Genomic DNA, 55,939 nt, shown 5'->3' with positions numbered 1-55,939 from the left:
ACGTGGTCGGCGCGACGAAACCGCCGAGGTTGCCCACCGAGTTGATCAGCGCGATGACACCGGCGGCGATGCGTGCGTCCAGGTAAGCCTGGGGAATCGGCCAGAACAGCGACGAGGCCGATTTGAAACCCAGCGCCGCAAAGCAGATCGCGACGAAGGCGAAGACCGGCCCGCCGGTAGTGGACATGAACATCCCGGCAGCGGCGATCAGCAGGGCCACGGCGACCCAGGCTTGCTGATGCTTCCACTTGGCCGACAACGAGGCGAACGCATACATGCCGACAATCGACAGCAGCCACGGAATCGAGTTGAACATTCCGACCTGGAAGTCGCTGAGGTCACCCATCTTCTTGATGATGCTCGGCAGCCAGAAGGTCGCGGCGTAGATGGTCAGCTGGATAAAGAAGTAGATCACGCAGAACAGGATGATTTGGCGGTCCTTGAGCAATTTGCCCAGTGACGGCTTGATCGGCGTGGCGGCTTCGCGGGCCAGTTGTTCGTCGTCGATGGCCTTGACCAGCGCGTCCTGCTCTTCGCGGCTCAGCCATTTGGCATCGTGGGGTTTGGAATCGAGCCAGAACCAGACAAAAACACACAGACCCACCGAGAACATGCCTTCGATGAAGTACATCCATTGCCAGCCATGCATCCCGAATCCACTGATTTGCAGCAGCAAGCCAGACAGTGGACCGGAGATCAGCGAGGCGATCGCTGAGCCGCTGAGGAAAATCGCAATCGCCTTGCCACGCTCCACGCCAGGCAGCCAGCGGGTGAAGTAGTAGATCACCCCGGGGAAGAACCCGGCCTCGGCCACGCCCAGCAGAAAACGCAGGATGTAGAAGTGGGTTTCGTTCTGGATGAACGCCATGCCCGCGGCGACCAGGCCCCAGGTCAGCATGATCCGCGTCAGCCAGATACGCGCACCGACTTTTTGCAGAAGGATGTTGGAGGGCACTTCGAACAGCGCATAACCGATGAAAAACAGGCCGGCACCGAGGCCGTAGGCGGCAGCGCCAATGCCCAGGTCGTGTTCCATGTGGGCGCGGACGAAACCGATGTTCACTCGATCAATGTAATTGACGATGAACATGATGACGAACAGCGGCAAGACGTGACGTTTGACTTTGGCGATGGCGGACTTCAGCGCGGAATTGGCGTCGTCGTGCATCCCGGAGATGGATGTATTCACTGCGTTTTCTCCCACTCGTTATTTTTATGCGGGGTGAAGCTGAGTGCTGCGTTGTTGATAGACATCATACAACTAGGTTTTTTGATCTTGCAACCGCCTTTTCCCAATGAAATGGTGCGGTCAAGAAGGTTTTTTATTCTATTGGTGGTGGCGGGTGGGCTTCAAAACGAATCAATTTGAGCTTGTTGTTGAGTGTTGTCATACAAGTTGAGCGAGATTTTTCAGGATTCCCGCCCGGCGCGGTGCTACGATTCGATAGCCCTGATTTCCGGACACCTTCATGCAAGAAGACCTCGAAGCACCCGCCCGCAAGCGCAGCCACAACCTGGCCCATGACCTGGTGGAGAAACTGACCCAACGCATCCTGCTCGGCCAGATGTTGCCCGGCGACAAGCTGCCGTCGGAAAACACCATCGTTCAGGAACACGGGGTCAGTCGCACGGTGGTGCGCGAGGCGATCTCGAAGTTACAGGCCTCGGGGCTGGTGGAAACCCGGCATGGCATTGGCACGTTCGTGATCGAGCGCGCGCCGGAGCAGGGGCTGCGGCTGAATGTCGACACGGCGTTGGGGGTGCGCAGCATTCTGGAGTTGCGCATGGGCCTGGAAACCCAGGCGGCGGCGCTGGCCGCAACTCGCCGCACCGATCTGCAACTGGCGCAGATGCGTGAAGCGCTGGACGATTATCAAAACCTGCTGGCCAACAACGACAGCTGTGTTGAAGCGGACCGGCGTTTTCATCTGCTGATCGCCGAAGCCACCGGCAACGTCTGCTTCACCGAAATCATGCAGCACCTGGGCAGCGCCATGATCCCGCGCACCCGGGTCAATGCCGCCGAGCGGGGAACCGTGGACTTGAGCAAGCTCGGCGAGCTGGCCAATCTTGAGCACGAGGCGATCCTCAATGCCATCAAGCGCCAGGACCCGGACGCGGCGCGGGCGGCGATGTGGTTGCACTTGACCAACAGTCGTGACCGGTTTTCGGCTAGCTGACGGTCAGTGATACCGCGTTATCGTTCATCGCGGGCAAGCCACGCTCCCACAGGTTCTGGGTCGTGCTCAGGAACCGCGGCAACCATAAAACCCTGTGGGAGCGAGCTTGCTCGCGATAGCGCCAGACCTGACAGCGAAAAACCTGAATCAGGCCCTGACAGCCTGAACAACCACGGCGCGCCGCTCCAGATTCAACGCCAGCACACTCGTCAATACCACCAGCCCGCCGACCACGATCATCAACGTCGGCCGTTCGCCGAGCGCATAGGACGCAATCACCATCGCCGTCGGCGGCGTCAAATACAACGTCATGGTCGCCCGGCTCAAATCGACATGCGCCAGCACATAGGCCCAGGCCAGGTACGCCAGTGCGCTGGGGAATATCCCCAAGGCAATCACCGCCCACTGCACGCGCATCGGCGCCAGGGCGACTTGATCCACAAGGCCGGGCAGAAAAATCAACAGCAGCACCGTACCGGACCACACCGTGTAGCACACCAGCGTCAGCCCGTCGTAACGCCCGGTGTGATGTTTTTGCAGGGCAAAGTAGAGGCTCCAGGACACCGCCGCCAGCAGGATCAGCAAGCCGTGGGCGTCAATGCTGCCCAGGCCATGATCGCCCGCCACCACGATCACCACGCCAAACAACCCGAGCAGCACACAACCCCAGCGCCACAGGCTCACCTGATCCTTGAACACGAAGCGCGCGATCAATGTGCTGAACAGCGGCGTGGTCTGGGCCAGGACGCTCGAAGCGCCAGCGCTGGCACCCTGCTGCCCGAAATTGATCGCCACGTGATGCAGGCTCACGGCAAAGAACCCCAGGCCGAACATCAGCGGCAAGTCTCGCAGGCTGGGCAGGCGTATGCCTTTGATGACCGCGACCACGGCCATGAACACGGAGGCCAGCAGGAAGCGCAGCAGGGCCAGGTGCACGGGGTCGTAGGCCTGCAAGCCGATATGAATGCCGGTCGGGGAGTAGCCCCAGCACACCACGACAAACGCCATGGCCAGAATGATTTTCCAGGGTGAAACGGGGGAGGGTGTGAGCGGCGTCATGGTGGTGCACCTGTGGGCTGATGCACGGAGTATCAGAAAGCCTATCGTTCGCCACAACTGACTTATACTGCGCTAACCGTTCACTATAGGTGATGTATGGAGCTGGCACAGATTCGCATGTTCAAGACCGTGGCCGACGTCGGCAGCATTGCCCGCGCAGCCGAATTGCTGCATTGCGTGCCGTCCAACATCACGGCACGGATCAAGGCCCTCGAGGCTGAGCTGGGTGTCGCGCTGTTCCTGCGCGAAGGCCGAGGGCTGCGCATCAGCCCGTCGGGGCAGACCTTCCTGGCCTACGCCTCGAAAATTCTCGCCCTGACCGCCGAGGCCAAGCGCGCGGTCGATCCTTCGGCCGAACCCTCAGGGCCGTTGCGCATCGGCGCCATCGAGTCGTCGGCCACCGGGCGTTTGCCGCGCCTGCTGGCGAAATTCCACAAGCGTTTCCCGCAGGTGGCGCTGGAGCTGACCACCGGCGCCTGGGGGCAGCTGCTCGATGACACGCTCAATCACAAGCTCGACGGCGCCATCGTGGCGGTGGATGTCGAACGTTCGCACCTCAAGCGCACGCCGATGTACCGCGAAGAGTTGCTGCTGATCGCCTCGACGTCCCTGGGGCCATTGCGCGACATCAGCGATTTGCAGGACCAGACCGTGTTCATGTGGCCCCAGGGCTGTCCGTACCGGGCGGCGCTGGAGCATTGGTTGCTGCGACAGGGGCAGGCTCTGCCGATTGTCAGCCTGGCCAGTTATGGCGCGATTGTCGGTTGCGTCAGCGCCGGAGCCGGCGTGGCGCTGGTGCCCAAGGGGATCTTCGACCAATACGCCAAAGGCGCGGGGTGCGCAGGGTTTGAGTTCCCTGAACTGACCGCCGTCGACAACCTGTTTTACTGGCATGAAAACGCCGGGGTGCACCCGGCCCGCGAGGCGTTCGTGGCGATGCTCCGCGAGGAATTTGCCTGACGCATTTCCCTGTAGGAGTGAGCCTGCTCGCGATAGCGGTGCATCAGTCAATGTTGATGGTGACTGACACACCGTTATCGCGAGCAGGCTCACTCCTACAGGGGGATTGGGTGGATTTGGAGATCAAGTCACGCTGATATCTCGCATCAGCAGGCCAAAACCCAGATCCACCGCATCCGGTATCGGCAAATACACCGTATGCCCATCCCCCGGTGCAACGTCGATCGCTTCACCCTTGGCGTTCTGCAGCTGATGCAGATCGAAGTGGAAGTTGCCTTTGGGCGTCATCAGCTCCATGTGGTCGCCCACGCCGAAGCGGTTTTTCACCTTGACCTCGGCCAGGCGATCCCGGCGCTGCCCGGTCAGCTCACCGACAAACTGTTGCCGTTCCGACACCGAGCTGCCGTTCTGGTAGTTCTGGTATTCGTCATGCACATGCCGACGCAGAAAACCTTCGATGTAGCCGCGCTGGGCAAGGGATTCCAGGTCGGTCATCAGGCCGCGGTCGAAGGCCCGGCCCGCCACCGCGTCGTCGATGGCCCGGCGATAAACCTGGGTGGTGCGCGCGCAATAAAAGTGCGATTTGGTCCGGCCTTCGATTTTCAGCGAGTGCACGCCCATCTGTGTCAGGCGTTCGACGTGCTGCACGGCACGCAGATCCTTGGCGTTCATGATGTACGTACCGTGTTCGTCTTCGAAGGCAGGCATCTGTTCGCCGGGACGATTGGCTTCCTGCAACAGGAACACCTGATCGGTGGGCGCGCCGATGCCCAGGGTCGGTTCGGGATCGAATGTCTGCACGATCTCGCCCAGCTGGTTTTCCGTGGCCGGCTGCGCTGTGTATTTCCAGCGACAGGCGTTGGTGCAGGAGCCCTGATTGGCGTCGCGCCTGTTCATGTACCCCGACAACAGGCAGCGTCCGGAATAGGCCATGCACAACGCGCCATGCACGAACACTTCCAGTTCCATGGCAGGCACTTGCCCGCGGATCTCGGCGATCTCTTCCAGCGACAGCTCCCGCGACAGGATGATCCGGCTCAAGCCTTGCTGCTGCCAGAACTCGACGCTTGCCCAGTTCACCGTATTGGCCTGCACCGAAAGGTGGACCGGCATCTGCGGGTAGTGCCGGCGCACCAGCATGATCAGGCCGGGGTCGGACATGATCAGCGCATCGGGGGCCATGGCGATCACCGGTTCAAGGTCCTTGAGGAAGGTCTTGAGCTTGGCGTTGTGCGGCGCGATGTTCACCACCACGTAGAAACGCTTGCCCTGCGCCTGGGCCTCGCGAATGCCGAGGGCGAGGTTGGCGTGGTCGAATTCGTTGTTGCGCACCCGCAGGCTGTAGCGCGGCTGGCCGGCGTACACGGCATCGGCGCCGTAGGCGAAGGCATAACGCATGTTTTTCAGGGTGCCGGCGGGGGCGAGCAGTTCTGGCGCGGTGAGGTTCATGGCGGTGTCGGTCGTAAAAACCGCGCAGGATAAACGCTCCGTGCCGAGCGTTTATTGACCTGGATCCATGTCTGATCAACAAACAGATGGCACTCGCGCGAGCCGTAGCGGACTAAACATCAGGGCCCAAGTGTTGCGTCCCGGCGGGCATGGATCGGATATGAACGAAGAAACCCTGAAAGACAGATCGCTGACCGTCCTTCTGGCCCTGGTGAGCATCGCCTTCATCTGGATCCTGCTGCCGTTCTACGGCGCGGCGTTCTGGGCGGTAATCCTCGCCATCCTCTTTGCTCCGCTGCAACGGCGGCTGCAACTGAAGTTCGGCTGGGAGCGCAACCTCACGTCACTGCTCACGCTGAGCATCTGCCTGTTGATCGCGATCCTGCCAGTGATAGTCCTCAGTAGCCTCCTGGTCCAGGAGGGGGTCGCGCTCTACAAGAATATCGAGAGCGGCGAACTGGACATCGCCGGGTACGTGGCGCAGTTCAAGCACATCCTGCCGCCGTATTTCCAGCATCTGCTGGACCGCTTCGGCGTGGGTGAGCTGAACGGATTGCGAGAAAAAATCGTCAAGAGTGCAATGACCGGCGGGCAGGACCTGGCCGCCCAGGCCTTCATTTTTGGCCAGGGCACGTTCGAGTTCATCGTCAGTTTCTTCATCATGCTGTACCTGCTGTTCTTCTTCCTGCGCGACGGCGCGGAGCTGGCGCGCAAGGTCCGTGCGGCGGTGCCGTTGGAGGAGCAGCAGAAACGTCGTTTGCAGCTCAAGTTCAATCGTGTGGTACGGGCCACGGTGAAGGGCAACCTGCTGGTGGCGATCACACAAGGCGCGCTGGGTGGCCTGATTTTCTGGTTCCTGGACATTCCCAGCGTATTGCTCTGGGCGGTGTTGATGGCGTTTCTGTCGCTGTTGCCGGCGGTGGGGGCGGGGATTGTCTGGGTGCCGGTGGCAGCGTTTTTCCTGCTCACCGGGGCGATCTGGCAGGGCGTCGTGCTGGGCTTGTTCGGGGTCTTCGTGATCGGCCTGGTGGATAACGTGCTTCGACCGATACTGGTGGGCAAGGACACCCGGATGCCGGATTACATGATCCTGATCTCGACCCTCGGCGGCCTGGCGATTTTCGGGCTGAACGGCTTTGTCATCGGCCCGTTGATCGCGGCCCTGTTCATGTCCAGCTGGGACATTTTCATCGAAACCAAACCGCGGGTGCAGCTGCCTTAGGCGCTGAACCTGCCGGACTGGCCGGTGCCGATGCGTTGCGACAGCTCCCGGGCGGCGGGCAAGGAAGTCAGCGGGCCGCTGATCTGCACACCGTCCTGCACCAGATACCAGCACGCGAGCATGCCCAGCTCTCTGAGCTGTGCGGGGACGGCGCTACCGATAACGGACATGATCTGAACCTGGGACATGAAAAGTACCTCCATCAATCTGTGGAGCTACTTTAAAGTCCGGGTGCCTCGAGGAGTAATCAACGCTTTCAATAGTGGTCATTGATGCCAGCGGGGGCAAACGACCGTTGGTCGGTCAGTTGACCACCTGATCGAGCATATTTACCACTTCCTGCTCGTTGAGCAGGCCCTTGCGCACCAGGTTTTGCGTCAACAGCGAGAGAAACTTGGCGCTGCGATGACCTTCCAGGTGCTTGAGTTCGGTCAGTACGTTGTACACCTTGCTGGAGGTGCACAGACCGACGATGCGGTGCGGGTTTTGCGTTGGCATGTGGTCGTCCTTGTTGTTATCAACCTGTTTTCGACGGACAGCACCGAGCTTGCGGATCTGTCATGACAAAAATATGACCGTTTTTTGCCACACGGCAGAAAACCGGTCGAGTCCATCTTGCCCGTTTCTGCCGCACGCACTGTCCCGATAGCGACCTTGGCGAGATTTATCCAGACCTGCACCGACAAACGGGCATAAAAAAGGTTGTTCATGCAATTGCGGGGAACACCGATACCGCACTACCTGTAGGAGCCAGCTTGCTGGCGATGGAGGTCAACGATGATGCGGGGAGCCTGACACCCCGCGTTGCTCTCAGGTTTTTCTCGAGCAAGCTCACTCCTACAGAGCTCGCCGCGCTCGACCTCGTTGTTTGGTGGTGCACGCATTCCCCTGTAGGAGCTGCCGAAGGCTGCGATCTTTTGATCTTGATCTTCAGAAATCTCCAGATCGCAAAATCAAAAGATCGCAGCCTTCGGCAGCTCCTACAGATGCCCCGGGATTCCGTGAGGTCCCATAAAAAAAGCCCCGCTGTTTCAGCGGGGCTTGATGAGTTCGTTACCAGCGGCCGTAGTGAGGGCCGTAGTAGCCGCGTGGCGGGCCGTAGTAGCCACGGGGTGGCCCGTAGTAAACCGGGGCCGGGCGGTAGTAGATCGGTTGCTGCACGTAAACCGGGGCCGGCTGGTAGTAAACCGGTGGCGGTGGCGCGTAATAAACCGGAGGCGGTGCTGCGTAGACCGGTTGCGGCGCGACATAGACCGGGCGGTTGGCGTTGATCAGAGCCGAACCTACGATGGCAGTACCGACGATCGCGCCAAACACCGCCGGACCCTGCCAGTAATTACCACCACCATGGGCTTGCGCCTGTCCCGCGATAGCGAGGGCGCCGATCAGCAAGGCTACTGTGGGGATTTTACGGATCATGATAGTTCCTCGGTTCTTCAGCCCGGCGCCTGTGTCTGCAATAGATCCAGGGATTGTCGCGGGGATACTACTAAGACAGCGTTTTTTCGAAAAACAGCACGGCCGCCAGGTAAATTTTGTGTAAGGTCTGTACCGACTTTCTTACCGACCTGTTTAAGCCCGTGCGTCCCGGCTTTCATGATCGATCAGATCCCGATGGAGGGCTAATCCCGTCCATCCGAAAAGTGCATTTGAAGGAGCTTTGCCATGCAGATGAACCCCAACAAAGACACCCAGCTGTGCATGTCCCTTTCAGGGCGCCCCGGGAACTTTGGCCTGCGTTTTCATAATCATCTGTATGAACAACTGGGCCTGAACTTCTACTACAAGGCCTTTGCCAGCCAGGACCTGCCGGGCGCCGTCGCCGGCATTCGCGCCCTGCGCATTCGTGGTTGTGGCGTGTCGATGCCGTTCAAGGAAGCCTGCATTGCCCTGGTGGATGAACTCGACGCTTCTGCTGCCGCCATTCAATCGATCAACACCATCGTCAACACCGACGGTCATCTCAAGGCCTACAACACCGATTACATCGCCGTTGCCCAGTTGCTGGAAAAACACCAGGTGCCCAAGGACTCGACCTTTGCCCTGCGCGGCAGCGGCGGCATGGCCAAGGCCGTGGCGAGCGCCTTGCGCGATGGCGGCTACGAGAACGGCCTGATCGTGGCCCGCAACGAGCGCGCCGGGCAGGCGCTGGCGCAGTCGTTGGGCTATGAGTGGCAGGCAGAACTGGGGAGTCGTCGCCCGCAGATGCTGGTCAATGTCACCCCGATCGGCATGACGGGAGGGCCGGAGGCCGACCAGTTGGCCTTTGAGGGTGATGTGATCGAAAAAGCGGACACCGTCTTCGATGTGGTGGCGATTCCCTCGGAAACGCCGTTGATCGTGCGTGCCCGTGCCGAAGGAAAACGGGTCATCACCGGGCTGGAAGTGATCGCGATCCAGGCGCTGGAGCAATTTGTGCTCTATACCGGAGTACGGCCGACGGACGAGCAATTCCAGAAGGCCGTGGCGTTTGCCCGCAGCTAGGAGGTGTCCATGCATCCGCCCATTCTCAATCTGAACACTGTCGAGCTTGAACCGCTGCCCGAAGCGTTTGCGCCGACCGGTGAAACCGCCGGTCGCTATCAGCAGCGTCTGGCCCGTGTCGGTCAGCAACTGGGGGCGCAAAAGCTGGGATATCGCCTGTATGTGCTGGGGCCGGGCATGCGCGGCAGTCCGTTTCACAGCCATCGGGTCAATGAGGAAATGTTCTACGTCGTGGCCGGGGAAGGGCAGGTGCGTCTGGGAGGCGAGCGTTTTCCAATCCGCGCCGGCGATGTGATCGCCTGTCCACCGGGTGGGCCTGAAAAGGCGCATCAGATCATCAATACCAGCAACGGGGAGCTGCGGTATCTGGCCGTCAGCACCCAGCAATCGCCGGAGATCTGCGAATACCCGGATTCCGGCAAATATGCCGTGATGGATGACTTCAAGGTCGATGCCGATGGCAATGCTTCGGGATTTGTTGCGGTGGCCCGGCAGGCCGATGGGGTGGATTACTGGGACGGGGAGTAAGTTCTCACAGGTTCTGTGCCAATCACAAATGCCAGTCGGTCCATCGATCCACTGTGGGAGCGAGCCTGCTCGCGAAAACGTCGGCACATCCAACATTGATGTGACTGACAATCTGCTTTCGCGAGCAGGCTCGCTCCCACAGGTTTTGTGTCAATCACAAATGCCAGTCAGCCCACAGGTTTTGTGTCAGGCAAACATCCAGGCTATTCGAGCCGTGCCAACCGCTCTTCCAGCGCCGCAATCCGCGCCTCCAGCTCCTCGATCCGCTCAACCGAAACCCCGCTGCTGCCACGCTCGGACGGGTTCTGCCGTGCCGCCATGATCGCCTCGATATCTGCCGGATCGCCCAAGGCGTGGGTATAGCGGTCTTCGCGCTGGCCGGCCTGACGCGGTATCAGTACGGCCAGGCCCCTGGCAATCAGTCGTTCGAGTTGATGCACGACCTGTTCGGCGTCTTCGAATTCATGCATGCGGCCGCTACGGGTCAGCAGTTCATTGACGGTCTGCGGGCCGCGCAGAAACATCAGCCCGGTCAGGATCACCTGCGCCGGCACCAGTTCCAGGGCCTTGTCGACCTTGTGTTCCCAGCGGTCGGCACGGCTGCCCATCACCAGCCTTGTGAAGCCGCGCCCTTCGAGCGCGCGCAGGCTCTGGCCGACCTGGCCCGGCGTCAGGTTCATCACCGGCTCGCGGCTGGTTTTCTGGTTGCAGGCGATCACCAGCGCATTGAGGGTCAGGGGATAGGTTTCCGGGCTGGTGGCCTTTTTCTCGATCAACGAACCCAGAATGCGGATTTCCGTGCTGTTGAGCCGTGGTTCGTCAAAAGTCGTCTCTTGCTCAGTGCTCATGGTTCTGCATCCTTAGCCGATTCATGTTTTTCACTTGCGTGGGTGCACTTTAGATGGGCAGGCGCCAATCGCAACAGAATTCGCTGTGTCATCAGGGCAATGATGACAAAAAGTGCATGGAATATTGACGCGATTTTTACAAACGGCCGGGCACCGTGTGCGAGGTCGCGCGAGTGTGTCCACAGGAACGGGGCACTGTTGGCGTCATCGCCGTGAAAAGCTGAGTACTGCATCGAGTCGGCCGGTGTACGACACCTTGATTCGCCTCTGATAAAAGAAATCCAATAAAGGCGAGAGTGACTCCATGAGCCAAGACATTTTTGTATCCGTACTGATTCCCGCCAAGAACGAAGCGAACAACCTCAAGCCGCTGCTAGAGGAAATCCGCGTGGCGTTGGCCCATGAGTCGTACGAAATCATCGTCGTCGACGATGGCAGCACCGATGCGACCCTGCAGGAACTGCGGCAGATCCGCCACGACGGCTTGAACACCCTGCGCATCCTCCATCACGAGCGGTCGCTGGGGCAAAGCACCTCGCTGTACCACGCCGCCCGCGAGGCCCGCGGGCAATGGCTGGCGACCCTCGATGGCGACGGCCAGAACGACCCGGCGGACATTCCCGGCATGCTGGCGCTGGTGCGCGGCGAACCGGGCAAGGTCGATGTGCAACTGGTCGCCGGGCACCGGGTCAATCGCCGCGACACCGCGAGCAAACGCTACGCCTCGCGGTTCGCCAACAACCTGCGCCGCCGTCTGCTCAAGGACGCCACCCCGGACACCGGTTGCGGCCTGAAGTTGATCGAGCGCGCGGCGTTCCTGCGCCTGCCATACTTCGACCACATGCACCGCTTCATTCCGGCGCTGATCCAGCGTCACAACGGGCGCATGATCGTGCACCCGGTCAACCACCGACCGCGCACGGCCGGGGTGTCAAAATATGGCAACCTCGACCGCGCGCTGGTGGGCATTCTCGATTTGTTCGGCGTCTGGTGGCTGATCAAGCGCACTCGGCTGAACACCATTGCCCAGGAGATAGAAGGATGAATCTCTCCCGCGAAGCCCTTTGGCTGGCCGTCGGTTTTGTTGGTCAGATCGCCTTTACCGGGCGGTTTGTCCTGCAGTGGCTGTACAGCGAGTACAAGAAACGCAGCGTGATCCCGGTGAGCTTCTGGTACCTGAGCATCGTCGGCAGCACTTTGTTGCTGGTCTATGCCATTTACCGAGAGGACCCGGTGTTCATCGTCGGGCAGGCCTTCGGCTCCCTTGTCTATTTTCGCAACCTGCAGTTGATCGCCAAAAGTAAAAGCCTGAAGGAGTAGGTCATGCGCGGATCGTTATCGACCCGAAATATTACGTTGCTCGTGGCCATCGCGGTTGCGTTGCTGTTTTTCTGGGGACTGGGCAGCGTGCCGTTCCTCAGTGTCAACGAGGCCCGCCGCGCCGTTACCGTGCGCGAAATGCGCGAGGCGGGAAGTTGGCTGCTGCCTTACATGAACGGCGACTTGTATCTCTCCAAGCCGCCGTTTTTCTATTGGGCCGGCCTGGTTTCAACGGCGGTGCTGGGCAGCTTGTCCGAGTGGAGCGTGCGCCTGCCTTCGGCGCTGGCTGCCGCCTTGTGCTGTTTTGGCACCTATCTGTACGGCGTCCGGCAGGCGGGGCGGCAGGTCGGATTGTTCGCCGTGGTGTTCCTGGCCGCGAACGGTGCCTTCAGCCTGTTCGCACGGCGCTCGGAAATCGAGATGCTGTTGACCCTGCTGTGCTTCGGCGCGCTGCTGGCAGCCTGGCAGTTCATCTTCCTGCAGGGGCGGGCTTTGTGGAGTCGATTGAGCTACGTACTGCTGGGGTGCGCGCTGCTGACCAAAGGGCCGGTCTGCCTGTTGTGGGTGACGGCACCGATCCTGACCTATGCCTTGATCTACCGCGATGCCCGGGCCAAGGCTTATCTGTGTGACGGTTGGGGCTGGCTGATTGCCCTGGTGCTGGGCAGTTCCTGGTACGTGGCAGTGTCGGTGAGCCAGGGCTGGGGCATCTGGGCCTCGATCATCAGCGAAGACATCGTGAAGAAGATCGACGGGCAGGGCGCCGAGGCCTGGTATGCCTATCTGCTGTACCTGGCCGGTGATTTCTTCCCGTTCTGGCTGATCGTGTTTGTACAGCCGCGCAAGTTCTGGGCAATGATCCGCGCGCGCCGTGAGGCCGGCATGCTGCTGTGCTGCAGCCTGTTGCCGCTGCTGGTGTTTTCCCTGTTCACCGAAAAGCATGGCAAGTACCTGTTGCCGGTCTATCCGTCCATGGCGTTGCTGCTGGCGATGCACTGGTCGGCGCTGCTCGACGAGCTGAAAGGGCGCTGGCGCAAGGTCCTGGCCGTTGTGCCCTACGTGATGCTGGCCGGGTTTGTGGTGTTCTACATGTTCGTCGAAGCGCGGGTGTTGTCGCACCGGGTCGGCGGTCTTGAGCAGGTTGCCACGCTGGCCGACGGGCAGCCGGGGCAGAAGGCTTATACCCTTGGTGAGCCGGATATCCGCCTGGTCTATTACATGGGCCGGCCGGTGGCGCCGCTGACGGTGGCGCAGTTGCAATCCGAGTCCCGTCCGGCGGGGCTGCTGTTCCTGCAAGAGCCTCTCGCGGCTGAATTGCAGAACCTGGCGTCGTGCCAGGTCGGTGAAATCAACCCGTACCTCAAGCCGCACCGTTCAGCGCTGCTCGTGCGCATGGGGGGCGACTGTCGCTGATCGGCTTTCACGCCAGCACATCACCCGTTCGGACTAGGCAGGGCTAACGATTCTGCCGCGTCCGGGCGGCGCCAAACTTCATGCTCAAAGGGGTGTTGCGCCACGCGCGCCCCGCCAAACGAGCAGAAGGCGCCGCGATGGAGTTTGCATTCAGCGACGAACAGGAAATGATCCGCGCATCGGCCGAGGGTTTCCTCGCCGATGTCTCGGATTCTGCCGCCGTGCGGGCGGCAATGGTCAGTGAACGGGGCTTCGACGAAGCCCTCTGGCAGCGGTTGTGCCAGGAAATGTACTGGCCCGCCATTCATATCCCCGAAACCTACGGCGGCCTTGGCCTCGGCTTTGTCGAGCTGACGATCCTGCTCGAACAGATGGGCCGGCGTTTGCTGTGCTCGCCGTTTTTCGCCACCGCCTGCATGGCCACGCCCGCGCTGTTGCTGGCCGCCAATGATGAACAGAAACAGCGCTGGTTGCCGTCGATTGCCGATGGCAGCGTGACCGCGACCCTGGCGTTCAGCAGTGCCAACGGCTGGTCGGCCGACGATGTCCAGGCAACCGTGGTGGCCGAAGGCGACGGGTTCATCCTCGACGGTACCCTCAAGCATGTGCTCGACGGGCATGGCGCTGATCTGTTGATCATTGCCGCACGACAACCCGGAACCACTGGTGAAAAGGGCATCAGCCTGTTTGTCGTGAACGCGGCTCAGGTCGGTATCGAGCGGCAGATGTTGCCGACCATGGACCAGACCCGCCGCCAGGCGCGGATTCAGCTCAAGGGCCTGTACCTTGAAGCTGACGCACTGCTGGGTGAGTTCGGTCACGGCTGGCCGCACCTTGAGCGCGTCCTGCAACTGGCCTGCATCGGCCTGGCTGCCGAGCAGACCGGCGGCGCGCAGCAGGTGCTCGACCTCAGCGTGGCCTACATGCAGGAACGCCAACAGTTCGGGCGCCCGATTGCCAGTTTCCAGGCCCTCAAACACCGCGCCGCCGACATGATGCTGCAAGTCGAGTGCGCGCGTTCGGCCAGTTACTACGCCGCGTGCGTGGCCCAGGAGGTTCTCGACCCGCAGGGTGATCCGCAGGTCGCCGCCGAACTGCCGCTGGCGGCGGCGCTGGCCAAGGCGCAGTGCTCCGAGACCTATTTCCACTGCGCGTCCGAGTCGATCCAGTTGCATGGCGGTGTCGGTTTCACCTGGGAATACGACCCGCACCTCTACTTCAAGCGCGCCCGCGCCAGCGAGAGCTTCCTCGGGTTACCGGCCTGGCATCGCGAGCGCATTGCTTCGGTGATTCTTGGAGAGCAGCCATGAAAATCAGTTTCAGCGAACAGGACGAACGCTTCCGCCAGGAAGTGGCCGACTGGATGAGCGCCAACCTCTGCGGCGAATTCGAAGCCCTGCGCTTTCGCGGCGGTCCGGGCGACGAGCACATGTTTCCCGAAGAGCGCAAAGCCTGGGAGCGCAAGCTCGCCGAGGGTGGCTGGACCTGCGTCGGCTGGGCGCCGGAGCATGGCGGGCGTGGCTTGTCGATCACCCGGCAAGTGATTTTCCACGAAGAATATGCCCGCGCCGGCGGTCCTGGTCGCATGGGTCATATCGGCGAAGGGCTGGCCGGGCCGACCATTGCCGCGTTCGGCACGGTTGAACAGCAACAGCGCTTTTTGCCGGGAATCGTCAGCGGCACGTCGTTCTGGTGCCAGGGCTATTCGGAGCCGGGCGCCGGTTCCGACCTGGCCAACGTCAAGACCCGCGCCACGCTGGATGAGGCGAGCGGCCAATGGGTGATCAATGGCCAGAAAGTCTGGACCTCCCTGGCCCACGAGTCGGACTGGTGCTTTGTCATCGCCCGTACCGAGCCGGGCAGCGTTGGCCATCGCGGCCTGTCGTTCCTGCTGGTGCCGATGGCCCAGGCGCAAATCACCGTGCGGCCTATCGAGCAACTGACCGGCACCTCGGAGTTCAACGAAGTGTTCTTCGACGATGCCCGCACCGACGCCGCCAACATCATCGGCGCGCCGGGCGATGGCTGGAAGATCGCCATGGCGCTGCTCGGTTTCGAGCGCGGTGTGTCGACCCTCGGCCAGCAGATGCAGTTTCAGAACGAACTCAACGAAATCATCGCCATCGCTAAAGCCAACGGTGCCGACCGCGATCCGATCCTGCGCCAGCGCCTGGCCGAAGCCTGGAGCGGGTTGCGGATCATGCGCTACAACTCGCTGCGCATGCTTTCGGGTAGCCAGGACGGTTCGCTACGCAAAGAGGCGACCATCTACAAGCTGTTCTGGTCGACCTGGCACGCCAGCCTCGGCAAGTTGGCGATGGATGTGCTCGGCGCCGAAGCGGAGTTGCTCGAAGCGGCGCCTTACCAACTGACCCGCTTGCAGTCGCTGTACCTGTTCAGCCGCGCCGACACCCTGTACGGCGGCAGCAACGAAATCCAGCGCAACATCATCGCCGAGCGTGCCTTGGGCATGCCCAAAGAGCCGCGTCCGCGCGCCTGAAAGGAGAGAGTTCATGTCTGTACCTCAATATGTTGAAGGTCGCGGCCTGCTGCGCGGCAAGTCGGTGCTGATCACCGCGGCGGCGGGTGCCGGGATCGGTTTTTCCGCCGCCGTGCGCGCCGCCGAGGAAGGTTGCCGGGCGCTGATGATCAGCGACATCCATGAAGGCCGGCTGGCCGAAGCGGTGCTGAAAATTCGCGAAACCACCGGGCTGCAGCAGGTCTTCGGCCAGGTCTGCAACGTCGCCGACGAAGCCCAGGTGCAGCAGCTGATTGCCTGCGCCGAGCGCGACCTGCAAGGCGTCGACGTGCTGATCAACAACGCCGGCCTCGGCGGCTCGCGCCTGCTGGTGGAGATGGGCGACGAAGAGTGGAACCGGGTGCTGGATGTGACGCTCACCGGCACCATGCGCATGACCCGCGCCATGCTGCCGAAAATGATGGAGCGGCGTGCCGGGGTCATCGTCAATAACGCCTCGGTGCTGGGCTGGCGCGCGCAGAAAGAACAGTCGCACTACGCCGCGGCCAAGGCCGGCGTCATGGCGCTGACTCGCTGTGCAGCGGTCGAGGCGGCCGACTACGGTATCCGCATCAACGCGGTCAGCCCGAGCATCGCCCTGCACGATTTTCTGCGCAAATCCGCGCCCCAGGCGGTGCTCGATCAACTCGCCGCCAACGAAGCCTTCGGCCGCGCCGCCGAAGTCTGGGAAGTGGCCAACGTGATGATGTTCCTGGCCAGCGACTACAGCTCCTACATGACCGGCGAAGTGTTGTCGGTATCCAGCCAGAGGGCGTGACCATGCCACGTATTTTCGACACGCCGATGGCCTTGTTCGAGGCCGTCGGCGAATCGCTCGGTGTCAGCGACTGGCTGCTGCTGGAGCAGGACCGCATCGACCGGTTCGCCGACGCCACCGGCGATCACCAGTGGATTCACGTCGATCCGCTCAAGGCCGCCGATGGCCCGTTTGGTGTTTGCATTGCCCATGGCTACCTGAGCCTGTCGCTGGTCAATCTGTTCCTGCCGCAGATCGTCGAAGTCCGTGGCCTGGCCATGGGCGTCAACTACGGTTGCGAGCGGGTGCGCTTCCCCTCGGTGGTGCGCGTCGGTTCGCGGGTACGCGGCAGCGCGCAATTGATCGCGGTCGAGGAAGTGAAGGGCGGCGTGCAGGCGACCATCCGCGTCAGCGTCGACATCGACGGCGAGGAACGTCCCGGCTGTGTGGTCGACACCATCAGTCGCTATTACCCGGCCTGACCTTCAACAGCATTTTCGAGGAATCCAGCATGAAAGAAGCCGTCATCGTTTCGACCGCCCGTACTCCGATCGGCAAGGCCTTTCGCGGTGCGTTCAATGACACCGAAGCGCCGCAACTGGGTGGCCACGTGGTGCGCGAAGCCGTGCGCCGCGCGGGCATCGAGCCGGGTGAAGTGGACGACGTGATCATTGGCGCCGCGGCGCAGCAGGGTACGCAGTCCTATAACCTGGGACGCCTGTGCGCGATTGCCGGCGGCTTGCCGGCATCGGTTGCCGGGATGGCCGTCGAGCGCCAGTGCTCGTCGGGCCTGATGAGCATCGCCATGGCCGCCAAAGGCATCATGTGCGACGAAATCGACATCGCCGTGGCCGGTGGCCTGGAGTCGATTTCCCTGGTGCAGAACAAGCACAAGAACCTCTATCGCAACCAGTCGGCTTCGGTGATCGAGTTGGACCCGCACGCCTACATCCCGATGATCGAAACCGCCGAGATCGTCTCCGCGCGCTATGGCATCTCCCGCGATGAGCAGGACGAATACAGCTACCAGAGCCAGCTGCGTACGGCACAGGCCCAGAGCGCCGGGCGCTTCGACCGCGAGCTGGCGCCGCTGACCAGCCGCAAGGCACTGTTCGACAAGGCCACCGGCGAAACCAGTTATGAATCCGTGACCTTGCTGCGTGACGAATGCAACCGCATCGACACCACCCTCCAGAGCCTGAACGCACTTGAGCCGGTATGGCCGGGCGGTGAGTGGAGCGACAAGGGGCGTTTCATCACCGCTGGCAATGCCTCGCAGTTGTCCGACGGCGCATCGGCCTCGGTGTTGATGAGCGCCAAACTGGCCGAGAAGCGTGGCCTGGAACCGCTGGGGATCTATCGCGGCATCGCCGTCGCCGGCTGCAACTCCGACGAGATGGGCATCGGCCCAGTCTACGCCATTCCCAAGCTGCTCAAGCGCCACGGCCTGACCATGGACCACATCGGCCTGTGGGAGCTGAACGAAGCATTCGCCTGTCAGGTGCTGTACTGCCGCGACACCCTGGGTATTCCCGCCGAGCGCCTGAACGTCAACGGCGGGGCGATTTCCATCGGTCATCCGTTCGGCATGTCCGGGGCGCGGATGGTCGGCCATGCGTTGGTCGAAGGCCAGCGTCGCGGTTTGCGTTATGTGGTGGTGAGCATGTGCATCGGTGGCGGCATGGGCGCCGCCGCCCTGTTCGAGGTGGTCTGAATGATCAGTGCAGCGCAGATCCAGGCGACCATGGCGCGTTATGTGGAGCTGGTGGATGCCGGCGACATCGAGGGCATCCTCGCGCTCTACGCCAAAGACGCCACCGTTGAAGACCCGGTCGGCCAGGCGCCGTTGCAGGGCATCGACGCCATCGCGCGCTTTTACCGTGAAGGACTGGGGGCGATGAAGGTCTCGGCAACCCGGACCGGCCCGGTGCGCGCGACGCTCAACGGTTGCGGCGCGATGCCGTTCCGGGTCGATATGGAGTGGGGCGGGCAGCCGTGTTCGCTGCATGTGATCGACGTGATGGAGTTCGATGCCGACGGCAAGATCCGCTCGATGAAAGCCTACTGGAGTGAAGTTAACGTAACTGCGCGAGGTGAAGCATGAACCTGGAACAGCGGATCGTCCGTCTGGAAGCGCTGGAGGACATCCGCCAGCTCAAGCATCGCTACCTCAATGCCTGCGACCTCAAGCAGGTCGAGGTGATTGCCGACTGCTTTGCCGACGGTGAAGTGCTGATCGATTACGGTCCGCTGGGGATCTTTCGTGAGCGCGACAGTTTTGTCGCGCTGTACCGCGAACTGGCCTGCCATGAGCGGGTGATCGACCTGCATCATGGCGCCAACCCGGAAATCGAGATGCTGGACGAGGATCAGGCCCAGGGCCGTTGGGCCCTGTGGTATTTCAACCTGGATGGCGAGAGCGGGGCGACGCGGCAGTTGGGCGGCTTCTATCAGGACCGTTACCAGCGTATCGCCGGCCAATGGAAGATCGTCGCCACCTGTTTTACCGCACACTCGGAAGTGGCGCGTTCCTGAGGGGTGCTCACTCCAGAGGTGGCCTCTGTGGGAGTGAGCCTGCTCGCGATGGCGGTGTGTCAGACGGCATTAATGTTGGATGTGCCGACCTCATCGCGAGCAGGCTCGCTCCCACAGTTTTTGTGGTGAACCTGGCATTAGCGTACACCCCCATCCCCCTGTGGGAGCGAGCCTGCTCGCGATGGCGGTGTGTCAGGCAACATTGATGTTGGATGTGCTGACAGCCATATCCGCATTCTGCGTGCGGCCGGTTTCGTAGAAGGCCTTGAGGTTCTCGGCAATCTGCTGCACGACCTTGTTGAAGGCCTTGGCCAGCAACCACTCTGCCAACCTGCCACCGCGCAGGCTGTAGTGCATTTGCAAGGTGATGCGGGTGGCAATGCCTTCGGCTTGCAGGGCATAACTGAAACTCGCCTCGCGAAACGGAAAGGGCGAACCATTGCTGCCTTTGTGCAATAGCAGCACGAACCCCGTGCCTTCCTGCCACTGCATCACGCTTTCATCCAGGTACTGACCGCCCTTGCGCAACACCCGACGACTGGCTCCGAGGCCTTCCGTTGGCCCAGGATGAAACTGGCAACCGGTCAGCCCCGGTACGTAGTGCGGGGCGAGGCTCAGGTCGCGCAGTTTGGTCCAGGCGGCTTGTGGCGTGAGGTCGAGAAAAACACTGTGGCTGGCGATTGCGGGCATGTCGGAACTCCATTTGATTTTCGAATGCTTGAAAGATCGCAGCCTCGTTTCACTCGACAGCTCCTACAGAGATTGAGGTTCAACTGTAGGAGCTGCCGCAGGCTGCGATCTTTTCAGGATTGGGCCGCGTCGAGAAACGCCGGTCGCTCACCGGCACCATGTACCGCGATGTCCGCGCCGCTGACATAACGGGCCAAAGACGACGCCAGGTACAGGCAGGTATCGCCAATGTCCTCCGGGGTCGCCAGGCGTTGCAATGGAATGGTCGCCGCCACCCGGGCAATGCCCGCGTCGTCACCATAATGCATGGCGGCCTGCTCGGTGAGAATCAGCCCGGCGGTCACCGCATTGACCCGCACCTTTGGCGCCCATTCCACCGCCAGCGAGGTGGTCAGGTTCAGCAGACCGGCCTTGGCCGCACCATAGGCGGCGGTGCCGGGGGAGGGGCGGGTGGCGCTGACGCTGCAGATGTTGATGATCGCGCCGCCGTCGACTTGGGCCTGCATCACCTGGTTGGCCTGCTGGCACAGGTTCAGTGGAGCGATCAGGTTCAGGCGAATGATCGCTTCGCTGAAACGGGGAGACGCGGTGGCCGCGTCTGCATTCGGTGAGCCGCCGGCGTTGTTGACCAGCACATCGAGGCGACCGAAACGCTCGACGATCTGTGCGATCAAGCGCCCGGATTGTTCGACGTCCCGCAGGTCGCAGGGCACGAACAGCGCCTCGCGTTCGCCGCTGGAAGGCAAGGATGGCGGGGCTTCGCGACCGCAGATCACCACCTCGGCACCGCACTCGAGAAAGCGCTGGCTGATGCCGCGACCCACACCTTTGCCACCGCCGGTGACCAGTACCACTTTGCCGCGAAAGTCCATTGGGTCAAGCATGGGAATTCTCTTTTTGCCGCTCGGGATTGCCGTCGATGCTAGGTCTGTGGTCCCTGTAATCCAACGTCCGATAAGACTAGAGCCTTCTGTAGGAGCGAGCCTGCTCCGGGCGGCGTTCCGACGATGGACGTCAACGATAACGCGTAAAACCTGATGCCCCACGGTGTCCTGGCGTTTTTCGCGAGCAGGCTCGCTCCTACAAGGGCGTAGTCCTGTCGGACGATGTTGTGCACCCGGCCCGTCTGAATAATCCGACTACAACAACAGGCCGGGAGGACACCTTATGGGCGCTTCAGCGCAAGGGCACTTCGTTACGCTGCCGGATGGTTTGCAGCTGCGCTATGTGGATATAAGCGGGAAGGATGGCGGCAACGGCGAGCCGGTGATTTTCATCCATGGCAGCGGGCCGGGCGCCAGCGGTCACAGCAACTTCAAGCAGAACTACCCGGTGTTTGCCGAAGCCGGTTACCGGGTGATTGTCCCGGATCTTCCGGGCTATGGCGCCTCGGACAAACCCGACACCCTCTACACCCTGGATTTCTTTGTCGCAGCCCTGAGCGGTTTGCTCGATGCCCTCGACATCCAGCGTTGTGTGCTGGTCGGTAACTCGTTGGGCGGCGCGATCGCGATCAAACTGGCCCTCGACCAACCGCAGCGTGTCAGCCGTCTGGTACTGATGGCGCCCGGTGGCCTGATGGAAAAGGAACAGTATTACCTGCAGATGGAAGGCATCCAGAAAATGGGCGCGGCCTTCGCCAAGGGGGAGCTGAACGATGCGGCGGGCATGCGTCGCCTGCTGGCCCTGCAACTGTTCGACGAAAGCCTGATCAGCGACGAGACGGTCAACGAGCGCGTGGCCGTGGTGCAACAGCAGCCGGCGTGCGTGCTGTCGACCATGCAGGTGCCGAACATGACGTCGCGCCTGGAGGAGTTGCAGTGCCCGATCCTCGGTTTCTGGGGCATGAACGACAAGTTCTGCCCGTCCTCCGGCGCCCGGACCATGCTCGAAAACTGTTCCAGAATCCGCTTCGTGATGCTCAGCGAGTGCGGGCATTGGGTCCAGGTCGAGCACCGTGACTATTTCAACAGTCAGTGCCTGGCGTTTCTTCAGGAGGCCCGCGGATGAGCGTGCAATTGCGCCGCGAGTTCGGCGAAGAGCTTTATCAGGCGCTGCTCAGCGGCTCCACCCTGGCGCCGCTGACCGAACGTTGGCCGTCGATCAGCATTGAAGACGCCTATCACATTTCCCTGTACGCCATTGAGCGTCGGGTGGCGGCCGGTGACCAGATCGTCGGCAAGAAGATCGGGGTGACCTCGGCGGCGGTGCAACAGATGCTCAACGTGCATCAACCGGATTTCGGCTTCATCACCCGGCAGATGTCGTTCGATGACGATGCGCAAATTTCCCTGTCCGCCAACAAACTGATCCAGCCCCGCGCCGAGGGCGAAATCGCCTTCAAGCTCAAGCGCGATCTGGTCGGCCCGGGCGTCACCGAAGCCGATGTGCTGGACGCCACCGAATACGTGATGCCGTGCTTCGAGATCGTTGATTCACGGATTCACGACTGGCGCATCCGCATCCAGGACACCGTGGCCGATAACGCCTCCTGCGGCGTATTCGTGCTGGGCGACAGCCGGGTCGACCCCCGCGAGCTGGACCTGCCGAACTTGCGCATGCGTGTGTTCAAGAACGGTGAACCCCTGAGCGAAGGCCTGGGTTCGGCAGTGCAGGGCAATCCATTGACGGCGGTGGCCTGGCTGGCCAACACCCTGGGCGCCTTCGGCATTCCCTTCAAGGCCGGGGAAATCATCTTGTCCGGCTCCCTGGTGCCACTGGAGCCGGCCCGTGCCGGCGACCGTTTTTCTCTGACCATCGATGGCCTGGGCAGTGCCCGGGTGTCTTTCTGCGCCTGACTTTTGGAGTTTGACCCCATGAGCAAAAAACTCAGAGCGGCCATTATCGGCCCGGGCAATATCGGCACCGATCTGCTGATGAAAATGTGTCGATCGGAATGGATCGAGCCGGTATGGATGGTTGGTGTCGACCCTGAATCCGAAGGCCTGAAACGTGCCCGGGAAATGGGCATTAAAACCACCGCCGGCGGTGTCGATGGCTTGCTGCCGCACGTGCTCGACGACGATATTCGCATCGCTTTCGACGCCACCTCGGCCTACGTGCACGCGGAAAACAGCCGCAAGCTCAACGAGCTCGGGGTGATCATGATCGACCTCACGCCGGCGGCCATCGGCCCGTTCTGCGTGCCGCCGGTCAACCTCAAGGAGCACGCGTCGAGCCTGGCGATGAACGTCAACATGGTCACCTGCGGTGGCCAGGCGACCATCCCGATGGTGGCGGCGGTTTCGCGGGTGCAACCGGTGAGCTACGGCGAAATTGTTGCCACCGTGTCGTCCGGTTCGGTCGGCCCGGGTACCCGGCAGAACATCGACGAATTCACCCGCACCACGGCTGGTGCGGTGGAGAAGATCGGCGGCGCCCGACGCGGCAAGGCGATCATCGTCATCAACCCGGCCGAGCCGCCGCTGATGATGCGCGACACCATCCACTGCCTGACCGATGACGAGCCGAACCAGGATGCGATCCGTACCTCGGTGCTGGACATGGTTCGCGAGGTGAAGCGCTATGTGCCCGGCTACAAGCTGATCAACGGGCCGGTGTTCGACGGGCGCAAGGTATCGATCTTCATCGAGGTCGAAGGCCTCGGCGATTTCCTGCCCAAGTCCGCCGGCAACCTCGACATCATGACCGCCGCCGGTTTGCGCACGGCCGAGATGTTCGCCGAAGAAGCCCACAAGGGCACCCTGCAACTGCCTGTCCGTTGAGTGGAGAATTGCCATGAATTTGCAAGGTAAGAGCGTCCGTCTGCATGACATGAGCCTGCGCGACGGCATGCACGCCAAACAGCATCAAATCAGCATTGAACAAATGGTCTCGGTGGCCACCGGCCTTGATGCGGCCGGTGTGCCGCTGATCGAAATCACCCACGGCGATGGCCTGGGCGGTGCGTCGCTGAACTACGGCTTCCCGGCCCACAGCGACGAAGAGTACTTCGCTGCGGTGATCCCGCAGATGAAACAGGCCAAGGTTTCGGCCCTGTTGTTGCCGGGGATCGGCACCCTCGACCACCTGAAAATGGCCCATGAGCATGGGGTCTCGACCATTCGCGTGGCGACCCATTGCACCGAAGCGGACGTGTCCGGCCAGCACATCGGCATGTCGGCAAAAATGGGCCTGGACACCGTCGGCTTCCTGATGATGGCGCACATGGTCAGTCCGGAGAAGCTGCTGGAGCAGGCGCGGCTGATGGAAAGCTACGGCGCCAATTGCATCTACTGCACCGACTCGGCCGGCTACATGCTGCCCGATGAAGTGACGCAAAAGATCGGTGCCCTGCGCGCCGGCCTGAACGCCGGGACCGAAGTCGGTTTCCACGGCCACCACAACATGGGCATGGCCATCGCCAACTCCCTGGCCGCCATCGAGGCCGGTGCTGCGCGGATCGATGGGTCTGTAGCGGGCCTTGGCGCGGGGGCGGGCAACACGCCGCTGGAAGTGTTCGTCGCGGTGCTGGAGCGCATGGGCGTCAACAGTGGCGTCGACCTGTACAAGATCATGGACGTTGCCGAAGACCTGGTGGTGCCGATGATGGACCAGCCGATCCGCCTGGACCGCGATGCGCTGACCCTGGGTTACGCTGGGGTCTACAGTTCGTTCCTGCTGTTCGCCAAGCGTGCCGAGCAGAAGTATGGGATTGCTGCTCGTGAGCTGCTGGTGGAACTGGGCCGACGCGGGACGGTGGGTGGTCAGGAAGATATGATCGAAGACCTGGCGTTGACCTTGTCGCGGGCCCGTGGGGTATTGCCAACCTGATCCTTGAAGCTACGAAAAAACCACCGATGATTCGGTGGTTTTTTATGGCCGGTGAAATGTTGCGCTCAAGGCAACAGATTACGCACCAGCGGTGGATAGCAATTGATCGCCGTGCTCGCACAGCTGAAATACGCCGTGGTCGGTCGATAGGCTTCGTTTTTGAACAGTTGGCACAGGCTGGTGGACGCGCCTGCACAGACGATGATGAATAGAGCACAAGTGGATTTGCGCATGATGAGTCTCGACACGGTTTTATTGTTGTAGAGACAGGTTAGGGCGGTAGCGCGAGGGTGACTTCGTCCGAATGGACTAGCCGATCAATTTGAAGCTGCCCCGTCACCTTGTGGGAGCGAGCTTGCTCGCGATGGCGGCGTGTCAGGCACCATGGATGTTGGCTGTGCCGGCCTCTTCGCGGGCAAGCCCGCTTGTGTCTAGATCTAGGGATAAACTCTGGGGTGAGAGAGGTGAATGGCAAGCTGTGAGTCCGCGGTGCTAAAAGCACGTGTGGGAGCCAAGCTGCCATCCACCTTTCCACTCTGGCCCATAAGCCCGAACAGTTGGACGAGCGCCACTCGAATCACAAGCGTGGGCAAAGCCAGAGCACTCTCACTCCTGAGTGTAAGAGGGTTTTGCCATGATTTCCTGGGTCGGCATCGATATCTCCAAATCAAACCTGGTTGTATGGGTTCAACCTCAAGGTGAAGGTTTTGACCTTCCCAATACGTCAGAAGGCTTTGTTGAGCTGATTGAGCGCCTGAGCCAGTACGAGGTTGACCGGGTTCTGCTGGAGGCCACCGGTGGGTACGAATGCAAGGTCATGGCGGCACTGCAGGGCGCCAACTTCAAAGTGCTTAGAATCAATCCCCGCCGGGCCAGAGCCTTCGCCGTGGCCATGGGCAAGAATGCCAAGACCGACCCCATCGACGCGGCCGTGCTGGCGGACTTCGCTGAAGTGCTGCATGCATCCCGCGACAAGATCATTTCGCCGGAACGTGAAGCGCTGCGCGAGCTGATCCAGTTGCGCGAGCAGTTTGTTCAGCAACGAGACGACAACAAGCGCCGGCTTCAGCAAGTTCAACTACCCGCTGTTACCGTGGCGATCAAAGGTCTTGTTCACTACCTGCAAGTGCAGATCAAGCAGCTCGATAAAACCATCCATCAGAGCATGCATGAGCTGGATGCCGAAAAAGCCGAGCGACTCATTTCCGTTAAAGGCATCGGTACGGTGGCCACAGCCAGCTTGCTGGTTTATCTGCCCGAATTGGGAGCGCTTGATCGTCGTGAAGTGGCGGCCTTGGCGGGAATTGCGCCGTACAACGACGACAGCGGCAATCACAGCGGAAAACGTCAAATCTACGGAGGCAGAGCCCGCGTCAGACGTGCGCTTTACATGTCTTGCTGGGTCGTGATCCGTCATCAGCCAGACTTCAAGGCACGTTATGACGCTCTTCGGGAGCGAGGCAAGAGCGCGAAAGTCGCGCTCATCGCCTGCATGCGGATCCTACTGATCAGGCTGAATGCCATGTTGCGGGACGGCACCGAGTGGCGGTGACGAGTGGCAGGGGGAAGACAGTTGCTCCCACAAGGTTATTGGGTGTTCCCGGGATTTGCGTCAGGCCGTGACCCTCCGTGGGAGCGAGCCTGCTCGCGAAAGTGGTGTGTCAGGCGAAATGGATGTTGAAGGTGCCGACCCCTTCGCGAGCAGGCTCGCTCCCACAGGTTCTGTGTCGTGTCAGGTTCTTCGGGCGAGGGCGCCCATGGCCATGAACAGTGCGGCGATTGCCCGCGCTTCGTGCAGTTCGCCGCGGGCCACCAGTTCAGGGATCTGTGCCAGGGGGACTCGCAGGCATTCAAGGGGTTCGGGTTCGTCGCCTTCGAGTTGGCAGGGGCTCAGTTGTTCGGCCAGTACGACCCGGTAGCGATGGCACAAATGCCCCGGTGCCAGGGTCAGCTCGCCCAGTTCGGTGAGGCGTGCGGCGCGCAGGCCGACTTCTTCGCTCAGCTCGCGCTGCGCTGCCTGCAGGTAGTCTTCATCGGGCTCGGCGCCACCCTTGGGCAGGCCGAGTATGGTTTTTTCCACACCGACCGCGTATTCGCGCACCAGCAGCACATGCTCTGGATCAGGCATCGCCACCAGCATAACCGAGCGATATCCGGTGCCGCGCAGGCGTTCGTAGACCCGCTGCTGGCCGTTGCTGAATTGCAGGTGCAGGGCTTCGATTTGAAAGTGGCCGCTTTGCGCCAGCAGTTCAGTCTTGAGGATGGTTGGGCAGTTGCGCATGGGGCAGTCCCCTGTTTGGGATGAGGACACTGTGCGCTGTACAACGGGGGCCGCCATCGTCCGAGCGGACGAGGGCGGCAATGAGGGTCAGCCGAGGGTCGCCACGCTGCGCAGGATCAGGCGCACCAGCATGGTCTGGCGGGTCACGCCGGTCTTGGAGAAGGTCGAGCGCAGGTGTGCCCGCGAGGTGTTGCGGCTGATGCCCAGCTCTTCCGAGGCTTCGTCCAGGGTCAGACCGTTGGCCAGCAGCATCGCCAGCTGGGTTTCCGCCGGGGTGAAGTCGAACAGCGCGCGCACGATTTCCTGCGGTGCGGTGGACTGTTGTTCCGGGTCGCTGATGAAAATCACCACGGTCGGGCACTGCTTGCCTTCGCTCCAGTCGGTCAAAGGCACCGAACGCACGATGATCCCCAGGTCCGCTTTCCCGGACGGCCGCTGCACGCGCAGGGCTTCGACCACCGACGGGTTGCTGCTCTTTTGCGACAGCAGCGACTGCTTGACCAGGCGGCGGAACTCCTGGGTGTCCCGGGCCGTGCCCACCTGCAGGCCATCGTTGACCAGTTTGATGCCGTCCTTTTCCTGGATCAGCCGGTCGGCCACCTGGTTGGTCTGCAGCACCTTGCCGGACTCGTCGAGGATGATCGTGCCGACCGCCATCTGGTTCACCGCGCCGGCGTACAGGTTGCGCTCGGCTTCGATGCGGTTGAGCTGCATGTGGATCTTGATCGACCGCTCCAGGTGCGGAATGAAATGCGTGAGCATGGCCTTTTCTTCGTTGCCGAAAGGCTTGTCGTCACGTCCGCGGCTGATGCGAATGCGGCACTGGGCGCCGTCGACGGTGTTGATGTCGGCACCGAGGATGTGGAACACGTCCACCGGCTCAAGGAAGTTCTTGTAGAACTCGGAATGCTGCCAGTCGTCGTTGGAGACGAACTCGGCGAGGGTCACGACCTGGCGGTTGGGCAGGTCGACAAAGGGGTCGAGGCTGAAAAAGTGTTTGTTGTACGACGCGGTCGCCTCGGTCGAAGTGCCGGTGGTGTTGACCATCAAACCGTCCACGTGGGCGCTGGGCGGACGCAGGATGAAGGTCACGTACTTGCTGTTCAGATGCACATTGAGCTGATTGAGGAACGTCGCCCAGGGAATGTTTTCCAGCGGACCCTGATAGAGGTTGCCGATCAAATCACTGAACGTATCGAGGCTGAGGCTCTGCTGCATAGGGAAAAACCGTTTTTATTATTAGCGTTGGCGGTGGCCGAGAATAAGCGCCGGCATCGACTCCTTGCAACGCTCGGGCTCAGGGCCTGACAGGCGGCAGCCGGTCAGGCCCGGGGCGGGCGAAAAGCCGCTGGCGTCAGACCCGTTCGCTGGCGCGCACGACAAACTTCTTGTGTTCGGCAACGTCCGCCGACAGCGCCTCGACGTCGGTGTAGAACTGCTCGTACCAACGGCGCAACTGATAGACCGGACCGTCGCCGTCACACAGCAGCGGGTTGTCGACGCGGGTCTTGCTGTGCCAGATGGCCACGTCTTCGTAGAAGGCTGCCTGGGCCTGTGCCACATAGGCCTTGGCCATTTCCTGGTTCTGCTCTTCGCTGAGTCCCGGGATTTTTTTCACCAGCACGCCGTAGCGCAGGGTGAAACTGTCCAGATCGATCGGCACGTGGCAGTTGAGCAGGATCGAATGGATTGGCTGGCCGTTCATGGCGCCGTTCATTTCAGTGATCTGATAGGCCGGGCCGAAGTAGGTGGCTTCGGTGGTCAACACGCTGTCGCCGGACAGGCGTTCGCTGCGGGCGCGCATGATCTGGGTGGCCAGGTGGCCTTCGAAAATATTGATGAACTCATCGACTGGCGCACCGTGCACGGTGCCGAAGTGCGCCATGTCGGCGATGTTGTCGATCAGTTCGCGGCAGTTGGTGCCAATCTGCAATTCGGCGACTTCCCACTCGGCCCATTCGTCGCTGTAGCAGGCGTCGATGCGCGGAATGCGTTGTTCCGGCAGCGGCGCGTTGCCTTCGGGGTCATTCCAGACGAACAGCAGCTGGTTCTCTTCCATGATCGGCCAGCTTTTGATCCTGGCCCGTGGCGGAATGCGCTTGGCGTAGGGGATGTCGTCGCACACGCCATCGGCGCCCCAGCGCCATGCGTGGAACGGGCAACGGATCGAGTTGCCCTCAACGCAACCGGTGCTCAGGTCGGCACCCATGTGCGGGCAGTAGCCATCAAGAATATGCAGTTCGCCGTCTTCACCCTGGAACGCCACCAAGCGGGTGCCGAACACCTCCAGGCGATGGGCCTTGCCGTCGCGGTATTGCGCGGCCAGGCCCAGGCAATGCCAGCCACGGGCGTAACGGTCTTCCAGCAGTTTGGCTTCGATGCGGTGCAGGGTACTCATCTTATTATTCTCCCAAGGGATCACGGGGTTGGCGCATGTAAGGGATTCTGCCGCCCCTGTAAAAGCGGGCATCGTCTGAATGGACGATGGCTGCTTTAAGTAGGCCCGCTCTACTGGCGCCATTGGACCCATGGCAGGAGTTGGCGATGAGTAATGAACAAGGGCCGGTCGCGGTGATTACCGGGGCCGCCAGTGGTATTGGCCGAGGTCTGGCCGAGCATGCGGTGACACTGGGCATGCGCCTGGTGCTGGCGGATCGGGATGCGGCGGGCCTGCAAGCCCTGTGCGACGAATTGAAGGCCGGTGGTGCGCAAGCGATTGCCTGCGTCACCGATGTCGGTGAGGTGCAGCAGGTCGAGCGCTTGCGTGACCGGGCTGTCGAGCACTTTGGCGGGGTCGACCTGCTGTTCAACAACGCCGGCGTCATGCAGACCGGCTTCAGCTGGGAAATCACCGAGGCGCAATGGCAGCGCATGCTCGACGTCAACCTGGGCGGCGTGATCAACGGCATTCGCAGTTTCGTGCCGCTGTTGCTCAGCCAGGGCCGGGCAGCCCATGTGATCAACACCGCGTCCCTTGCCGGGCTGGTCAGCAGTCCGTTGATGGCACCGTACAACGTGACCAAGCAGGCGGTGGTCGCGCTCTCGGAAACCCTGCATTACGAACTCGCCATGCTCGGAGCGCCGGTGTCGGTTTCGGTGCTGTGCCCGGGGCCGGTGGCGAGTGAAATCATGGCGTCGAACCAGGTGGTGGACAGCGCCGGATCCGACTTCAGTCAACTGCTCGACAGCACCATTCGCCAGGGCATGACCCCGGCGGAACTGGCCGCGCAAGTGTTCGCCGCCGTCGCGCAAAAACGCTTCTGGATCCTGCCCCACAAGGGCTTCAAACCGGCCCTTGAGCGCCGGGTACAAAGCATCCTGGGCGAGACCAATCCGCAATTTCAAATGACCGACGTAGAGGACGATGCCCATGCCGCTCGATAAGCAGATCGCCGGGGTTCTCCAGCAATTTCGCGACCTCCCGGAACCCGATTTCAGCCAGGTCGATGCCGCTCAGTACCGGCAGTTCTCCGATAACCTGTTGCCGGCCATCCCCGGCGATCCGATGAGCGAGGTGCGCGATCTTAAAGTGGCCGGCGCGGACGGTGATCTGGATGCACGGCTGTACCGGCCATCGCAAGCGTCCGACCTGCCGTTGCTGGTGTTTTTCCATGGCGGCGGATTTGTCATGGGCAATCTCGATACCCACGATAATCTTTGCCGTTCGCTGGCGCGCCAGACCGAGGCGGTGGTGGTGTCCGTGGCTTATCGATTGGCCCCGGAACACCCGTTCCCGGCGGCGCCCCTCGACTGCTATGCGGCCACCTGCTGGCTGGTTGAGCAGGCGGCTGAACTGCGCGTCGATGGCAGCCGGTTGGCCGTGGCCGGCGACAGTGCGGGTGGCAATCTGGCGCTGGCGGTCAGCCAACTGGCGGCGCAAGGCAAGGGACCGAAGATCAGCTATCAGTGCCTGTTCTACCCGGTCACCGATGCGGGATGCGACAGTCAGTCCTTCGAGGAATTCGCCGAAAGTTATCTGCTTTCCGCCAAGGCGATGCGCTGGTTCTGGCAGCAATACCTGCAAGAGGATGGACAAGCGGATGATCCGTTGGCCTCGCCATTACGAGCCGAAAGCCTGGCAGGCTTGCCGCCGACCACATTGTTCAGCGCCGGATTCGATCCCCTGCGGGACGAGGGCGAAGCGTTGGCCGAGTGCCTGCGCGAAGCCGGTGTGGCGGTGCGCGTGCAGCGTTACGAGGGCATGATCCACGGTTTTATCAGCATGGCGCCGTTTGTTGAAGCAGCAGCACAAGCATTGACGGAAGCTTGTGCCGATTTGCGCGGGGCACTCAAATGAGCGGCCTGGTTTTCAACACGGTGCCGCAACTGATCGAGGCCATTGGTGCCGGTCAGATGGTGGTGATCACCGACGATGAACACAACGGTGAAGGCTCACTGCTGATGGCCGCCGAACAGGCAGGGGCCGAGGCCGTCACCTTCATGGCGGTGCAGGCACGCGGGTTGATTTGCCTGGCCTTGACCGAGCAGCGCTGCCGCGCGCTGGGCCTGGACCTGATGGTGCCCAACTCCCGGGCGCAACATGGCGTGGGGTTTACCCGCTCGATCGAAGCCGCCACCGGGGTGTCCACCGGCATCTCGGCGGCAGACCGGGCGCGGTCGATCCAGGTGGCGGTCGACCCGGCCAGCGTACCGGCGGACCTGGTGCAACCGGGGCATATCTTCCCGGTGCAGGCCTTGCCCGGTGGCGTGATGCAGCGGGCCGGACATGTCGAGGCCGCTTGCGACCTGACACGGCTGGCGGGGCGGCAACCGGCGGCGACCCTGGTGGGCATTCTCAACGAGGACGGCGAACTGGCCCGTGGCGCCGAGTTGCATGAATTCGCCCAGCGTCATGGCTTGCGGATCGGCACCATCGCTGACCTGATTCACTATCGCATCCTGCATGAGGGCACGATCGAGCGCGGTGGTGAGTATCCGTTACAGACTCGCCACGGCGAGTTCCAGGTGACGACCTATCAGGACACCTACCAGGGCGCGTTGCACCTGGCACTGGTCAAGGGCCGGATCGACAGCACACAACCGGTGCTGGTGCGGGTGCAAAGCATCGAGACGTTGCGCGACGTTCTGGGCTGTGAAAGCGAAGGCGGGACACAGCAGTGGACGCTCGAACGCTCGCTGGCGAGCATCGCCGCCGCCGGTGACGGCGTACTGGTGTTGCTGGCACAGAAGGAAACCGCCGACGGCGTGCTTGAACAACTGCGCCAGCGCAGCGGCGGCAAGCCGCGCACACCGCAGTTTCCGCAACGGACCCTGGGCATCGGCGCACAGATCCTGCGCGACCAGAACGTGCGCAAAATGCGCCTGATGAGCTCGCCGGTGCCCTACAAGGCCGTGTCCGGTTTCGATCTGGAAGTGACCGAGTTCGTGCCGTTTCAACCCACCCTCTGAAGCATCCATATACCCCTGTAGGAGCTGGCTTGCCAGCGATGGCGGCCTGTCAGGCAACATCAATGTTGAATGTGCCGACCTCATCGCTGGCAAGCCAGCTCCCACAAGGTTATTGGGCGCTCCCGGGATTTGCGTCTGTCTGCAATCGCCTGTAGGAGCTGGCTTGCCAGCGAAGGCGGCCTGTCAGGCAACATCAATGTTGAATGTGCCGACCTCATCGCTGGCAAGCCAGCTCCCACAAGGTTATTGGGCGCTCCCGGGATTTGCGTCTGTCTGCAATCGCCTGTAGGAGCTGGCTTGCCAGCGAAGGCGGCCTGTCAGGCAACATCAATGTTGAATGGGCCGGCCTCATCGCTGGCAAGCCAGCTCCCACAAGGTTATTGGGCGCTCCCGGGATTTGCGTCTGGCTGCAATCGCCTGTGGGAGCTGGCTTGCCAGCGAAGGCGGCCTGTCAGCCAACATCAATGCTGAATGTGCCGGCCTGCGGTTAAGGTTTGATTGCCTGCAACATCTTCTTCGCCTGATCCTGCACCGCCTCCGGTGCCGTCATGTTGCCGTCGATCACGGTGATCACCGCGTGGCCTTGCCACAGTTGGTACGCATCGGCCTTTTGCTGGGCTTCGGTCGGTGACGACGGGGCGGCCAGGTTGACGTGGACCACGCCGTCGGCGCCGCGCTGTGAGGTGAAGTTCACCCGGTCCCAGTTACCGATCGGGGCAAAGCTCACGCCCTTGACCTCATCGGGTTTCAGCGGCGGGTAGTTGAGGTTCAGGCCGCTGACACCCGGCAGGCCCAGCACGTTCAAATCACACGGATGTTTGCTCCTGGCACAGGCCTGTCTGGCTTCTGTACCGGCCAGGCTCGCCTGTTCTATCACCTTCACGGCAAAGCGCGCCGTGTCGTCCATCGCACCGAGGGTCTTGCGGACCCCGGCCTGCTGGTCGCGGATGATCAGGTCCATGTCGATGGCCGTGGACACCGCCACCGCCGGAACCCCTTTGAACATCGCCCGCACAGCCGCGTTGAGGGTGCCGGACATCTGCGTCAGCGGGCCGACGTTTTCGCCAAAGTTGCTGCCCGAGACCACCAGGTCCGGCGGCGAATCCTTGAGGATCACGTCGAGGCCGACGTTGACCGCATCCACCGGCGTGCCAATAGCGGAAGTCTTGCCGGCGGGCGGTGTATAGCCCTCCGGTGGTCCGACGCAATACCGACCCGGCGCCAGTTCGGTCACCGCCAGGGCCTGGCCGGGTACGACCACGCTGGCGGCACTGATACCGCTGCTGTCGTTCAACGGGCCGACCAGGGTGACTTTATGCCCGGCAGCGGTCAGGGCGCGGTACATCGCATCGATGCCGGGTGCGCGGCAGCCATCGTCGTTGGTCAACAGGATGTTCAGGGCATTGGCTTGCATCGACAGGCCAACGCTGGCCATGGCGATGACGCCGGTGAGGAGTTTGTTCATGGGGACTGTTCCGTGGGAGGCGCGGATTTTACAAAGCACAACGCCCCGACCGAAGAAATCGGTCGGGGCGCGGTGAGTTTAGCGGGTGCCGAGTTTGCGCAGGTTGCCAGGGGTGAATTCGTCTTCGGTGAAGGCGGTGGCGTTGAGCTTGGCCGGTTTCTGATTGACCAGCATGCGGTCAACCAGATAGGAGCCGGCGATCAGGTCGTGGTAGATGCCGAGGCGAGCGTGGTAGCGCTGCATCTCGTAGGCGTAGATCGAGGTCTGCATGTTGGTGCGCCACAACTGGCCACGGCTGTCGTAGTTGTCGGCCATGGTGGCCGACCAGGTGTCCTCGTCGAGGTACAGCACACGCTTGGCATACACGTGGCGGGCGCCTTCCTTGAGGTTGGCCTGCAACACCCAGACGCGGTGTTTCTCGTAGCGCATGTACTGCGGATCGACGTGGCCGGTGGTGTCCAGGATCTGGTCGACCGTTACGCTCGGGTCGTCGATCTTGTAGTTGTGGTACGGGATGTAGATCTCTTTCTTGCCGACGATGGTCCAGTTGTAGCGGTCCGGCGCACCGTTGAACAAACGGTCTTCGTCGTACACGCGAAAACCACCGGCACCGGTCGGTGAGTCGTAGCCCACGGTCGGTGCGCGACGTACCCGGCGTTGGCCCGGGCTGTACTGCCAGGCCTGGCGCGGGGAGGCGGTCGGGTTGATGAACTCGTGGCCGACCACGATTTCGCCTTTCTTGCGTACCGGTTCCAGGGTGGTGATCATGAAGTGGGTGAACACACCGTTGGCGGTATCCAGGGCTTTGTCCGGACTCGACCAGATCGAGAAGATCTTGTAGTCGACCTCTTCCAGCACCTTTTCCTTGTTGGAGTAAACCACTGCCTGGCCGTAGGTGGCCTCTTCAGTGCTGGCGCGCCCCTGCAAGGTATGGTTGAACATCAACTCGCTGCCGTTCTTCGGGATCGGGAACGGCGAAGCACCCCAAGCGTTTTTCGTGTCGTTGTTGTCATTGTCGAGTTCGGCAGTGACGGCGTTTTTCTTGATCTGGTCTTCCAGGCGCTGATCGAGGCGGAAGTCGCGGTGGCTCGGGTACACCGGGATCTTGAACGTATCAGGGTAACGCTTGAGCAGCGCTTTCTGGCCATCGGTCAGGTTGTCGGCGTACTTGTCCATGTTCTTCGAATCGATCACGAACAACGGTTTTTCCGCGGCGTACGGGTCCGGATACGGGGTGCCGGGGCCGGCGTATTTGAGGCCAGGTGGCAGACCGCGCCATTTGCCGGTCCAGGCCGGGATGCTGCCGTCGGCGTTGCCGGCTTTTTCGGCGCCCATCGGGGTCAGGTCCTGGCCCAGGTGGGCGGCTTCTTCGGGGCTGACCTTGGCGTAGGCCAGGCCACTGCCGAGCAGGCCGACGGTCAGCGCCGTGCTCAATAATGTTTGGGTGAATCTGGACATGCTGTGCTCCTCCGACAGGGGAATCAGAACCGGTACTTGAAGTTGAGCGCGACGTTGTCGCGGTCGGCCAACGGGCTGTTGTTGGCGTTGCCGAGGTATGCGTTGTAGCGGGCCTCGACGGTGAAGTTGCCCAGGTAGCGCCACGAACTGCCGATGCTGGCGCGGTTATCGTTCTGGCCGGCATTGATCGAGCCGACCATCGAACTGTCGCCGTGGGCGGCGGCGCTGAAGGTGACAGGCACCGACATGTCCCATCCGCTGAACACGTCGTTGTAGTCAAAGTTCGCCTGCACCGTGTAGCCCCAGGCATCGCGGTCATAGACCAGGCTGTCGGTTCCCGGCAGCGCGAAGCCCGGCGCCAGGGTGACCGGCTGCGACTTGTCGTTGCTGACCACGGTGTTGTAGACCACCTCGCCGGTCAGGGTGGTGTTGTCGGCGAAGGAGGTCGGGCCGAGCACGTAGATCATCGACGTTTGCGCCTGCACGGTCTTGCCACGCACAGGGCTGGAGAAACCGTTGTCGACCATCACCGGCGTGCCGTCGCGGTAGCTGACTTCACCGGCCCAGCTGACGTCGCCCAGCACGGTGGCGAAGCTCGCGCCGAACAGGTCGATGTTGTCGAAGTAGCGCACCTGGTAGCGGCCCAGTGTGGTCGCGAAATCCAGCGACGGGGTCTTGTCGTGATAGCGCGAGTAGTAGATGCCGAACTCGGTGTTGTTCAACGACTCGGCGGCGTAGGTGAAGGCCAGACCGTACTGGCCGCTGTCGCTCGGCTTGTCGTCCTTGAGGCGGGTGACGAAACCGGAGGCGTCGTTGAAGCCGCCCTCATCGATGAAGTCGGTGGTGGAGAAGTAGCTACCCACGCCGAACAGCTCGGTCTTTTCCCACTTGTATTGGTAGTACGCCTGGACACCCAGGCTTTCGGTCAGGGCGAACTGGGTGAACAGTTGGCCGACCGGCAGCAGGATTTCCTTGACCTCGACGCCCGGGGTGGTCGCCTTGGTTGCGTCGACCGGGCTCTGCGCTGCGGAAATACCCGGGTAGAACAGACTCTCACCCCAGCTGACGACCTGGTTACCCAGGCGCGCGTTGAGGGCGTGGCCGCTCACGTCCCAGGTGCCGTAGGCGTAGTAATCGAGCATGCGCAGTTCATTGCGATGCTGGTCGATGGTGTCCTGGGAGAAACGGTCGGGTTGGCTGCAATGGCCACCGGCGAAGCAGTTCGAGGTGCCGGTGGTGTTGTCGTTGCCCTGATCGTAGACGTTGTCGTAGAAGCCCGTCGCCCGGACGAACACGCCGTAGTTGTCTTGCCACTTGATGTTGGCTTCGGTGAGAAAGGCGCTGCGGTTGTTGATCAGGCTGCCTTTGTCGAACGCGTTGTCGCCGTCGTTGGCGTTGGCATCGGCGGTCAGTTTGTGATCGCGAGACTCGGTCCGCCAGGCGAGGCTGTACGTCAGTGTGGTGTCCCAGTCGATGCTCAAGTCTTCGCTCGGCTGAAAGCTCATGGCGTTAACGTGAGCGCTTAATCCGCCAGCCAGCAACAGCAATGCCAGCTGTACGCGAGGGTGCTGTGTTGGTGGGGCGATTATTGTTTTTATCATGTCGTCCTCATGGCCCAGGTCAGACCTGCCCGACCTGCATTTCAGGGGGGTGATTGGTGCTGTGGGCGACTATGGAGTCACGACTTGCGCGCAACATCGTCCAAGCGGACTAAGCGATTTGTACGGGACACAGCACTGTAGGAGCCGGCTTGCCGGCGATTGCGTGGTGTCAGGTTTCATCTCTGTTGATTGATGCACCGCCATCGCCGGCAAGCCGGCTCCTACAGAGGGAGAGTCGTCTTCGCCTTAGTCTTATCGGACGATGAACACCCGGCGCGTGCGGCGAACAATCCCGAGACCGACTGCACCGGGCGAAGATCCGGCGGTGGCGGTTTCTGCCTGATGGGCGCTGAACAAGGGTGATCGCATGAACGCTGCCGGGATCAAATGGGACGAGTGTTGTGATGTGTTGGTGATTGGCTCGGGAGCCGGGGGCATGACCGCAGCGCTGCGCGCCCACGACCTGGGATTGAATGCGCTGCTGATCGAGAAGAGCGGCGAGTACGGCGGTACCTCGGCAGTGTCGGGCGGCGGTATCTGGATCCCCAACAACCACAGGATCAATGCTCTCGGCGGCAGTGATTCGGCAGCCGAAGCGATTGCCTACATCCGCGCCGTGACCCACGGCGAGATCGACGACGGGCGCATCGAAGCCTATGTCGAACATGGCCGGGAGATGGTCGAGTACCTGGAAAAACACACCCGGGTGCGCTTCGAGGCGCAACCTCGCTACGCTGATTACTACCCGGAAGTTGCGGGCGGCAAACCGGGCTATCGCTCGATGGATCCGCAACCCTTCGATGCCGCCGAACTCGGCGAAGAATTCCTGCGTATGCGCGCACCGTCCCCCGGCACCCTGATGATGGGACGCATGGCGATGACCATGAAGGAGGCGCAAGTGCTGCTGTGCCGTGGTCCCGGCTGGTTGCGCCTGACCCTGCGGGTGATGTGGCGCTACTGGCGTGACCGCGAGGGTCGGCGTTTGTCCCGCCGCGATCGCTACCTGACCCTGGGCAATGCCTTGATCGGTGCCTTGCGCTGTTCGTTGCAGGATCGCGGAAAATCCCTGTGGCTCAACTGTGCGCTCGAAGAGCTGCTGTTGGTCGGCGACCGGGTCGGCGGTGCGCGGGTCAATCGCAACGGTCAGTTGCTCAACGTCAAGGCGCGCTACGGGGTGATCGTTGCCGCCGGTGGTTTCGAACGCAACCAGGCGATGCGCGAGCAGTACCTGCCGCAGCCGTCCCGGGCCAACTGGAGTGCCACGCCGCCGAACAATACCGGCGACGGCATTCGCGCCGGCCAGGCCATTGGTGCGCGGACCGCGTTGATGGAGCACAGCTGGTGGGCGCCAACCACTTACGTCAAGGGCGAAGAGAAGCAGCGTGCGTTGTTCGTCGAACGTACCTTGCCGGGGTGCGTGATGGTCAACGCCGCGGGCGAACGTTTCGTCAACGAAGCCGCGCCCTATACCGATATCGTTTATGCGATGTACGCCAACAACCGCGAAGGCGCTGCGAGCGTGCCGTGCTGGATGGTGTTCGACGCCGAGTTCCGCCGCAAATACCCGTGCGGTGCCTTGCTGCCGGGCTATGCCCAGCGCGACTGGCAATTGCCCGAGCATCTGCGTGACTACTTCCACAAGGCGTCGAGCCTGGAAGAGCTGGCGACGAAAATCGGCGTCGACGCTGGCGGGCTGCTGCGTACCGTGCAGCGCTTCAATGGTATGGCCGTGAAGGGCGTCGACGAGGATTTCCACAAGGGCGACTCACTGTTCGACCGCTACTACGGCGACCCGAACGTGCAACCCAATCCGTGTCTGGCGCCATTGCTCAAGGGGCCGTTCTACGCCGTACGCATCGACGCCGGCGACATCGGCACCAAGGGGGGGCTGCTGACCGACGTGCATGCCCGCGTGTTGCACGAAGACGGGCAACCGATCAACGGCCTGTACGCCATCGGCAACAGCGCCGCCTCGATGATGGGCCGCACTTATCCAGGTGCCGGCTCGACCATAGGCCCGGCCATGACCTTCGGTTACCTGGCTGCCAATCACATCAAGCGCCAGAGCGAAACCGCTTCGGCGAAAACCTTGTTCGGGAGCGTTGAATGAATCAGCCACGTCAACAGATTGCTATCGTGACCGGTGCCAGTCGCGGAGTGGGCCAGGGCATCGCCTTGGCCCTCGGGGCGGTCGGCATGACCGTATACGTCACTGGCCGCGCCCCGGCGCAGGGTGGATCGAATCTGTACGGACATGCCCTGCACGGCTCGCTGGAGGACACCGCCGCCGCGATCACCGCCGCGGGTGGACGCGGTATCGCGGTAGTCTGTGACCACGCCGATGATGCGCAGGTTCGGGCGCTGTTCGAGAGGGTAGAGCAGGAATGCGGGCACCTGGATTTGCTGGTGAACAATGCCGCGTTCATCCATGACCAGTTGATCGAACCGGGGCCGTTCTGGGCCAAACCGCTGGAGCTGGTACGGATTCTCGACGTCGGCCTGCGCTCGGCCTACATCGCCAGCTACTACGCCGCACCGCTGCTGCTGAAAAGTGCCCAAGGGCTGATTTGCTTCACTTCGTCCTTCGGGGCCGGGTGCTACATGCACGGCCCGGCGTACGGCGCGCAAAAGGCTGGCGTTGATAAACTGGCGGCGGACATGGCCATTGATTTCGAGGGGCAGGGCGTGGCGGCGTTGTCGCTGTGGCTCGGCCCGCAACTGACCGAACGCACCCGGATTGCCGGCGAGCAGCACGGCGAGCAGTACCAGGCGTTTCTTGCCCATGCCGAAACCCCGCAGTTCAACGGGCGGGTGATCCATGCCTTGCTCAATGATCCGCAACTGATGGCGCTGTCCGGGCAGACCTTGATCACCGCCGAAATCGCGCCCGGCTACGGCATCAGCGAAGCCGAAGGCCGCCAGCCGCCGTCGCACCGCGCCATGCTCGGCGATCCGCGCAAGCAACATCCGGCGCGGGTGGTCTGATCCACTGCTAATAAACCACACACCAAACCCTGTGGGAGCGAGCCTGCTCGCGAAGACGTCGGCAAATCCAACATTGATGTTGACTGATTCGCCGCTTTCGCGAGCAGGCTCGCTCCCACATGGGGTGTGGTTTAACTGACCGGCTGCAATGCCCACTCGCGCAACACATTCTTCGTCACTTTGCCCGCGGCATTGATCGGCATGCTCTGCAGCACTTGCACCCGGCGCGGCACCTTGTAGTTGGCCATCTGCTCACGGCACCAGGCGAGGAACCGCGCCTGCTCGATTTCCATTCCTGGTGCAGGCAACAGGAACGCCATCGCCACCTCACCCATGCGCTCATCGGGAATACCGATCACCGCGGCCTGGGCCACGCCCGGATAGGTCAGCAGGCACTGTTCGATCTCCGCCGGGTACACGTTGAAGCCACCGGTGATGAACATGTCCTTGAGGCGGTCGGTGATGCGCAGGTAACCCTGTTCGTCGAGCATGCCGATGTCGCCGGTGTGCAGCCAGCCGTCGGCGTCGAGAATTTCCTGGCTGGCGTCGGGGTTGTTGAGGTAACCCTGCATCAGGTTGTAACCGCGAATCTGCACTTCACCGGGAATGTTCGCCGGTTGACTGCGGCCCGTGTTGCCGACACAGCGCACTTCCACCCCCGGCATCGCCCGGCCACTGGTGTTGGCAACCAACTCTGCGGAATCACCGGAGCGGCAGATCGTGGCGAAACCGCAGACTTCCGTCAGGCCATACGCGGTGACGATGGTGGCGAATCCCAGTTCGTCGCGCATGCGGTGGATCATCTCCACGGGAATCGCCGCCGCGCCGGTTACCGCTACCCGCAAGGAGCCCAGGTCGAACTCGCTGCGTTGCGGATGGGCCAGTAACGATTGATACAGCGTCGGCGGCCCCGGCAACACGGTGATGCGTTCGTGCTGCACGCATTCGAGCACGGCCTGCACGTCGAACACTTGCTGCGGCAGGACGGTGCAGCCACGCATCAATGCGGCCAGCCAGCCAGCCTTGTAGCCGAAGGAGTGGAAGAACGGATTGACGATCAGGTAACGATCGCTTTCGCGCAGCCCGACGATGTCGCTCCAGTCGCGCACGATGCGCAGGTTCTGGCCGTGGCTGGTCATCACGCCCTTGGGCTTGCCGGTGGTGCCCGAGGTGAACAGCACATCGGACAAGGCTTGCGGGCCAACGCTTTGCTCGCGGGTGCGCAGGGCCAGTTGCGGCACGTCGGCCGCCAGATCCATAAACCGTTCCCAGGCCAGGGTGCCCGAATTGGCGCCGCGCAGGCTGACGATGTGACGCAGCTCAGGCAGGTCTTCCGACACCAGCATGCCGGGGTAGTCCGCACCGAGGAATTCGCCGATGGCAAACAGCACGCAGGTGCCGCTTTCGCGCAGGATGTAGCCAGCCTCGCTGCCCTTCATTCGGGTATTGAGCGGTACCAGGGCGGCGCCGACACTTTGCAGGGCGCCGGCGGCGACGATCCACTCCCATACGTTGGGCGCCCAGATCGCCACGCGGTCCCCAACCTGTACGTCGAGGGACAGCAGTGCGCGGGCAGCCTGGCGGCGCAACTGGTCAAGTTGTCGGTAGCTGATGGTGTGGCCCGCGTCCTCGATGGCCGGGCGGTCGCCGTAGGCCTGGGCAGCGTTGGCGAACAGTTGAGCGATGGTCAGTGCGGTGGCGACAGGCGGCATGGGGCCTCCCCGGTTAGAAGACAATGACGAAAAAGGGAGTAGGCCGGGCAGGGCGCCCGGCCGGATTGCGAATTACTGGGCGGGCGGGGCGAAACGGCGACCGGCGGAGAAACCACCGTCCACGGCGATCATTTGGCCGCTGACAAAGGACGCTTCGTCCGAGGCCAGGAACAGCGCGACATTGGCCACTTCTTCCGGTTGCCCGGAGCGGCTGAGCATGTGCTGTGAGGCGAAGAAGGCGTGGAACGCATCGTTGTCACGGACCATGCTGGTCATCGGTGTTTCGATCAGGCCCGGGCACAGGCCGTTGACGCGAATGTTGGCGTAGCCGTAGTCGATGGCCATCGAGCGGGTCAGCTGGTTGATGCCGCCCTTGGACACGTTATAGGCCACGTTGCCGTCGCAGCCTTGCAGGCCGAAGATCGAACCGACGTTGATGATCGAACCACCGCGCTGCTCCACCATCGACGCCAGCGCGTATTTGCTGGTGAGCATGCTGCCGGTCAGGTTGATGTCCATCACCCGTTGCCAGTTGGCGGTGGTGGTCTGGGTCACGCTGCCCTGGTCGGCGACGCCGGCGGCGTTGACCAGAATATCGATGCGCCCGAGGCGGCTGATGACGTCTTGCATGACCTGCTGCACCTGCGCTTCGTCGCGCACGTCGAGGGGCATGAACAGGCCGGGGAAGTCCGCCGGGGCGCTGCCGATGTCCAGCCCGACCACTTGCGCGCCTTCGGCAGCGAAACGGCGCACGCAGGCCAGACCAATCCCCGAAGCGCCGCCGGTGACCACCGCGACCTTGTTCTGCAAACGAGCCATAACTGCACCTCTTTATTGTTGTGGGCTAATGCTGTGGCCGAGTCTAACTGCAGACCGGGCCTGAGTGATCGTCCGTTGAGACTAAGCAACAGATCCTCCGTCCGGCACATTTCAACTGTAGGAGCGAGCCTGCTCGCGAAAAACGTCTTGGGACCGCGTTCATACAGACAGGGCGCGTTATCGTTGACGTCCATCGCGAGCAGGCTCGCTCCTACAGGGGGATGCGTATCTTCAATCCGGGAATTTCAGGCGTACCCGGGCACCCGTCGGGCGGCTCTGGCAGGCCAGCGTCCAGCCGTCGGCCAGCTCCTTGGGGGTCAGCACGTCGTTGCGCGCCAACTGGACTTCACCTTCCTTGACCACGCACATGCAGGCCCCGCAAAAACCTTCTTCACAGGACGACGGCACATCGAGGCCAGCCGCTTTGCAGCTTTGCAGCAAGGTGTCGCCTGGTTGGCAGGCAATTTCGTGTTGCTGGCCATCGAGTTCGACGATCAGCGCTTCACATTGCGAATCCATGGCCGCCGCTCGTGCCACTGCTTCTTCGGCCAACAGTTCATCGGGATCCGGTGGCGAGACGAAACGTTCGACATGAATGCATTCGGCCGCTTCGCCCAGTGCCAGCAGCGTGCGCTCCACGGTGTCCATGAAAGGACCCGGCCCGCAGATGAAGTAGTCGCCGCCGGTCGATCCGCGCAGCAGATGACGGACCTGATGGTCCGTCAGGAAGCCCTGCACCGAATCGAGGACGTGCACCACGTGCAGTTGATCAGGATGCGCCTTGATCAGCTGGCACAGCTCGTCCTTGAAAATCACCGACGCCTCATCGCGGTTGGCGTAGATCAACTTGATCGGCCGCCGACTGCCATGGAGCACTGATTTGAGAATGGAAAACACCGGGGTGATGCCCGAACCGCCCCCGAACAGGACCAGGGGCTTTTCGGTGTCCGCCTGCGGGTCAAGGTAGAAATGCCCGGCCGGTGGCAACACTTCCAGCCAGTCGCCGACCTGCACTTCGTTCATCCAGATCGACACCCGGCCACCGTCGACCCGTTTCACCGTGACCTTGGGCAGCGCATCCGCGAGGGGCGAGCTGGCCATGGAATAGCAGCGGGTCAACAGTTTGCCGGCGAAGGGCACGCGAAAACTCAGGAACTGGCCCGGTTTGTAGCGAAAGCGCTCACGCAGGGTTGGCGGTACGTCCAGCACCAGCGAGCGCGCGTCAGCGGTCTCGTCGATCACCGCGCACACTTGCAATGAGACGCTTGCCGTCGTGTTTTCGGCCGGGGTCAGGTTCTGTTGTTGCGTGCCCATGTTCACCTCGACCTCAGAGCCCGCTGATCAGTTGGGCGTTGTCGACGCGGATCTCGGCACCGTTGACGAACCGCGACTCGTCGGTGGCGAGGAACAGCACCACGTTGGCAATGTCCCGTGGCGCCGCCATGCGGTTCATCGGGTCCTGGTCCAGCGCTTCCTGCGGGATCGGCTGACCACCGGCCAGGGCCTGGGTCATCGGCGTGTTCACGCCATCGGGGTGCACGCTGTTGCAGCGAATGCGATAGCCCTGTTGCTTGCAGTGCAAGGCGATGGAGCGGGTCATCGCCGCCACCGCGCCTTTGGACGCCGAGTAAGCGCAGAACATCGGCATGGCGCCCAGGGCGGCGACCGACGACATGTTGATGATCGAGCCGCCGCCGCTTTCCTTCATCGCCTGGATGGCGTACTTGCAACCGAGGAAGTAGCCGTCGCCGTTGATCTTCTGCACCTTCTGCCACAACTCCAGGGTGGTGTCTTCGATGCTGCCCAGGGCCAGGATCGCGGCGTTGTTGACCAGTACGTCGAGGCGGCCGAAGTGCTCGACGGTGGTTTTGACCACGTGTTGCCAGTCACTTTCGCTGGCGATGTCGTGGCGGATGAACAGCGCGTTGGCGCCGATTTCTGCAGCCGCCTGGCGACCGGCTTCTTCGTTGAGGTCGGTCAGTACCACTTTGGCGCCTTCGCGGGCCAGCAGCAGGGCGTCTTCGCGACCGATGCCGCTGGCGGCGCCGGTGATGATGCAGACTTTGCCTTCTACACGTTGCATTGTTGTTCTCCTGATCGTGCGGTTTGAAGTGCGAATTGGTCGGCCACGTGGGCGGCAGCCCGGCGACCGGAATAGATGCAATCGGCCAGGGACAGGCCGGAGACATACAGGTTGGAGGCGACCCCGACCGCATTGCGGCCGGCGCTGTACAGGCCGTTTATTGGCTGACCGGCAGGGTCCAGTACCCGACCGCTGGCCTCGCAGACTTTCAACCCGCCCAGGGTGATGACCGGGCAGGGGAACAGTTTGCTGGCGAATGAAAGATCGAGGGCGTACCACGGGCCCTGGTCGAGGTTGGCGAGCATCGCCGCAGACTTGCCGAACTCGTCGGCGACCTCACCGCGTGCCGCGCGGCTATAGCGTTCGACGCTCTGGCGCAGCAGTTCCGGCGGCAGATGGCAGCGCTTGGCCAACCCGGCCAGGCTGGTGCTGCGTTTGGCGTTGAACAGCAAATTGAGCAGCACCGGCAGGCGCTGGAAATTCCACACCTTGCCGGGGCCGACCTGACGCAACGCTTCGCCGACCAGCGCGCGGTTGAGCACCAGAATGGCGCGACCGTCCTGTTCTTCGACCATGGCGTGGCCGAGGGTCGCGCCGTAGATTTCTTCGTTGGCGTAACGTTGTCCGCGGGCATTGACGATCAGCCCCCGGGCCCAGGCCAGTGGCGGATTGATGAAACGCCAGGCGCTGACCTTGTCCATCCGCGCCACGCTGCCACCGGCGCTCTGGCCCAGGGCGATGCCGCTGCCATTGCACCCGGTGGCGCCCAGCGGCAGACCGGCCAGGTACTGCGGCGCGTGCTGGCGCACCAGGTCGCGATTGAAGATGAAACCGCCGCTGCTCAACAGCACCGCCTGTTCGGCGCGAATCAATTGGCGGATGGCGCTGGTCTGTTCGATGCGACGCTGACGGGCGCGCAAGCGGTCGGCCAAGGCCGGAGCGTACATATGAATGGCCGCGGCCCAGCGTGACAGACGCGCATGTTGCCGGGCGGCGCGGCTACCCGACGGCAGTTGCCAGGCTTCGACACCGAGGACTTTATCGTCGAGGTCGAGCACCAGCCTGCGCACTTCGCACTGGCTGCGCAGGCGCGCACCGTGACGCAAGGCACTGGCCTTGAGCGGGGCGAACAGACTGGTGCCCGACATGCCCGGGCCTTTGGTGCGATGGCCACGGGGCGCCGGTTTGGCGCTGGCGGCATAGGCCGGCACGGCTTCGTTGCCCGAGTAATAGAGGTAGTACTGGTCGCTCGGGTATGAGGTCTTGTGCGGCGGTACGCTGGCTTCGAAGGCTGCGCCTTGTCGCTCCAGCCAGGCCAGTTGCTCGCGGCTGCCTTCGCAGAACGCCCGCAATGTCTCGTGGCTGACGGCTTCGCCGACTTCCTGACGCAGGTAGTTGAACATGGCGTCGCTGCTGTCTTCATATCCAGCCTGGCGCTGATACGGCGTGCCACCACCGGCGTAGACCACGCCACCGCTGAGTGCCGTGGCGCCGCCGCCTTCGAAGCGATCCAGTGCGAGCACCGACAGGCCGCGAGTGCTGGCTTCGATGGCGGCACAGGCGCCGGCTCCGCCAAACCCGACGATCAGCAAGTCGCAGCGGTCATCCCATGGCAACGGGTCGGCGCTGTTCACTCGCAACGCCGTCAACCGGTTCAGGCTGTCCATGTTCGGGCCTCAACCAGCGGCTGCGAGAGAAGGTGCGGGTTTGGCGGTGGTGGTGTAGCTGCCGTCGAGGTAGACCAGCGGGGTGATGGCGTCAGTGGTGTGGATCTGCAGGATGCGTCCGATGAACACGGTGTGGGTGCCGTAGCTGAAGTGGCCGTCCTGGCGGCAGAGGATCGCCGACTGTGCGTCGCCCAGGTAAGGAATGCCGCCGGGGCTGGTCAGCCAGTTGCCACGGTCGAAGCGCGCTTCGCCCTTGATCGCGCCGCTGCACAGGTTGGCCAGGTCTTGTTGTTCGACGCCGAGGATGTTCACGCAGAAGTCGGCGCCGGTCGCCAGTGCGGCGTGGGGCGAGGCGGTCTTGTTGACGCAGATCAGCAGCGATGGCGGCTCGGTGCTCAGGGAGTCGACCGCGGTGGCGGCCATGGCGAAGCGTTCGGAGCCGTTGCTGGTGCTGATAATGGTGACGGACTTGGCCAGGCGGCGCATGGCCTGGAGCATGTCGGCTTTGAGATTGGCGTCGTTCATCGCACTGGGCCTTTTTTGTTGGGGGTGGAGTGCGATGGATTCTTGCTCTGGTGTCTATTTGGAACATCGTCCGAGGGGACTAGGCCTTGGCGGCCTCTGGGCCGACCAGGCTGATGTTGTGTTGTGTACATATCCGTTTTTTTGGTAACGGCGGCTTATGGTTTCGCCCTTACGGCGAGTCACTTTTTTTACAAGCGCCTAAAAAAAGTAACCAAAAAAACGCTGGTATGACTCACCCACATAGGTAACAAAACAGTTCAAGCACATAGGTAACAGTTTTTAACTGGCACTGGTCGATTCCGAGGATCTGACCATGCCGTGGCGAGAGCTGAAACCTATGGACCTGAAAGTGATGTTCATTGCCGATTATTTGTCTGGTCGACTCAATTTCAGTCAACTCTGTGCGGCTCACAGCATCAGTCGCAAGACTGGTTACAAGTGGGTGGCCCGCTACAACGCGGACAGCATTAATGGCTTGGCGGAGTGCAGTCGCAAGCGACACTCCCAGGCTCAGGCCGTGCCGTTTGCGGTCAAGGAGGCCATTCTTGAGCTGCGCGGCCAAGGGCAAACCACACCGGGCCCGAAGAAGATTCAGACAGCCCTGAGTGAACGGTTTCCAGATCAGTCTCCGCCCTCGAAAACCACGATCTACAACGTGCTTAAAAAGGCGGGTCTGGTGCCCCCACGGCGTTTACGTCAGCGTGTCGCCATCTATCCCAAGCCACTTCAGAAAGCCGATCTTCCCAACCAGCTCTGGAGCGCCGATTACAAAGGCCAATACCTGACGGGAGACGGTGTCTGGTGTTACCCCCTGACAGTGATGGATCACGCCAGTCGCTTTCTACTGGCGTGTGAAAGCATGCCCAGCACGACTTTCAAGGACGCCAAGGCAACCTTCGAGCGGCTATTTAAGATGCATGGAATGCCCGAGCGGATCCGTACCGACAACGGTGTCCCTTTTGCTAGCGGTGGGCGTGCCGGGTTATCGCAGTTGTCCATCTGGTGGGCCCGTCTGGGCATCATTCACGAAAGGATTCAACCTGGTCGACCAGAGCAAAACGGACGGCATGAGCGCATGCACCGCACGCTGAAAAGTACGTTGCCAAGGCCGCCGGAAATTGAGTGGGGAGCCCAGCAGAAACATTTCGATCTGTTCATGCAGCACTACAATCATGAGCGTCTTCATGAGGCGCTGGGGCAGAAAACCCCCGGCTCTTGCTACACAAGCTCTTCACGACCTTATCCGGGCAAGCTGCCGGAGATGAGGTACCCAAGCCATGTTGAGGTTTACCGGACGGACTCCAACGGCGTGGTGAACAAAGGTAGGCTTAGAATCTATGTCGGCTACGTGCTCAAGCATGAAACGGTTGGGTTGGAGAGCGTCAGTGAGGGTGTTTGGGACATCATTTTTGGACCGGTAGTATTAGGCCGCGTTGATGAAAGGGATGCCAAAGACGCTTATCTGACGCTCAAAGTAATCAGAAATAAGTGATCAGGTGTTACCTATGTGACTGAACTCTTCTGTTACCTATGTGGTTGATCCCTTCACGCTCGCCCCTTACGTACGGCCCCTCGCTGAGGCTCGGCGTTCCTTCGCTCCGGTATTCATCCGGGGGCATTGCCCTCCGGTCGGCTTCGCTTCGACCTACATGCAATGAGTTCGACTGCGTCGAACGGCGCTGCGCGCCCATCCCCGGATGAACACCTCCGCTCAGCCTGCCGAGGGGGCGGGTGGATCAAGATCAAGAGCGGCAGGCGAGCTAACGCTCGGCCTGTTGAGTGGTGGGAAGCGTGGGTGTACGCCGATCTGCCTTTGCTCTTCTGTGGGAGCGAGCCTGCTCGCGAAGGCGGCCTGACAGCCGACCTGAACCTGGCGGATGTACCTCGACCCTGTGGGAGCTGGCTTGCCTGCGATGGCGGTCTGTCAGCCAGCATCAATGTCAGATGTGCCGGCCTCTTCGCGGGCAAGCCCGCTCCCACAGGTTTGGTGTGGTTCGAATAATTGGTGTTCACCGTAAATACTGTGGGAGCGAGCTTGCTCGCGATGGCGGCCGGCCAGTCGACATGTACCTCACAGACGAACGAACCCAACAACCAGGCCGGCCGGTAGGCCGCCTCGGACGCTGTTGCGGTGTACGCCCCCTCGTGAGGCCGAGCGCAGGTTCTGCGCAGTGGGCAACCCGGCATGGATGCCGGGTTAGCCGCCCCCGGCCATGGATGGCCGATGGCGGCGGGCCCACGGAGCAGGACCGAAGCGAGGGCATGCCGAGCCTAGGCGAGGCACCGAATGTCAGGGGCAAGAGCGTTTGGTTACTTTGCGCTTTTCAAAGTGACCCGCTGTAAGAGCGGAACCCTAAGCGGCCGTTACCGCAGCAACGGATATGTACACCCTCAAAAATCCATGCCGCCTGACACAAAGCCATCGCGAGCAAGCTCGCTCCCACAGTGATCTTCAGTGGCCACAAGTCTCGAGTAAAACAGGGAACTCAATGTGGGTCTGCCCGCGAAGACGGCCTGCCAGCAAGCACATCCCTTTCAGATACACCCCCAGAGACCAGTTCCGCAATCCCACATGGTCCGTTTGAGGGATGCCCGCCGCTTTGCGCATTGTTTGAATGCCAGCGTAGGGGCACTACACCCGCCCCGTTGCACGCGCGCCCCGGCGGATGGGGTGAACAAAGGAGAACAATAAAAATGCTCAACCAAGACCTGATTCGCCAGCGTCTGAGCCAACGTGCCCGTGAGTTGGTGCCGATCCTGCGTGAACGCGCCCTGAACGCCGCGCAAGCCGGGCAGTTGCCTGAAGAAACCCTGAAGGATTTCCACGACGCCGGGTTCTTTCGCATCCTGCAACCTTCCCGCTGGGAAGGCTATGAGCTGGAGCCCAAGGACTTCTTCGACGTGCAGATGACCCTGGCCGAGGGCTGCATGTCTTCGGCCTGGGTGCTGGGGGTGGTGGCGATCCACAACTGGCAGCTGGCGCTGTTCGACGATCGCGCGGCGCAGGATGTCTGGGGTAGCGATTCCAGCGTGCTGATCTCGTCTTCCTATATGCCGGTGGGCAAGGTCGAGCGGGTCGACGGTGGTTTCAAGTTGAGCGGCCGTTGGGGCTTTTCTTCCGGCAGCAAGCATTGCGACTGGGCGTTCCTCGGTGCGCTGGTGCCGCCGGAAGAGGCGGGCGGGGCGCCGGATTATCGGACGTTCCTGGTGCCGCGCAGTGACTACCAGATTCTCGACAACTGGAATGTCATGGGCCTGGAAGCCACCGGCTCCCACGACATTCTGGTGGAAAACGCCTTCGTTCCCGAGTACCGCACCCATCGCGCGCTCGACGGTTTCATGCAGAACAGTCCGGGCAACTCGGTGAATACTGCGCCCTTGTTCCGCCTGCCGTTCGGGCAGATTTTCGTGCGAGCGGTGTCGTCGTCCGCTATCGGTGCCCTGCAGGGTGCGGTGGATCAGTTTGTCGAGCACAACCGCGCCCGGGTCGGGGTCAATGACGGTCGCAAGATGGTTCAGGACCCGGCCGCGCAATCGTCACTGGCCAATGCCATGGTCTGCGTCGACGAGTGCAAGACCGTGCTGCATCGCAACTTCGCTTTGATGCTGGAACGCGCGCAAAAAGGCGAGCCGCTGAGCATGCCCGAGCGGGTGAAGATGCGTTACGACTCGGCGCTGGTGGCCGACAAGTGCGCCAAGGCCGTTGGCGACCTGATGTTCAACAGCGGTGCTTCGACGATCTTTCGCAGTCATGCGATCAACCGTGCCTTCCGCGACATTCACACCGGTCGCGCCCACGTCGCCAACAGCCCGGCCAAGTACGCCTGGAACCTTGGCGGCGTGAGCATGGGGCAGGACAGCAGCGACTTTTTCCTCTGACGCTTCCGTACAAATCGGCTAGTCCGTTTGCGTGATTCGAGCGCCCCGTCGATGCACGAGCATTGGCGGTAAGGCGAAGGTCTACGGCGCCGACTGCGCATCCAAATAAGCACAAGGATCAACCATGAAATTTTCCCTGATTTACGAAGCCCAGACGGTGGACTCCAGCCGCGAAGGCGACCGCAAGATTTTCGAAGACACGGTCGAGCAGGCCGTGCTCGCCGACAAGCTGGGTTTCGACACCTTCTGGTGCGTAGAGCACACCGCGCTGAGCAACTACTCGCACATGTCCGCGCCGGAAACCATGCTGGCTTTCGTGGCCGGTAAAACCGAGCGTATCGGCATCGGCCACGGCGTGGTCTGCCTGCCTCCGGCGATGAACCACCCAGTGAAGGTCGCCGAGCGCATTGCCACCCTCGACCTGCTGTCCAAGGGCCGTGTGCACTTCGGCGTCGGCAAGGGCGGCACCCAGCAGGAAGCCGGCACCTTCGGCTACGACCTGGCGACCTTGCAGCCGCAGATCGACGAGATGATGTACCTGATCCCGAAAATGTTCGTGCAGGACGAGATCGAGCACAACGGCGACTTCGTGCAGATCCCCAAGCGTCCGATCCATCCAAAGCCTTATCAGGACCCGCACCCGCCGATGTACCTGGCGTGCACCAACACCGAGTCGCTGAAGAATGCCGGCGGTCGCGGCATGGGCGCGCTGGTTCTGGGCTTCGGTGGCCCGGAAGAAATCGCCAAGAAGGTCGAGGTGTATCACACGGCCTACGACAACCGCGATGAGAAGAAGCAAGTGGGCTTCCGTCCTAACCGGCACATTGCCGCGCTGTGCCCGGCCATCGTGCTGGACGACAACGAAGAAGCGCGCCGCATCGGTATCCGTGGCCAGCGTTACTTCATGGAGTCCCTGGGCTACTGGTACGGCGGTGGCGAGCGTCCGGATCCTGAGAAGTGGAAGGATGATACCTTCGTCGACGGCAACGGCCAGAGCGTGATCAAGTCGCGCTTCGCCTCCGAAGAAGTCAGCGTCGACTTCTCCGACCCGACCATGGCCATGATGAACCCGAACCACGCCTACGGCACCGTCGAGGATTGCATCGGCTACGTGCAGCGCCTGATCGACGCCGGCGCCGACGAAATCCTGTTCATCTGCCAGATGGGCACCGTGCCGCAGTGGGCGCAACTGGAGACGTTGAAGAATATTGGCGAGAAGGTGATTCCGCACTTTCGCAAGGAATAACGGGTAAAGCACAAGGCGTCTAACAACGCCATCCCTGTGGGAGCGGGCTTGCCCGCGATGAGGGCATTACATTCAACATCTCAGTTGGCTGACAGATCGCCTTCGCGGGCAAGCCCGCTCCCACAGGTTCAGTGTCATACCCCATGCCACATTTTTGCAGGACTGGCACGGACGCCAGGCCACCTTTCCAACGGGTCCCCAAGGCCCGTTTTTTTATGCCTGCCGAATAAGATTGAACACCACATACCCCTTGTAGGAGCGAGCCTGCTCGCGATAAACCGGAGAACGCCGCGGGGTGTCAGGCTTTCAGCGTTATCGTTGACGACCATCGCGAGCAGGCTCGCTCCTACAGGTTATTGCGCAAGTTCGCGTCACCGATTTGGCCTTTAAACAGAGGTTGTTTAACGGCTGTCAGTGTTACTTGATGAAAGCTACAACGCCTTGCGTCGTTGCCTACAGGTACGCCAGAATCCGCCGGCTTGTGCGCCTTGGGGCCGCTCGGTAACTTGATTCGTGTCACTGCCCATCAGTGATCGGGTTTAGTCGCCCGTGGTCAATCGAAGCGCATTTGCATCCAGACAGTCAGGTCATTTCATGCCTGCACTTTATGGTAGCTGTGCGCAGGGCGCCTTCGGGCGCGCCGGTTTCGATTCTCCCCGGTCGACTAACCTGCGTACAGCTGCCACCTCTCGTTTAGTCGCAAGTCGGTGACGGCTCCACATTATTGGAGAGTCGTAAATGTTCAAGGTAACGCCCAATCCGCCGGACACCGATCCGGCATCCCCATACGAACCCGATTCCAAAAAACTCAACGAAGCCGCCGAGCGAGCCCTCGCTTACCACTTCCCCTCGACCGCCGACATCAAAGCCACCCCTCGAACAATCAGCACGCTGTTCAGCGTCGACCCTGAGGCTACGACCGAAACACTGGTGGTTTATCTGGTGGAGACGTTGGCCTCGGTGGATATGATGGTGCATCAACTGGTGGATCATCTGGAGGGCGGAGACCGTAATGCACTGCTGGGCATTTCCAATAGCGTGATGCTCGCGGAAATCACGGCAAACCGCCTGCTGGATCAAATCGAACAACCCGCCTGACACCCCCCTGTAGGAGCTGCCGCAGGCTGCGATCTTTTGATCTTGATTTTCATCGATGCCGAGAAGATCAAGATCAAAAGATCGCAGCCTTCGACAGCTCCTACACGGTTGAATCCGCTAGTCCCATTGGACGATGTTGACCCTCCCCGAACCCGTTTGAATAGGCCTTACATAAAGTCTCCCCCGGCAGTCGCCGAAGGGCGGCACCGCCTGAGTAAAACGAGGAGTGCATCCATGGATATCCGCGGTCTGGGTTACGTCACCCTGTTATCCAGCAACCTGGCGCAATGGCGCCACTACGCAAGCCAGGTGCTGGGCATGATGGTCAGCGACGACGATGAGCTTTTGTACCTGAAAATGGACGAGCGTCATTACCGCGTGCTGGTGCAGAACAGTGCCGAGAACGGCTTCGGGGCCTGCGGCTGGGAAGTGGCCGGCAAGGCGGCGCTGGAGCAGGCGGTCAGCGAGCTGCAACAGGCCGACGTGCAAGTGACCCGTGGCACCGCCGCCGAGGCCGAGCTGCGCAAGGTTCAGGAACTGGTGCACTTCAGTGATCCGGATGGCAATCGCCACGAAATTTTCTGGGGCCCGCTGCAGGACTTCGCTCGCTTTGTTTCGCCAGTGGGCGTCAAAGGTTTTGTCACCAACGACCTCGGCATGGGCCACGTGGTGCTGCCGGCACCCGCCTTTGAACGCTGCCGCGACTTCTACGAACAGGTAATGGGTTTTGGCCTGTCGGACCTGATGAAAGTCCGCTTCACCCCGGACCCGGCCGAGCCGCAAAAGCGCATCCACTTCCTGCACTGCAACAACGGTCGCCACCACTCGCTGGCGATTTTCGAGTGCCCGATGCCCCACGGCTGCGTGCACATGATGGTCGAGGTCAACGCGCTGGACGAAGTCGGCCGCGCCCTGGACCGCGTCCACGCCAACGGCGTGAAGCTGTCGGCCACCCTGGGCCAGCACACCAACGACCAGATGATTTCTTTCTACATCAAGACCCCGTCCGGGTTTGACCTGGAGTACGGCTGCGATGGCCTGGTGGTCGACTGGGACCGCCACACGCCGTTCGAAAGCACCGTGGTCAGCCACTGGGGCCACGACTTCAGTGTCGGTCGCCAATGAGGAACAAGACGATGGACAAGCAAATGACCACCGCCGAGATTGTCGGCCAACTGCGTGACGGCATGACCATCGGTATCGGTGGCTGGGGCCCGCGTCGCAAGCCGATGGCGCTGGTACGCGAGATTCTGCGCTCGGACCTCAAGGACCTGACAGTGGTTGCCTACGGCGGCGCCGATGTCGGCATGCTCTGCGCGGCCGGCAAGATCAAGAAACTGGTGTTCGCCTTCGTCTCCCTGGATTTCATTCCACTGGAGCCGTACTTCCGCAAGGCGCGTCAGGAAGCGGCGCTGGACGTGATGGAAATCGACGAAGGCATGCTGCTGCTCGGCCTGCGGGCGGCGGCGATGAATGTGCCGTTCATTCCGACGGCGGTGGGCCTGGGCACCGATGTGCTGCGCCACAACCGCCAGATCAAGTTGATCGCCTCGCCCTACGCCGATGGCAAGGACTGGGTGGCGATGCCGGCGCTGAAGCTCGACGCGGCGCTGGTGCATGTCGACCGTGCCGACAAACGTGGCGTGTGCCAGATCAGCGGCCCGGATCATTACATGGACGATCTGTTCGTGCGGGCCGCCACCCACAGCTACGTGACCTGCGATGAACTGGTCGACAGCGACTACTTCCATCAGGACAGCGCCCACGCCCATCAAGTGTTCTGGGAAAGCAACCTGACCACCGCCGTGGCCCACGTGCCGGGCGGTGCGCATCCGTCGTCTTGCGCGCCGCTGTACGGTTTCGACTTCGCGCACTTCAAGGCCTACAACGCCACCGTGCAGGCGGCCGATGGCTGGGAAGGGTACGTGCGCGACTACGTCGACTGCACCCACGAACAGTACCTGGACAAGGTTGGCGGCCTGGCTGCGATCCGTGAACTGCCGTTGCCGATTTTCTAAGGGAGCCTTCCGATGAGCACTACCACTTACAGCCTCGCCGAACTGATGATTTGCGCGGCCTCCGAAGCCTGGCGCGAAGACGGCGAAGTGTTGGCCACCGGCATCGGCGTGATCCCGCGCCTGGCGGCATCCTTGGCCATGCTCAGCAGCAACCCGCAACTGCTGATGACCGACTCCGAAGCCTACATGGTCGCCGAACCGGTGCCTTTGGGCGCACGCAAGGGCTACGAGCCCAAGCGTGACAGCTGGATGGGTTTCTCGCGGATTTTCGACAACGTCTGGGGCGGCAAGCGCCATGCACTGGTCGGCCCGACCCAGATCGACCGCTTTGGCCAGGCGAACATTTCCTGCATCGGCGATTACGCCAAACCCAAGGCGCAGATGCTCGGTGTGCGTGGTTTCCCCGGCAACTCGATCAGCCACGCCAACTCGTTTTGTGTGCCGAGCCACAACCGTCGGGTGTTCGTCGAAGGCGAGGTCGATATGGTCGCTTCGGTCGGCTACAACCCGGCCCGCCTGGCGCGTGGTTGGAAGCTGGACGACATCGACATCCGCCTGATCATCACCGACCTCTGCGTCCTGGATTTCCTGGGCCCGCAACGGCAGATGCGCATCCGTTCGCTGCACCCCGGCGTGACGGCGGCGCAGGTCCAGGACAACACCGGCTTTGAGTTGCACGTGCCGGACGACTGCCCGACCACCGCGGCCCCGACCAGCGAGCAATTGCAACTGATCCAGCGTCTGGACCCGCACAACCTGCGCGCCCTGCAGCTTAAAGACAATCCGCCAGGCCAGCGCTGAGCGCCCGCGTTTTCGGAGACAAGTGATGGCTGAACACAACGACAAGAACGAGGCCGAAGTGGTCCTGTACGAAGTGCGCGATGCGGTGGCAATCGTCACCATGAACCGCCCCGAGTACCACAACGCACAGAACTCGCAGATGACCTATGCGCTGGA

The 55,939-nt window shown here is 61.9% G+C and carries 55 protein-coding genes (2 of these 55 cut by a window edge); 33 read left to right on the top strand and 22 right to left on the bottom strand.

Features of this window, described 5'->3' with window-relative positions; genetic code table 11:
* Positions 1-1,189 carry the 5' portion of an MFS transporter gene (locus CD175_RS05070; RefSeq protein ID WP_104447915.1) on the bottom strand. It extends 158 nt beyond the left edge of the window, so the window shows 1,189 of its 1,347 coding nt (coding positions 1-1,189); it begins with the start codon at positions 1,187-1,189; the stop codon falls past the left edge of the window.
* A 280-nt stretch (positions 1,190-1,469) separates the two neighbouring features.
* Here CD175_RS05070 and CD175_RS05065 point away from each other — a divergent pair, with 280 nt between their 5' ends.
* Positions 1,470-2,180 carry a FadR/GntR family transcriptional regulator gene (locus CD175_RS05065; RefSeq protein ID WP_104447914.1) on the top strand — a complete coding sequence of 237 codons (711 nt, stop codon included), beginning with the start codon at positions 1,470-1,472 and terminating at the stop codon, positions 2,178-2,180.
* A gap of 147 nt (positions 2,181-2,327) precedes the next feature.
* On the opposite strand, the gene CD175_RS05060 is transcribed toward CD175_RS05065, so the two are convergent.
* Positions 2,328-3,239, bottom strand: coding sequence for a DMT family transporter (locus tag CD175_RS05060; RefSeq protein ID WP_104447913.1), 912 nt, complete (start codon positions 3,237-3,239; stop codon positions 2,328-2,330).
* Between the two features lie 96 nt (positions 3,240-3,335).
* Here CD175_RS05060 and CD175_RS05055 point away from each other — a divergent pair, with 96 nt between their 5' ends.
* Entirely contained in the window at positions 3,336-4,199 is an 864-nt protein-coding gene (locus CD175_RS05055) for a LysR substrate-binding domain-containing protein (protein ID WP_104447912.1), read from the top strand.
* A 123-nt stretch (positions 4,200-4,322) separates the two neighbouring features.
* On the opposite strand, the gene trhP is transcribed toward CD175_RS05055, so the two are convergent.
* Positions 4,323-5,648 carry a prephenate-dependent tRNA uridine(34) hydroxylase TrhP gene (trhP, locus tag CD175_RS05050; RefSeq protein ID WP_104447911.1) on the bottom strand — a complete coding sequence of 442 codons (1,326 nt, stop codon included), beginning with the start codon at positions 5,646-5,648 and terminating at the stop codon, positions 4,323-4,325.
* Between the two features lie 160 nt (positions 5,649-5,808).
* On the opposite strand from trhP, the gene CD175_RS05045 reads away from it, so the two are divergent.
* Positions 5,809-6,870: an AI-2E family transporter gene (locus CD175_RS05045; RefSeq protein WP_104447910.1), complete on the top strand. Its 1,062-nt coding sequence runs from the start codon at positions 5,809-5,811 to the stop codon at positions 6,868-6,870.
* Here CD175_RS05045 and CD175_RS05040 read toward each other — a convergent pair.
* The 3 genes from CD175_RS05040 to CD175_RS05030 form a co-directional block, all read right to left on the bottom strand.
* A complete protein-coding gene (locus CD175_RS05040) occupies positions 6,867-7,058 on the bottom strand; it encodes a hypothetical protein (protein WP_007976842.1) in 192 nt (63 codons plus the stop codon). The genes CD175_RS05045 and CD175_RS05040 overlap by 4 nt on opposite strands.
* A gap of 115 nt (positions 7,059-7,173) precedes the next feature.
* Positions 7,174-7,368 (bottom strand): hypothetical protein, encoded by a 195-nt coding sequence (locus tag CD175_RS05035; protein ID WP_104447909.1) that lies wholly within the window; start codon positions 7,366-7,368, stop codon positions 7,174-7,176.
* 555 nt (positions 7,369-7,923) lie between these two features.
* Positions 7,924-8,289: a hypothetical protein gene (locus tag CD175_RS05030; RefSeq protein ID WP_103395354.1), complete on the bottom strand. Its 366-nt coding sequence runs from the start codon at positions 8,287-8,289 to the stop codon at positions 7,924-7,926.
* Positions 8,290-8,535: 246 nt separating this feature from the next.
* Here CD175_RS05030 and CD175_RS05025 point away from each other — a divergent pair, with 246 nt between their 5' ends.
* A complete protein-coding gene (locus tag CD175_RS05025) occupies positions 8,536-9,354 on the top strand; it encodes a shikimate 5-dehydrogenase (RefSeq protein ID WP_104447908.1) in 819 nt (272 codons plus the stop codon).
* Between the two features lie 9 nt (positions 9,355-9,363).
* The gene (locus CD175_RS05020) at positions 9,364-9,882 is read left to right on the top strand and encodes a cupin domain-containing protein (RefSeq protein WP_104447907.1); all 519 of its coding nucleotides are present in this window, start codon (positions 9,364-9,366) and stop codon (positions 9,880-9,882) included.
* A 203-nt stretch (positions 9,883-10,085) separates the two neighbouring features.
* Here CD175_RS05020 and CD175_RS05015 read toward each other — a convergent pair whose 3' ends face one another.
* Positions 10,086-10,730 (bottom strand): YceH family protein, encoded by a 645-nt coding sequence (locus CD175_RS05015; RefSeq protein WP_104447906.1) that lies wholly within the window; start codon positions 10,728-10,730, stop codon positions 10,086-10,088.
* A gap of 304 nt (positions 10,731-11,034) precedes the next feature.
* Here CD175_RS05015 and CD175_RS05010 point away from each other — a divergent pair, with 304 nt between their 5' ends.
* The 10 genes from CD175_RS05010 to CD175_RS04965 all read left to right on the top strand — a co-directional run bounded on the left by CD175_RS05010 (position 11,035) and on the right by CD175_RS04965 (position 19,273).
* Positions 11,035-11,775 (top strand): glycosyltransferase family 2 protein, encoded by a 741-nt coding sequence (locus tag CD175_RS05010; protein WP_104447905.1) that lies wholly within the window; start codon positions 11,035-11,037, stop codon positions 11,773-11,775.
* Entirely contained in the window at positions 11,772-12,050 is a 279-nt protein-coding gene (locus tag CD175_RS05005; RefSeq protein WP_104447904.1) for a lipid-A-disaccharide synthase N-terminal domain-containing protein, read from the top strand. Before CD175_RS05010 ends, CD175_RS05005 begins: the two co-directional genes overlap by 4 nt.
* 3 nt (positions 12,051-12,053) lie before the next feature.
* Positions 12,054-13,463, top strand: a complete 1,410-nt coding sequence (locus CD175_RS05000; RefSeq protein WP_104447903.1) for an ArnT family glycosyltransferase — start codon at positions 12,054-12,056, stop codon at positions 13,461-13,463.
* Positions 13,464-13,600: 137 nt separating this feature from the next.
* Positions 13,601-14,773: an acyl-CoA dehydrogenase family protein gene (locus CD175_RS04995; RefSeq protein WP_104447902.1), complete on the top strand. Its 1,173-nt coding sequence runs from the start codon at positions 13,601-13,603 to the stop codon at positions 14,771-14,773.
* The gene (locus tag CD175_RS04990; protein ID WP_104447901.1) at positions 14,770-15,963 is read left to right on the top strand and encodes an acyl-CoA dehydrogenase family protein; all 1,194 of its coding nucleotides are present in this window, start codon (positions 14,770-14,772) and stop codon (positions 15,961-15,963) included. The genes CD175_RS04995 and CD175_RS04990 overlap by 4 nt, the downstream gene beginning before the upstream one ends.
* A gap of 13 nt (positions 15,964-15,976) precedes the next feature.
* Positions 15,977-16,759 (top strand): SDR family oxidoreductase, encoded by a 783-nt coding sequence (locus tag CD175_RS04985; protein ID WP_015094245.1) that lies wholly within the window; start codon positions 15,977-15,979, stop codon positions 16,757-16,759.
* Between the two features lie 2 nt (positions 16,760-16,761).
* Positions 16,762-17,220 carry a MaoC family dehydratase gene (locus CD175_RS04980; RefSeq protein ID WP_104447900.1) on the top strand — a complete coding sequence of 153 codons (459 nt, stop codon included), beginning with the start codon at positions 16,762-16,764 and terminating at the stop codon, positions 17,218-17,220.
* A 29-nt stretch (positions 17,221-17,249) separates the two neighbouring features.
* Positions 17,250-18,452: an acetyl-CoA C-acyltransferase gene (locus CD175_RS04975; protein WP_104447899.1), complete on the top strand. Its 1,203-nt coding sequence runs from the start codon at positions 17,250-17,252 to the stop codon at positions 18,450-18,452.
* Positions 18,453-18,842: a steroid Delta-isomerase gene (locus CD175_RS04970; protein WP_104447898.1), complete on the top strand. Its 390-nt coding sequence runs from the start codon at positions 18,453-18,455 to the stop codon at positions 18,840-18,842.
* The gene (locus CD175_RS04965; RefSeq protein WP_104447897.1) at positions 18,839-19,273 is read left to right on the top strand and encodes a nuclear transport factor 2 family protein; all 435 of its coding nucleotides are present in this window, start codon (positions 18,839-18,841) and stop codon (positions 19,271-19,273) included. The genes CD175_RS04970 and CD175_RS04965 overlap by 4 nt, the downstream gene beginning before the upstream one ends.
* 192 nt (positions 19,274-19,465) lie before the next feature.
* Here CD175_RS04965 and CD175_RS04960 read toward each other — a convergent pair whose 3' ends face one another.
* Positions 19,466-19,963, bottom strand: a complete 498-nt coding sequence (locus tag CD175_RS04960) for an SRPBCC family protein (RefSeq protein WP_104447896.1) — start codon at positions 19,961-19,963, stop codon at positions 19,466-19,468.
* 113 nt (positions 19,964-20,076) lie between these two features.
* On the bottom strand, positions 20,077-20,847 hold the full coding sequence (locus CD175_RS04955) for an SDR family oxidoreductase (RefSeq protein ID WP_104447895.1): 771 nt from the start codon (positions 20,845-20,847) through the stop codon (positions 20,077-20,079).
* Positions 20,848-21,130: 283 nt separating this feature from the next.
* Between CD175_RS04955 and CD175_RS04950 the strand changes: the two genes are divergently transcribed.
* The 4 genes from CD175_RS04950 to dmpG are packed head-to-tail and all read left to right on the top strand — an operon-like array spanning position 21,131 to position 24,736.
* Positions 21,131-21,973 carry an alpha/beta fold hydrolase gene (locus CD175_RS04950; protein ID WP_104447894.1) on the top strand — a complete coding sequence of 281 codons (843 nt, stop codon included), beginning with the start codon at positions 21,131-21,133 and terminating at the stop codon, positions 21,971-21,973.
* Positions 21,970-22,761, top strand: coding sequence for a fumarylacetoacetate hydrolase family protein (locus tag CD175_RS04945; protein ID WP_104447893.1), 792 nt, complete (start codon positions 21,970-21,972; stop codon positions 22,759-22,761). The genes CD175_RS04950 and CD175_RS04945 overlap by 4 nt, the downstream gene beginning before the upstream one ends.
* A gap of 18 nt (positions 22,762-22,779) precedes the next feature.
* A complete protein-coding gene (locus CD175_RS04940; RefSeq protein ID WP_104447892.1) occupies positions 22,780-23,688 on the top strand; it encodes an acetaldehyde dehydrogenase (acetylating) in 909 nt (302 codons plus the stop codon).
* Positions 23,689-23,701: 13 nt separating this feature from the next.
* On the top strand, positions 23,702-24,736 hold the full coding sequence (gene dmpG / locus CD175_RS04935) for a 4-hydroxy-2-oxovalerate aldolase (RefSeq protein WP_102702278.1): 1,035 nt from the start codon (positions 23,702-23,704) through the stop codon (positions 24,734-24,736).
* A gap of 65 nt (positions 24,737-24,801) precedes the next feature.
* Here the strand turns inward: dmpG and CD175_RS31300 are convergent, their stop codons facing one another.
* Positions 24,802-24,969: a hypothetical protein gene (locus CD175_RS31300; RefSeq protein ID WP_007976884.1), complete on the bottom strand. Its 168-nt coding sequence runs from the start codon at positions 24,967-24,969 to the stop codon at positions 24,802-24,804.
* A gap of 401 nt (positions 24,970-25,370) precedes the next feature.
* On the opposite strand from CD175_RS31300, the gene CD175_RS04925 reads away from it, so the two are divergent.
* Positions 25,371-26,288, top strand: a complete 918-nt coding sequence (locus CD175_RS04925) for an IS110 family transposase (protein WP_104447890.1) — start codon at positions 25,371-25,373, stop codon at positions 26,286-26,288.
* A 180-nt stretch (positions 26,289-26,468) separates the two neighbouring features.
* Here the strand turns inward: CD175_RS04925 and nudE are convergent, their stop codons facing one another.
* The 3 genes from nudE to CD175_RS04905 form a co-directional block, all read right to left on the bottom strand.
* On the bottom strand, positions 26,469-27,017 hold the full coding sequence (gene nudE / locus CD175_RS04915) for an ADP compounds hydrolase NudE (protein ID WP_104447889.1): 549 nt from the start codon (positions 27,015-27,017) through the stop codon (positions 26,469-26,471).
* 87 nt (positions 27,018-27,104) lie between these two features.
* On the bottom strand, positions 27,105-28,235 hold the full coding sequence (locus CD175_RS04910) for a helix-turn-helix transcriptional regulator (RefSeq protein WP_104447888.1): 1,131 nt from the start codon (positions 28,233-28,235) through the stop codon (positions 27,105-27,107).
* A 136-nt stretch (positions 28,236-28,371) separates the two neighbouring features.
* Positions 28,372-29,415 (bottom strand): 3-ketosteroid-9-alpha-monooxygenase, oxygenase component, encoded by a 1,044-nt coding sequence (locus CD175_RS04905; RefSeq protein WP_104447887.1) that lies wholly within the window; start codon positions 29,413-29,415, stop codon positions 28,372-28,374.
* A gap of 146 nt (positions 29,416-29,561) precedes the next feature.
* Here CD175_RS04905 and CD175_RS04900 point away from each other — a divergent pair, with 146 nt between their 5' ends.
* Genes CD175_RS04900 through CD175_RS04890 form a run of 3 tightly spaced genes read left to right on the top strand, consistent with a single transcriptional unit; the run spans position 29,562 to position 32,426 of the window.
* On the top strand, positions 29,562-30,401 hold the full coding sequence (locus CD175_RS04900; protein ID WP_104447886.1) for an SDR family NAD(P)-dependent oxidoreductase: 840 nt from the start codon (positions 29,562-29,564) through the stop codon (positions 30,399-30,401).
* Positions 30,388-31,314, top strand: coding sequence for a LipP1 family hormone-sensitive lipase (locus CD175_RS04895; RefSeq protein ID WP_104447885.1), 927 nt, complete (start codon positions 30,388-30,390; stop codon positions 31,312-31,314). Before CD175_RS04900 ends, CD175_RS04895 begins: the two co-directional genes overlap by 14 nt.
* Positions 31,311-32,426 carry a 3,4-dihydroxy-2-butanone-4-phosphate synthase gene (locus CD175_RS04890; RefSeq protein ID WP_104447884.1) on the top strand — a complete coding sequence of 372 codons (1,116 nt, stop codon included), beginning with the start codon at positions 31,311-31,313 and terminating at the stop codon, positions 32,424-32,426. The genes CD175_RS04895 and CD175_RS04890 overlap by 4 nt, the downstream gene beginning before the upstream one ends.
* A 487-nt stretch (positions 32,427-32,913) precedes the next feature.
* Here the strand turns inward: CD175_RS04890 and surE are convergent, their stop codons facing one another.
* The 3 genes from surE to CD175_RS04860 form a co-directional block, all read right to left on the bottom strand.
* Complete coding sequence (gene surE / locus CD175_RS04870; protein ID WP_104447883.1) at positions 32,914-33,891, bottom strand: 5'/3'-nucleotidase SurE; 978 nt, start codon at positions 33,889-33,891, stop codon at positions 32,914-32,916.
* Between the two features lie 78 nt (positions 33,892-33,969).
* Positions 33,970-35,349 (bottom strand): DUF1329 domain-containing protein, encoded by a 1,380-nt coding sequence (locus CD175_RS04865; protein ID WP_104447882.1) that lies wholly within the window; start codon positions 35,347-35,349, stop codon positions 33,970-33,972.
* 23 nt (positions 35,350-35,372) lie between these two features.
* A complete protein-coding gene (locus CD175_RS04860) occupies positions 35,373-36,950 on the bottom strand; it encodes a DUF1302 domain-containing protein (protein ID WP_104447881.1) in 1,578 nt (525 codons plus the stop codon).
* 367 nt (positions 36,951-37,317) lie between these two features.
* Here CD175_RS04860 and CD175_RS04855 point away from each other — a divergent pair, with 367 nt between their 5' ends.
* Together CD175_RS04855 and CD175_RS04850 are read left to right on the top strand one after the other, a co-directional pair.
* Complete coding sequence (locus CD175_RS04855) at positions 37,318-39,060, top strand: FAD-binding protein (protein WP_104447880.1); 1,743 nt, start codon at positions 37,318-37,320, stop codon at positions 39,058-39,060.
* Positions 39,057-39,935: an SDR family NAD(P)-dependent oxidoreductase gene (locus CD175_RS04850; protein WP_104447879.1), complete on the top strand. Its 879-nt coding sequence runs from the start codon at positions 39,057-39,059 to the stop codon at positions 39,933-39,935. The genes CD175_RS04855 and CD175_RS04850 overlap by 4 nt, the downstream gene beginning before the upstream one ends.
* Positions 39,936-40,066: 131 nt before the next feature.
* Here the strand turns inward: CD175_RS04850 and CD175_RS04845 are convergent, their stop codons facing one another.
* From CD175_RS04845 to CD175_RS04820, 6 genes are all read right to left on the bottom strand, one after another.
* On the bottom strand, positions 40,067-41,647 hold the full coding sequence (locus CD175_RS04845) for a FadD3 family acyl-CoA ligase (RefSeq protein WP_104447878.1): 1,581 nt from the start codon (positions 41,645-41,647) through the stop codon (positions 40,067-40,069).
* 72 nt (positions 41,648-41,719) lie between these two features.
* The gene (locus tag CD175_RS04840; RefSeq protein WP_104447877.1) at positions 41,720-42,466 is read right to left on the bottom strand and encodes an SDR family NAD(P)-dependent oxidoreductase; all 747 of its coding nucleotides are present in this window, start codon (positions 42,464-42,466) and stop codon (positions 41,720-41,722) included.
* A gap of 231 nt (positions 42,467-42,697) precedes the next feature.
* A complete protein-coding gene (locus CD175_RS04835; RefSeq protein WP_104447876.1) occupies positions 42,698-43,780 on the bottom strand; it encodes a ferredoxin--NADP reductase in 1,083 nt (360 codons plus the stop codon).
* 13 nt (positions 43,781-43,793) lie between these two features.
* Positions 43,794-44,549, bottom strand: a complete 756-nt coding sequence (locus CD175_RS04830; RefSeq protein WP_015094272.1) for a glucose 1-dehydrogenase — start codon at positions 44,547-44,549, stop codon at positions 43,794-43,796.
* The gene (locus CD175_RS04825; RefSeq protein WP_104447875.1) at positions 44,537-46,216 is read right to left on the bottom strand and encodes an FAD-binding protein; all 1,680 of its coding nucleotides are present in this window, start codon (positions 46,214-46,216) and stop codon (positions 44,537-44,539) included. The genes CD175_RS04830 and CD175_RS04825 overlap by 13 nt, the downstream gene beginning before the upstream one ends.
* A 9-nt stretch (positions 46,217-46,225) precedes the next feature.
* Positions 46,226-46,741: a flavin reductase family protein gene (locus tag CD175_RS04820; protein ID WP_007976920.1), complete on the bottom strand. Its 516-nt coding sequence runs from the start codon at positions 46,739-46,741 to the stop codon at positions 46,226-46,228.
* 313 nt (positions 46,742-47,054) lie between these two features.
* On the opposite strand from CD175_RS04820, the gene CD175_RS04815 reads away from it, so the two are divergent.
* The 8 genes from CD175_RS04815 to CD175_RS04770 all read left to right on the top strand — a co-directional run.
* The gene (locus CD175_RS04815) at positions 47,055-48,233 is read left to right on the top strand and encodes an integrase core domain-containing protein (protein WP_104447355.1); all 1,179 of its coding nucleotides are present in this window, start codon (positions 47,055-47,057) and stop codon (positions 48,231-48,233) included.
* A 1,202-nt stretch (positions 48,234-49,435) separates the two neighbouring features.
* Entirely contained in the window at positions 49,436-50,620 is a 1,185-nt protein-coding gene (locus CD175_RS04805) for an acyl-CoA dehydrogenase family protein (RefSeq protein ID WP_104447874.1), read from the top strand.
* A gap of 124 nt (positions 50,621-50,744) precedes the next feature.
* Positions 50,745-51,866 (top strand): LLM class flavin-dependent oxidoreductase, encoded by a 1,122-nt coding sequence (locus CD175_RS04800; protein WP_104447873.1) that lies wholly within the window; start codon positions 50,745-50,747, stop codon positions 51,864-51,866.
* Positions 51,867-52,604: 738 nt separating this feature from the next.
* Positions 52,605-52,964, top strand: a complete 360-nt coding sequence (locus CD175_RS04790) for a DUF6124 family protein (RefSeq protein ID WP_104447871.1) — start codon at positions 52,605-52,607, stop codon at positions 52,962-52,964.
* 234 nt (positions 52,965-53,198) lie between these two features.
* Positions 53,199-54,089, top strand: coding sequence for a VOC family protein (locus CD175_RS04785; protein WP_104447870.1), 891 nt, complete (start codon positions 53,199-53,201; stop codon positions 54,087-54,089).
* An 11-nt stretch (positions 54,090-54,100) separates the two neighbouring features.
* Positions 54,101-54,982, top strand: coding sequence for a CoA transferase subunit A (locus tag CD175_RS04780; protein ID WP_104447869.1), 882 nt, complete (start codon positions 54,101-54,103; stop codon positions 54,980-54,982).
* A gap of 12 nt (positions 54,983-54,994) precedes the next feature.
* Positions 54,995-55,783 carry a CoA-transferase subunit beta gene (locus CD175_RS04775; protein WP_104447868.1) on the top strand — a complete coding sequence of 263 codons (789 nt, stop codon included), beginning with the start codon at positions 54,995-54,997 and terminating at the stop codon, positions 55,781-55,783.
* A gap of 25 nt (positions 55,784-55,808) precedes the next feature.
* A protein-coding gene (locus CD175_RS04770; RefSeq protein WP_104447867.1) for an enoyl-CoA hydratase crosses the window boundary here: on the top strand, positions 55,809-55,939 show its start. The gene runs 742 nt beyond the window's last position; only the first 131 of its 873 coding nucleotides appear in the window; its start codon is at positions 55,809-55,811; its stop codon lies off the right edge, out of view.

The organism is Pseudomonas laurylsulfatiphila (assembly GCF_002934665.1).
Taxonomy (GTDB): domain Bacteria; phylum Pseudomonadota; class Gammaproteobacteria; order Pseudomonadales; family Pseudomonadaceae; genus Aquipseudomonas; species Aquipseudomonas laurylsulfatiphila.
This window is presented reverse-complemented; position numbering and strand designations above follow the sequence as displayed.

Bases quoted from the DNA above. Each gene is read 5' to 3' on its own strand.
- CD175_RS04855 (WP_104447880.1), top strand. From the start codon at position 37,318: ATGAACGCTGCCGGGATCAAATGGGACGAGTGTTGTGATGTGTTGGTG.
- CD175_RS04840 (WP_104447877.1), bottom strand. From the start codon at position 42,466: ATGGCTCGTTTGCAGAACAAGGTCGCGGTGGTCACCGGCGGCGCTTCG.
- CD175_RS04790 (WP_104447871.1), top strand. From the start codon at position 52,605: ATGTTCAAGGTAACGCCCAATCCGCCGGACACCGATCCGGCATCCCCA.
- CD175_RS04955 (WP_104447895.1), bottom strand. From the start codon at position 20,847: ATGCTTGACCCAATGGACTTTCGCGGCAAAGTGGTACTGGTCACCGGC.
- CD175_RS04845 (WP_104447878.1), bottom strand. From the start codon at position 41,647: ATGCCGCCTGTCGCCACCGCACTGACCATCGCTCAACTGTTCGCCAAC.
- nudE (WP_104447889.1), bottom strand. From the start codon at position 27,017: ATGCGCAACTGCCCAACCATCCTCAAGACTGAACTGCTGGCGCAAAGC.
- CD175_RS04910 (WP_104447888.1), bottom strand. From the start codon at position 28,235: ATGCAGCAGAGCCTCAGCCTCGATACGTTCAGTGATTTGATCGGCAAC.
- CD175_RS04980 (WP_104447900.1), top strand. From the start codon at position 16,762: ATGCCACGTATTTTCGACACGCCGATGGCCTTGTTCGAGGCCGTCGGC.
- CD175_RS05020 (WP_104447907.1), top strand. From the start codon at position 9,364: ATGCATCCGCCCATTCTCAATCTGAACACTGTCGAGCTTGAACCGCTG.
- CD175_RS05000 (WP_104447903.1), top strand. From the start codon at position 12,054: ATGCGCGGATCGTTATCGACCCGAAATATTACGTTGCTCGTGGCCATC.
- CD175_RS05060 (WP_104447913.1), bottom strand. From the start codon at position 3,239: ATGACGCCGCTCACACCCTCCCCCGTTTCACCCTGGAAAATCATTCTG.
- CD175_RS04865 (WP_104447882.1), bottom strand. From the start codon at position 35,349: ATGTCCAGATTCACCCAAACATTATTGAGCACGGCGCTGACCGTCGGC.
- dmpG (WP_102702278.1), top strand. From the start codon at position 23,702: ATGAATTTGCAAGGTAAGAGCGTCCGTCTGCATGACATGAGCCTGCGC.
- CD175_RS05025 (WP_104447908.1), top strand. From the start codon at position 8,536: ATGCAGATGAACCCCAACAAAGACACCCAGCTGTGCATGTCCCTTTCA.
- CD175_RS31300 (WP_007976884.1), bottom strand. From the start codon at position 24,969: ATGCGCAAATCCACTTGTGCTCTATTCATCATCGTCTGTGCAGGCGCG.
- CD175_RS05055 (WP_104447912.1), top strand. From the start codon at position 3,336: ATGGAGCTGGCACAGATTCGCATGTTCAAGACCGTGGCCGACGTCGGC.
- CD175_RS05035 (WP_104447909.1), bottom strand. From the start codon at position 7,368: ATGCCAACGCAAAACCCGCACCGCATCGTCGGTCTGTGCACCTCCAGC.
- CD175_RS04890 (WP_104447884.1), top strand. From the start codon at position 31,311: ATGAGCGGCCTGGTTTTCAACACGGTGCCGCAACTGATCGAGGCCATT.
- CD175_RS04985 (WP_015094245.1), top strand. From the start codon at position 15,977: ATGTCTGTACCTCAATATGTTGAAGGTCGCGGCCTGCTGCGCGGCAAG.
- CD175_RS05045 (WP_104447910.1), top strand. From the start codon at position 5,809: ATGAACGAAGAAACCCTGAAAGACAGATCGCTGACCGTCCTTCTGGCC.
- CD175_RS04995 (WP_104447902.1), top strand. From the start codon at position 13,601: ATGGAGTTTGCATTCAGCGACGAACAGGAAATGATCCGCGCATCGGCC.
- CD175_RS04830 (WP_015094272.1), bottom strand. From the start codon at position 44,549: ATGCAACGTGTAGAAGGCAAAGTCTGCATCATCACCGGCGCCGCCAGC.
- CD175_RS04835 (WP_104447876.1), bottom strand. From the start codon at position 43,780: ATGGGCACGCAACAACAGAACCTGACCCCGGCCGAAAACACGACGGCA.
- CD175_RS04905 (WP_104447887.1), bottom strand. From the start codon at position 29,415: ATGAGTACCCTGCACCGCATCGAAGCCAAACTGCTGGAAGACCGTTAC.
- CD175_RS04960 (WP_104447896.1), bottom strand. From the start codon at position 19,963: ATGCCCGCAATCGCCAGCCACAGTGTTTTTCTCGACCTCACGCCACAA.
- CD175_RS04975 (WP_104447899.1), top strand. From the start codon at position 17,250: ATGAAAGAAGCCGTCATCGTTTCGACCGCCCGTACTCCGATCGGCAAG.
- CD175_RS04805 (WP_104447874.1), top strand. From the start codon at position 49,436: ATGCTCAACCAAGACCTGATTCGCCAGCGTCTGAGCCAACGTGCCCGT.
- CD175_RS05040 (WP_007976842.1), bottom strand. From the start codon at position 7,058: ATGTCCCAGGTTCAGATCATGTCCGTTATCGGTAGCGCCGTCCCCGCA.
- CD175_RS04850 (WP_104447879.1), top strand. From the start codon at position 39,057: ATGAATCAGCCACGTCAACAGATTGCTATCGTGACCGGTGCCAGTCGC.
- CD175_RS04940 (WP_104447892.1), top strand. From the start codon at position 22,780: ATGAGCAAAAAACTCAGAGCGGCCATTATCGGCCCGGGCAATATCGGC.
- CD175_RS04800 (WP_104447873.1), top strand. From the start codon at position 50,745: ATGAAATTTTCCCTGATTTACGAAGCCCAGACGGTGGACTCCAGCCGC.
- CD175_RS04825 (WP_104447875.1), bottom strand. From the start codon at position 46,216: ATGGACAGCCTGAACCGGTTGACGGCGTTGCGAGTGAACAGCGCCGAC.
- CD175_RS05065 (WP_104447914.1), top strand. From the start codon at position 1,470: ATGCAAGAAGACCTCGAAGCACCCGCCCGCAAGCGCAGCCACAACCTG.
- CD175_RS04775 (WP_104447868.1), top strand. From the start codon at position 54,995: ATGAGCACTACCACTTACAGCCTCGCCGAACTGATGATTTGCGCGGCC.
- CD175_RS04950 (WP_104447894.1), top strand. From the start codon at position 21,131: ATGGGCGCTTCAGCGCAAGGGCACTTCGTTACGCTGCCGGATGGTTTG.
- CD175_RS04925 (WP_104447890.1), top strand. From the start codon at position 25,371: ATGATTTCCTGGGTCGGCATCGATATCTCCAAATCAAACCTGGTTGTA.
- CD175_RS04860 (WP_104447881.1), bottom strand. From the start codon at position 36,950: ATGATAAAAACAATAATCGCCCCACCAACACAGCACCCTCGCGTACAG.
- CD175_RS04820 (WP_007976920.1), bottom strand. From the start codon at position 46,741: ATGAACGACGCCAATCTCAAAGCCGACATGCTCCAGGCCATGCGCCGC.
- CD175_RS05010 (WP_104447905.1), top strand. From the start codon at position 11,035: ATGAGCCAAGACATTTTTGTATCCGTACTGATTCCCGCCAAGAACGAA.
- CD175_RS04780 (WP_104447869.1), top strand. From the start codon at position 54,101: ATGGACAAGCAAATGACCACCGCCGAGATTGTCGGCCAACTGCGTGAC.
- CD175_RS04900 (WP_104447886.1), top strand. From the start codon at position 29,562: ATGAGTAATGAACAAGGGCCGGTCGCGGTGATTACCGGGGCCGCCAGT.
- CD175_RS04990 (WP_104447901.1), top strand. From the start codon at position 14,770: ATGAAAATCAGTTTCAGCGAACAGGACGAACGCTTCCGCCAGGAAGTG.
- CD175_RS05005 (WP_104447904.1), top strand. From the start codon at position 11,772: ATGAATCTCTCCCGCGAAGCCCTTTGGCTGGCCGTCGGTTTTGTTGGT.
- surE (WP_104447883.1), bottom strand. From the start codon at position 33,891: ATGAACAAACTCCTCACCGGCGTCATCGCCATGGCCAGCGTTGGCCTG.
- CD175_RS05030 (WP_103395354.1), bottom strand. From the start codon at position 8,289: ATGATCCGTAAAATCCCCACAGTAGCCTTGCTGATCGGCGCCCTCGCT.
- CD175_RS04945 (WP_104447893.1), top strand. From the start codon at position 21,970: ATGAGCGTGCAATTGCGCCGCGAGTTCGGCGAAGAGCTTTATCAGGCG.
- CD175_RS04965 (WP_104447897.1), top strand. From the start codon at position 18,839: ATGAACCTGGAACAGCGGATCGTCCGTCTGGAAGCGCTGGAGGACATC.
- CD175_RS04895 (WP_104447885.1), top strand. From the start codon at position 30,388: ATGCCGCTCGATAAGCAGATCGCCGGGGTTCTCCAGCAATTTCGCGAC.
- CD175_RS04785 (WP_104447870.1), top strand. From the start codon at position 53,199: ATGGATATCCGCGGTCTGGGTTACGTCACCCTGTTATCCAGCAACCTG.
- CD175_RS04815 (WP_104447355.1), top strand. From the start codon at position 47,055: ATGCCGTGGCGAGAGCTGAAACCTATGGACCTGAAAGTGATGTTCATT.
- CD175_RS04970 (WP_104447898.1), top strand. From the start codon at position 18,453: ATGATCAGTGCAGCGCAGATCCAGGCGACCATGGCGCGTTATGTGGAG.
- CD175_RS05015 (WP_104447906.1), bottom strand. From the start codon at position 10,730: ATGAGCACTGAGCAAGAGACGACTTTTGACGAACCACGGCTCAACAGC.
- trhP (WP_104447911.1), bottom strand. From the start codon at position 5,648: ATGAACCTCACCGCGCCAGAACTGCTCGCCCCCGCCGGCACCCTGAAA.